Annotated in this window: 46 protein-coding genes and 1 pseudogene (2 of these 47 cut by a window edge); 27 read left to right on the plus strand and 20 right to left on the minus strand. The window is 64.0% G+C overall.

Translation table 11 applies throughout. The annotated features are described in order from the left end of the window. The 3 genes in view from ABIB00_RS29090 to ABIB00_RS29100 are tightly spaced (at most 12 nt apart) and all read right to left on the minus strand, a layout consistent with a single transcriptional unit that may run on beyond the window. Positions 1-465, minus strand: the 5' portion of a protein-coding gene (locus tag ABIB00_RS29090; protein WP_247349742.1) for an amino acid ABC transporter substrate-binding protein. 549 nt of this gene lie to the left of the window's left edge; the window shows 465 of its 1014 coding nt (coding positions 1-465); its start codon is at positions 463-465; the stop codon falls past the left edge of the window. Between the two features lie 12 nt (positions 466-477). Then, positions 478-1827 carry an aspartate aminotransferase family protein gene (locus tag ABIB00_RS29095; protein ID WP_354106709.1) on the minus strand — a complete coding sequence of 450 codons (1350 nt, stop codon included), beginning with the start codon at positions 1825-1827 and terminating at the stop codon, positions 478-480. Positions 1828-1830: 3 nt separating this feature from the next. Then, on the minus strand, positions 1831-2703 hold the full coding sequence (locus ABIB00_RS29100; RefSeq protein ID WP_354106710.1) for a MurR/RpiR family transcriptional regulator: 873 nt from the start codon (positions 2701-2703) through the stop codon (positions 1831-1833). Between the two features lie 87 nt (positions 2704-2790). On the opposite strand from ABIB00_RS29100, the gene ABIB00_RS29105 reads away from it, so the two are divergent. Both ABIB00_RS29105 and ABIB00_RS29110 read left to right on the plus strand, forming a co-directional pair. After that, a complete protein-coding gene (locus ABIB00_RS29105; RefSeq protein WP_354106711.1) occupies positions 2791-3978 on the plus strand; it encodes an amino acid ABC transporter permease in 1188 nt (395 codons plus the stop codon). A 2-nt stretch (positions 3979-3980) separates the two neighbouring features. Beyond that, positions 3981-5087 (plus strand): amino acid ABC transporter permease, encoded by a 1107-nt coding sequence (locus ABIB00_RS29110; RefSeq protein ID WP_247349747.1) that lies wholly within the window; start codon positions 3981-3983, stop codon positions 5085-5087. Between the two features lie 63 nt (positions 5088-5150). Here the strand turns inward: ABIB00_RS29110 and ABIB00_RS29115 are convergent, their stop codons facing one another. Together ABIB00_RS29115 and ABIB00_RS29120 are read right to left on the minus strand one after the other, a co-directional pair. After that, the gene (locus tag ABIB00_RS29115) at positions 5151-6569 is read right to left on the minus strand and encodes an amidase (protein ID WP_247349748.1); all 1419 of its coding nucleotides are present in this window, start codon (positions 6567-6569) and stop codon (positions 5151-5153) included. A 110-nt stretch (positions 6570-6679) separates the two neighbouring features. Then, the gene (locus ABIB00_RS29120) at positions 6680-7456 is read right to left on the minus strand and encodes an SDR family oxidoreductase (protein WP_247441456.1); all 777 of its coding nucleotides are present in this window, start codon (positions 7454-7456) and stop codon (positions 6680-6682) included. A 156-nt stretch (positions 7457-7612) separates the two neighbouring features. Here ABIB00_RS29120 and ABIB00_RS29125 point away from each other — a divergent pair, with 156 nt between their 5' ends. Beyond that, positions 7613-8686 carry a tartrate dehydrogenase gene (locus ABIB00_RS29125; RefSeq protein WP_247441458.1) on the plus strand — a complete coding sequence of 358 codons (1074 nt, stop codon included), beginning with the start codon at positions 7613-7615 and terminating at the stop codon, positions 8684-8686. 55 nt (positions 8687-8741) lie between these two features. Here ABIB00_RS29125 and ABIB00_RS29130 read toward each other — a convergent pair whose 3' ends face one another. From ABIB00_RS29130 to ABIB00_RS29145, 4 genes are read right to left on the minus strand one after another with little or no spacing between them, the layout of a single operon-like run. Then, positions 8742-9815: a malate/lactate/ureidoglycolate dehydrogenase gene (locus ABIB00_RS29130; RefSeq protein ID WP_247441460.1), complete on the minus strand. Its 1074-nt coding sequence runs from the start codon at positions 9813-9815 to the stop codon at positions 8742-8744. An 11-nt stretch (positions 9816-9826) separates the two neighbouring features. Further along, positions 9827-10738 (minus strand): NAD(P)-dependent oxidoreductase, encoded by a 912-nt coding sequence (locus tag ABIB00_RS29135; protein ID WP_247441462.1) that lies wholly within the window; start codon positions 10736-10738, stop codon positions 9827-9829. Positions 10739-10750: 12 nt separating this feature from the next. After that, positions 10751-12001 carry a Zn-dependent hydrolase gene (locus tag ABIB00_RS29140; RefSeq protein ID WP_354106712.1) on the minus strand — a complete coding sequence of 417 codons (1251 nt, stop codon included), beginning with the start codon at positions 11999-12001 and terminating at the stop codon, positions 10751-10753. Between the two features lie 32 nt (positions 12002-12033). Continuing rightward, a complete protein-coding gene (locus ABIB00_RS29145; protein ID WP_247441466.1) occupies positions 12034-12951 on the minus strand; it encodes a LysR family transcriptional regulator in 918 nt (305 codons plus the stop codon). A gap of 120 nt (positions 12952-13071) precedes the next feature. On the opposite strand from ABIB00_RS29145, the gene ABIB00_RS29150 reads away from it, so the two are divergent. The 6 genes from ABIB00_RS29150 (at position 13072) to ABIB00_RS29175 (ending at position 18677) form a co-directional block, all read left to right on the plus strand. After that, positions 13072-13887 (plus strand): putative hydro-lyase, encoded by an 816-nt coding sequence (locus tag ABIB00_RS29150; RefSeq protein ID WP_354106713.1) that lies wholly within the window; start codon positions 13072-13074, stop codon positions 13885-13887. Positions 13888-13976: 89 nt separating this feature from the next. Next, positions 13977-15221, plus strand: a complete 1245-nt coding sequence (locus ABIB00_RS29155) for an ABC transporter substrate-binding protein (RefSeq protein WP_354106714.1) — start codon at positions 13977-13979, stop codon at positions 15219-15221. A gap of 178 nt (positions 15222-15399) precedes the next feature. Continuing rightward, a complete protein-coding gene (locus tag ABIB00_RS29160) occupies positions 15400-16278 on the plus strand; it encodes a branched-chain amino acid ABC transporter permease (protein ID WP_502917893.1) in 879 nt (292 codons plus the stop codon). Then, entirely contained in the window at positions 16278-17261 is a 984-nt protein-coding gene (locus ABIB00_RS29165; RefSeq protein ID WP_354106715.1) for a branched-chain amino acid ABC transporter permease, read from the plus strand. The genes ABIB00_RS29160 and ABIB00_RS29165 overlap by 1 nt, the downstream gene beginning before the upstream one ends. Then, positions 17258-17989, plus strand: a complete 732-nt coding sequence (locus ABIB00_RS29170; RefSeq protein WP_354106716.1) for an ABC transporter ATP-binding protein — start codon at positions 17258-17260, stop codon at positions 17987-17989. Before ABIB00_RS29165 ends, ABIB00_RS29170 begins: the two co-directional genes overlap by 4 nt. Further along, positions 17973-18677 (plus strand): ABC transporter ATP-binding protein, encoded by a 705-nt coding sequence (locus ABIB00_RS29175; RefSeq protein ID WP_247349760.1) that lies wholly within the window; start codon positions 17973-17975, stop codon positions 18675-18677. Before ABIB00_RS29170 ends, ABIB00_RS29175 begins: the two co-directional genes overlap by 17 nt. Before the next feature lie 132 nt (positions 18678-18809). Here the strand turns inward: ABIB00_RS29175 and otnC are convergent, their stop codons facing one another. Then, positions 18810-19514 carry a 3-oxo-tetronate 4-phosphate decarboxylase gene (gene otnC, locus ABIB00_RS29180; protein ID WP_247441476.1) on the minus strand — a complete coding sequence of 235 codons (705 nt, stop codon included), beginning with the start codon at positions 19512-19514 and terminating at the stop codon, positions 18810-18812. 95 nt (positions 19515-19609) lie between these two features. Here otnC and ltnD point away from each other — a divergent pair, with 95 nt between their 5' ends. The 6 genes from ltnD to ABIB00_RS29210 all read left to right on the plus strand — a co-directional run bounded on the left by ltnD (position 19610) and on the right by ABIB00_RS29210 (position 29082). Beyond that, positions 19610-20536, plus strand: coding sequence for an L-threonate dehydrogenase (gene ltnD / locus ABIB00_RS29185; RefSeq protein WP_502917894.1), 927 nt, complete (start codon positions 19610-19612; stop codon positions 20534-20536). 14 nt (positions 20537-20550) lie between these two features. After that, the gene (otnI, locus tag ABIB00_RS29190) at positions 20551-21333 is read left to right on the plus strand and encodes a 2-oxo-tetronate isomerase (protein ID WP_247441480.1); all 783 of its coding nucleotides are present in this window, start codon (positions 20551-20553) and stop codon (positions 21331-21333) included. Then, positions 21330-22607 (plus strand): 3-oxo-tetronate kinase, encoded by a 1278-nt coding sequence (gene otnK, locus ABIB00_RS29195; protein ID WP_354106718.1) that lies wholly within the window; start codon positions 21330-21332, stop codon positions 22605-22607. Before otnI ends, otnK begins: the two co-directional genes overlap by 4 nt. A 169-nt stretch (positions 22608-22776) precedes the next feature. Continuing rightward, entirely contained in the window at positions 22777-24468 is a 1692-nt protein-coding gene (locus ABIB00_RS29200) for a methyl-accepting chemotaxis protein (protein WP_354106719.1), read from the plus strand. Positions 24469-24713: 245 nt separating this feature from the next. Beyond that, on the plus strand, positions 24714-27893 hold the full coding sequence (locus tag ABIB00_RS29205) for an efflux RND transporter permease subunit (RefSeq protein ID WP_354106720.1): 3180 nt from the start codon (positions 24714-24716) through the stop codon (positions 27891-27893). Then, complete coding sequence (locus ABIB00_RS29210; RefSeq protein WP_354106721.1) at positions 27880-29082, plus strand: efflux RND transporter periplasmic adaptor subunit; 1203 nt, start codon at positions 27880-27882, stop codon at positions 29080-29082. The genes ABIB00_RS29205 and ABIB00_RS29210 overlap by 14 nt, the downstream gene beginning before the upstream one ends. A 69-nt stretch (positions 29083-29151) precedes the next feature. Here the strand turns inward: ABIB00_RS29210 and ABIB00_RS29215 are convergent, their stop codons facing one another. Together ABIB00_RS29215 and ABIB00_RS29220 are read right to left on the minus strand one after the other, a co-directional pair. Further along, positions 29152-30666 carry an acetyl-CoA acetyltransferase gene (locus tag ABIB00_RS29215; protein WP_354106722.1) on the minus strand — a complete coding sequence of 505 codons (1515 nt, stop codon included), beginning with the start codon at positions 30664-30666 and terminating at the stop codon, positions 29152-29154. A 166-nt stretch (positions 30667-30832) separates the two neighbouring features. Further along, positions 30833-31966, minus strand: coding sequence for a nitronate monooxygenase (locus tag ABIB00_RS29220; protein ID WP_354106723.1), 1134 nt, complete (start codon positions 31964-31966; stop codon positions 30833-30835). A gap of 253 nt (positions 31967-32219) precedes the next feature. On the opposite strand from ABIB00_RS29220, the gene ABIB00_RS29225 reads away from it, so the two are divergent. Together ABIB00_RS29225 and yghU are read left to right on the plus strand one after the other, a co-directional pair. After that, positions 32220-33896: a flavin-containing monooxygenase gene (locus ABIB00_RS29225; RefSeq protein ID WP_354106724.1), complete on the plus strand. Its 1677-nt coding sequence runs from the start codon at positions 32220-32222 to the stop codon at positions 33894-33896. Positions 33897-33986: 90 nt separating this feature from the next. Then, positions 33987-34868: a glutathione-dependent disulfide-bond oxidoreductase gene (gene yghU, locus ABIB00_RS29230; protein WP_354106725.1), complete on the plus strand. Its 882-nt coding sequence runs from the start codon at positions 33987-33989 to the stop codon at positions 34866-34868. A 178-nt stretch (positions 34869-35046) separates the two neighbouring features. On the opposite strand, the gene ABIB00_RS29235 is transcribed toward yghU, so the two are convergent. Continuing rightward, positions 35047-36324, minus strand: a complete 1278-nt coding sequence (locus ABIB00_RS29235; protein ID WP_354053043.1) for an acyl-CoA dehydrogenase family protein — start codon at positions 36322-36324, stop codon at positions 35047-35049. A 355-nt stretch (positions 36325-36679) separates the two neighbouring features. Between ABIB00_RS29235 and ABIB00_RS29240 the strand changes: the two genes are divergently transcribed. After that, complete coding sequence (locus tag ABIB00_RS29240; RefSeq protein ID WP_354106744.1) at positions 36680-37915, plus strand: ATP-binding protein; 1236 nt, start codon at positions 36680-36682, stop codon at positions 37913-37915. 81 nt (positions 37916-37996) lie between these two features. Here the strand turns inward: ABIB00_RS29240 and ABIB00_RS29245 are convergent, their stop codons facing one another. Together ABIB00_RS29245 and ABIB00_RS29250 are read right to left on the minus strand one after the other, a co-directional pair. After that, on the minus strand, positions 37997-38374 hold the full coding sequence (locus tag ABIB00_RS29245; RefSeq protein ID WP_247349775.1) for a VOC family protein: 378 nt from the start codon (positions 38372-38374) through the stop codon (positions 37997-37999). 79 nt (positions 38375-38453) lie between these two features. Continuing rightward, positions 38454-39233 (minus strand): SDR family NAD(P)-dependent oxidoreductase, encoded by a 780-nt coding sequence (locus ABIB00_RS29250; RefSeq protein WP_354106726.1) that lies wholly within the window; start codon positions 39231-39233, stop codon positions 38454-38456. Positions 39234-39410: 177 nt separating this feature from the next. Here ABIB00_RS29250 and ABIB00_RS29255 point away from each other — a divergent pair, with 177 nt between their 5' ends. The 3 genes from ABIB00_RS29255 to ABIB00_RS29265 are packed head-to-tail and all read left to right on the plus strand — an operon-like array spanning position 39411 to position 41565. Beyond that, on the plus strand, positions 39411-40199 hold the full coding sequence (locus tag ABIB00_RS29255) for an enoyl-CoA hydratase/isomerase (protein WP_354106727.1): 789 nt from the start codon (positions 39411-39413) through the stop codon (positions 40197-40199). Then, positions 40196-41182 carry a phosphotransferase family protein gene (locus ABIB00_RS29260; protein ID WP_354106728.1) on the plus strand — a complete coding sequence of 329 codons (987 nt, stop codon included), beginning with the start codon at positions 40196-40198 and terminating at the stop codon, positions 41180-41182. The genes ABIB00_RS29255 and ABIB00_RS29260 overlap by 4 nt, the downstream gene beginning before the upstream one ends. 2 nt (positions 41183-41184) lie before the next feature. Next, positions 41185-41565, plus strand: a complete 381-nt coding sequence (locus ABIB00_RS29265) for a DUF6285 domain-containing protein (protein WP_354106729.1) — start codon at positions 41185-41187, stop codon at positions 41563-41565. Between the two features lie 114 nt (positions 41566-41679). Here the strand turns inward: ABIB00_RS29265 and ABIB00_RS29270 are convergent, their stop codons facing one another. Then, complete coding sequence (locus ABIB00_RS29270; protein WP_354106730.1) at positions 41680-42459, minus strand: enoyl-CoA hydratase-related protein; 780 nt, start codon at positions 42457-42459, stop codon at positions 41680-41682. A gap of 208 nt (positions 42460-42667) precedes the next feature. On the opposite strand from ABIB00_RS29270, the gene ABIB00_RS29275 reads away from it, so the two are divergent. Further along, entirely contained in the window at positions 42668-43942 is a 1275-nt protein-coding gene (locus tag ABIB00_RS29275; protein WP_354106731.1) for an acyl-CoA dehydrogenase family protein, read from the plus strand. Positions 43943-44002: 60 nt separating this feature from the next. Here ABIB00_RS29275 and ABIB00_RS29280 read toward each other — a convergent pair whose 3' ends face one another. Further along, positions 44003-45583, minus strand: coding sequence for a fatty acid--CoA ligase (locus tag ABIB00_RS29280; protein ID WP_354106732.1), 1581 nt, complete (start codon positions 45581-45583; stop codon positions 44003-44005). A 234-nt stretch (positions 45584-45817) separates the two neighbouring features. Continuing rightward, complete coding sequence (locus ABIB00_RS29285; protein WP_354106733.1) at positions 45818-46690, minus strand: SDR family oxidoreductase; 873 nt, start codon at positions 46688-46690, stop codon at positions 45818-45820. 115 nt (positions 46691-46805) lie between these two features. On the opposite strand from ABIB00_RS29285, the gene ABIB00_RS29290 reads away from it, so the two are divergent. The 3 genes from ABIB00_RS29290 to ABIB00_RS29300 all read left to right on the plus strand — a co-directional run bounded on the left by ABIB00_RS29290 (position 46806) and on the right by ABIB00_RS29300 (position 49778). Next, positions 46806-47615, plus strand: coding sequence for a crotonase/enoyl-CoA hydratase family protein (locus tag ABIB00_RS29290; protein ID WP_247349790.1), 810 nt, complete (start codon positions 46806-46808; stop codon positions 47613-47615). Between the two features lie 126 nt (positions 47616-47741). Then, positions 47742-49286 (plus strand): acyl-CoA synthetase, encoded by a 1545-nt coding sequence (locus ABIB00_RS29295; RefSeq protein ID WP_354106734.1) that lies wholly within the window; start codon positions 47742-47744, stop codon positions 49284-49286. Between the two features lie 87 nt (positions 49287-49373). After that, positions 49374-49778 carry a YccF domain-containing protein gene (locus ABIB00_RS29300; RefSeq protein WP_354106735.1) on the plus strand — a complete coding sequence of 135 codons (405 nt, stop codon included), beginning with the start codon at positions 49374-49376 and terminating at the stop codon, positions 49776-49778. Positions 49779-50275: 497 nt separating this feature from the next. Here ABIB00_RS29300 and ABIB00_RS29305 read toward each other — a convergent pair whose 3' ends face one another. Beyond that, on the minus strand, positions 50276-51202 hold the full coding sequence (locus ABIB00_RS29305) for a LysR family transcriptional regulator (protein ID WP_354106736.1): 927 nt from the start codon (positions 51200-51202) through the stop codon (positions 50276-50278). Between the two features lie 329 nt (positions 51203-51531). Here ABIB00_RS29305 and ABIB00_RS29310 point away from each other — a divergent pair. Then, a pseudogene (locus tag ABIB00_RS29310) lies at positions 51532-52345 on the plus strand (tripartite tricarboxylate transporter substrate-binding protein). 929 nt (positions 52346-53274) lie between these two features. Further along, positions 53275-56064, plus strand: coding sequence for a phosphoenolpyruvate carboxylase (gene ppc / locus ABIB00_RS29315; RefSeq protein ID WP_354106737.1), 2790 nt, complete (start codon positions 53275-53277; stop codon positions 56062-56064). A 63-nt stretch (positions 56065-56127) separates the two neighbouring features. Here the strand turns inward: ppc and ABIB00_RS29320 are convergent, their stop codons facing one another. Then, on the minus strand, positions 56128-57159 hold the 3' portion of the coding sequence (locus tag ABIB00_RS29320; RefSeq protein ID WP_354106738.1) for an SMP-30/gluconolactonase/LRE family protein. Its footprint extends 144 nt past the window's final position; 1032 of the gene's 1176 nt are visible here — the last part of the coding sequence; its start codon lies off the right edge, out of view — the gene reads right to left on this strand; it ends in the stop codon at positions 56128-56130.

Genomic DNA, 57159 nt, shown 5'->3' on the forward strand with positions numbered 1-57159 from the left:
GACCTCATGCGTGGTGCCCTGGGCGACGCAGACGGTGGCGCCCTTGAGATCCTTGATCTCCTTCACGCCGAGGTCCTTCTTCACGACAAAGCCCTGGCCGTCGTAGAAGTTGATTGGGCCCTGCCGCAGGCCCAGCGTCACGCCGCGCAGATAGGTCTGCGTGGAATTGCGGTAGAGCACGTCGATCTCGCCGGACTGGAGCGCGGTGAAGCGGTTCTGCGCGGTCAGCGAGACGTAACGCACCTTGCTGGCGTCGCCGAGCACGCCGGCGGCGAGCGCGCGGCAATAATCGACGTCGAGACCCTTGTAATTGCCTTGCGAGTCCGGCGCGGAGAAGCCGGCAAAGCCGGCGCTGACACCGCATATCAGCGTGCCGCGACTCTTCACCGTGTCGAGCGTCGCGGCCGATGCGACCACCGTCGATGCCGCGAGCACGCTCGCTGCGATAACCACTTTCCTCATCATGTTACTCTCCCCTCAATGATTGACACTACGCAACACGTGGTCGACGGCGGTGCCGAGCTTGTCGACGATCAGGTCGATCTCGTCAGCCGAAGTTATATAGGGCGGTGCCAGCAGCACGTGGTCGCCGCGGACCCCGTCCACGGTGCCGCCGCCGGGATAGCAGCCGAGCCCGTTGGCAAAGGCCTCCGCCTTGATCTTCTGGTTCAGCTTCAATGCCGGATCGAACGAGCTGCGGCCGGCGCGATCGGCGACGAGCTCGATCGCCCAGAACAGCCCGCGACCCCTGATGTCGCCGACATGGCGGTGGTTGCCGAAGCGCTCGGTCAGCCGCTGCTCGAGCTCCTTGCCGCGCTCCTTGACGCGTTCGAGCAGGCCGTCCTCGCGGATCACGTTTTGCACCTCGAGTGCGGCGGCGCAGGCGAGGGGATGCGCGAGATAAGTATGGCCGTGCTGAAACGCACCGGAGCCCGCACGGATCGTGTCGATGATCTTTCCGCTGGCAAGCATCGCGCCGATCGGCTGGTAGCCGCCGCCGAGGCCCTTCGCGATCGCCTGGATGTCGGGCGCGACGCCTTCCTGTTCCCATGCATGCGTGGTGCCGGTGCGGCCCATGCCGGACATGACCTCATCAAGGATGAGCAGCGCGCCATGTCGATTGCAGATCTCGCGGACCGCTTTGAAGTATCCGTCCGGCGCCGTCACCGCACCGGCGGTCGCGCCGACGACGGGCTCGGCGAGGAACGCCGCGACGGTCTCAGGGCCGAGCCGCTGAAACTCGGCTTCAAGTTCGGCGGCGAGGCGCGCCACAAACTGCGCATCTGATTCACCATCGTGTTTCTCGTGATAGGCGAAGGCCGGGGTCACATGGCTGAAAGCGTCGGAGAGCAGCGGCGCATAGGGCGCACGCCGCCACGCATTGCCGCCGGCGGCCAGCGCGCCCAGCGTGTTGCCGTGATAGCTCTGGCGCCGTGCGATGAAATGCTGCCGCTGCGGCTCGCCACGCTCGATGAAATATTGCCGCGCGAGCTTGATGCTGGCCTCGATTGCCTCCGATCCGCCACTGACGAAATAAGCATAAGCGAGGCCGCCGGGCTCGTGGCCGACCAGCAGTTCGGCCAGCGCCTCGGCCGGCTCGGAGGAGAAGAAAGCGGTGTGCGCATAGGCCAGCGTCGAGGCCTGCTTCGCTATCGCTGCGATCACGCGCGGATGCTGATGGCCCAGGCAGGACACCGCCGCACCGCCGGATGCGTCGATCACGCGGCGTCCGTCCTCGGCCAGGAGATAGACGCCTTCGCCGCCGATCGCCTTGGGCGGCGTTTCGCGCAACGAACGGTGCAGCACGCGGCTGGTGCGAGCGGCCATGGGTCAACCTTTCTCTGGAACGTAAGTGGAGGCCGCGGCCAGTCGCGCCTCGGTATTTTCCAGGCGCTTCTTTGCGGCCGCGCCGCCGAGCGAAAATGTCACGGCAGCGAGCGATTGCGCGATCGCAATGGCACCGGTGAGGCTCGGGAAAAAGCCGGGAGAGGAGGCCGCCTCGAACAGCAGCACGTGGTCGGCGCCTTCGACCATCGGCGCCGATGGGCTATCCGCGATCGCGATCAGGGTCGCGCCGGCACGATAGGCGGCCTGCGCGACCCGGACGCTCGCATGTGTGTAGGGCATGAAGCCGATGACGATGGCGGCTTCGCCGGGCCGGAACGCGCCGAGGTCGAGATCGTCGGGGCCCGACGCACCGACGAGTTGCACCTGTTCGGGACGAAACAGCCGGAGCTCGTAGTTCAGCAGCTCCGCGACGCTGCGGCAGCTCCGGTAGCCTGTGATCCAGATCCGCTTGGCGTCGTGAAGTGCGCGGGCCGCTTCCGCGATCGGCTGGGCCCGAATGCGCGGAAGGCCAGCGGCCTCGGCCTCGAGCTTGTCGGTGACGAGCGCGACATCGGCGTTCGGGCCGTGACGGCGGCTCTTGGCGCGGCCGGAGAAGGGCGCGATCTGCGAGGGCCGCCGCGCCTCGGTCAGCGCCGCGCGCAATTCGTCCCAGCCCGAATAGCCGATCGCTTTCGCAAGCCGCGTGAACGCGGCCGGATCGGCGCCGGCAACCGCTGCGAGATCGCGCATCGAACGCGTGGTGGCGTCGTAATCATTGGCGGCGACGAAACGCCCGACCTCCTGCAACCGCATCGGGAGCGACGGCAATGCAATGCGCAGTTCGCTCAACGGCGAGGATTTCGCGGGCTCGGCCATGAAACATTTGTTGCACGAAGTAGAGTTTGGTGCAACAGTTGACGTGCGCCGCCGGAAATCGCCCGTCTTGAGAAGGATTTTTGTGCTGTGACGTCAGACGCTCCGAGACCGCCGCCGCGCCGCCGCTTGTTCGGCGCTTTCGGGCGACGCGAGCTGAAAGGCCTGTTCTGGCAGGTCCTGGTGGTCGGGATCGCGGTCGCGGTCATCGTCTTCCTCTGGTCCAACACGGTCACCAATCTCTCCGCGCGCCGCATCACGACCGGATTTGCGTTCCTCGGCCGTGAGGCTGGCATGCCCATCGCCGACAGCCCGCTCGCCTACAATCCAAGAGACTCATATCTCTGGGCCTTCGTCGTCGGCATCGCCAACACCTTGCGTGTTGCCGTAATTGGCATCGTGCTCGCAACCATTTTGGGTACGCTGATCGGTATTTCGCGCTTGTCCGCGAACTGGTTGGTGTCGAGGCTTGCCGCTGTCTATGTGGAAACGCTCCGCGATATCCCGCTGCTGCTCCAGCTTTTGTTCTGGTATGTGCTGATGCAGGCACTGCCGGCCGCACGCGCGGCGTTTCGGCCGATCGATGGCGTGTTCCTCTCCAATCGGGGCTTGATCCTGCCGGCGATTCCAACCGGGAAGCCGCAGCTTTGGGTGCTCGGCACAGCAGTGCTCGGGCTTGTCGTGTTCTATGTCATCCAGCGACGGCTGATCTCACTGCAGATGCGCGACGGCAAGCCACGGCCGGCCTGGCCTTTCGCGCTTGGCTTCATTGTCGTGCTGCCGGCGCTCGTGTCCGCACTGCTCGGCGTATCCTGGATCATCGAATGGCCCGAGTTGCGCGGCTTCAACTTCGTCGGTGGACTGACGCTCGCGCCGGAATATTTTGCGCTCGTGATCGCGCTCGTCACTTATACCTCGGCCTTCATCGCCGAGATCGTGCGCAGCGGCATCCAGTCGGTGCCGCGCGGCCAGTGGGATGCCGCCAATGCGCTGGGTCTCCGCCGCAGCTTCATGCTGCGGCAGATCATCCTGCCGCAGGCGTTGCGCGTGATCGTGCCGCCGATGACGAGCCAGTACCTCAACCTGACCAAGAACTCTTCGCTCGCGGTGGCGATCGGCTATCAGGACGTGGTCTCGATCGCCAACACCACGCTGAACCAGACGGGCCAGGCGATCGAGGCGATTGCTTTGATCATGGCGGTGTTCCTCACCATCAGCCTCGGCATCAGCTTTTTCATGAACTGGTACAATTCGCGCATCGCGCTGGTGGAGCGCTGATCATGACGGCGATCGCCGACATTCCGGAAGCACCGCGCGCCGCCCGTCGCCCGCAAATCGGCAACCCGGTGCTGCGCTGGCTGCGCACCAATTTGTTCTCGTCGATTCCGAACGGCATCCTCTCAGTCGTGCTGCTGGCGGTGCTCGCCAAGGGTGTCTTCAGCTTAGTGCTGTGGGGAATCGCGAACGCAGTCTGGTTGACGCCGGCGAACGATTCCAGTGCCTGCCGCGCAGTGCGCGGCGTCGGTGCGTGCTGGGCGATCATACCCGAAAAGTACCGCTTCATCCTGTTTGGCACCTATCCGTTCGACCAGCAGTGGCGGCCGGCGCTGGCGGTGCTGCTCTTCATCGCCCTGTTCTATCTCTCCACCCGCCGCGCCTTATGGCGGCGCGAACTGGCCTATCTCTGGATCGGAGCGCTGGCGCTGATCAGCGTGCTGATGTGGGGCGGCGTGTTCGGTTTGTCGTTCGTCTCGCAGGACCGTTGGGGCGGCTTGCCGGTGACGCTGATCCTGGCGACGTTCGGTCTCGCGTTCGGCTTCCCGCTCGGCATCCTGGTTGCCCTCGGCCGTCGTTCGAAGCTGCCGGCAATCCGCTCGCTCAGCGTGCTCTATGTCGAGCTGATCCGCGGCGTGCCGCTGGTCAGTCTGTTGTTCATGGCGAGCGTGATGTTTCCGCTGTTCATGCCTGCCGGATTCAATATCGACAAGCTCTTGCGCGCGCAGATCGCGATCATCCTGTTCGCCGGTGCCTATCTTGCCGAAGTCATCCGCGGCGGCCTTCAGGCCGTGCCGAGCGGACAGTATGAGGCCGCTGATGCGCTGGGGTTGTCCTATTGGCGCAAGAACCGGCTGATCGTCCTGCCGCAGGCGATCCGCCACGTCATCCCGCCGCTGGTCAACACCTTCATCGCCTTCTTCAAGGACACCAGCCTCGTCCTGATCATCGGTATCTTCGACCTGCTGACGACGGCGAAGACCGCGATCATCGATCCCGCGTGGCAGCAATTCTCCGTCGAAGTCTACATCTTCGTCGCCGCCATCTATTTTGTCTTCTGCTTCGCGATGTCGCGGTATAGCCGGAGTTTGGAGGCGACGCGCGCGGGCTAGATATCTCGTGCCCCGGACGAGGTGCAACGCGTCAGCGCTGCCGCTCGTCCGGGGCTCGAGAAGTTACTTCTTCACTTTTGGATCAATCGGCGTCGTGCCCCGCAGACCCAGAATATCCTCCAGCACCTTCGCGCCCGCGAGCACGTCAGCGTCGCTCCGGGGCGCGCCGACCACCTGCACACCAACCGGCAGGCCCGACGCCGTGAAGCCGCACGGCAGCGACAACGCCGGGCAGCAAGCGAGCGTGATGGCGTAGACGATGCCGAGCCATTCGACGTAATTGTCGAACCTCTTGCCCGCGCATTCGGCGACGTAGCGGTTCTCGATCGGGAACGGCGGCACGATCGTGGTCGGTACCAGCAGCAGATCGTAGGTCTGGAAGAACTCGACCGCACGGGCGGTCATGCCGACGCGCTGCGCTTCGGCGCGCTCGAGTTGCTCGACGGTGAGCTTGAGACCTTCCTCGATGTTCCAGATCACCTCGGGCTTGAGCAGGTCGCGCTTGGTGCGGAGCAGCTGCGCCTTGCTGATCGCGAAGTCGAACGCGCGGAGCACGTGGAAGCACTCATGCGCCTCGCGCCAATCCGGATGCGCCTCCTCGACGATGGCACCGGCTTCGGCAAAGCGTTCCGCCGCCTTGCGCGTGAGCGCCTTGACTTCGGGGTCGACCGGGGTGATGCCGAGATCAGCGGAGTAGGCGATGCGCTTCGGCTTTTTGCCCGACCGCGCGGCCGTCAGGAACGAGGTCGCGGGCGCCGGCAGCGACAGCGGGTCGGCGGCATAATCGCCGCTCATGGCATCCAGGAGCAGCGCGAGGTCTTCGACATTGCGTGCCATCGGGCCCTGCACGCCGAGATTGCGGTCGATGCCCGCTTTCGGCGTGTGCGCGACGCGGCCGATGCTCGGTCGCATGCCGACGATCCCGCAGAAGCTCGCGGGGCTGCGCAAGCTGCCGCCCATGTCCGAGCCCTGTGCGAGCCAGGCCATGCCGGTCGCGAGCGCCACCGCCGCGCCGCCGGAGGAGCCGGCGGCGGATTTCGAAATGTCCCAGGGGTTGAGGGTCGCGCCGAATACCTCGTTGAAGGTGTTGGCGCCGGCGCCGAATTCCGGCGTGTTGGACTTGGCGTAGACGACCGCACCATTGGCTTCGAGGTTCTCGACCATGAGGTCGGACTTCGCTGGGATATTGTTTTTGTAGATCGGCGAGCCCTGGGTGTTCAGCACGCCTGCAACATCGGTCAGGTCCTTGATCGGCACCGGCAGGCCTGCGAGCAATCCGCGCGCGCCGGCCGGCTTCTGCATCAGCGCCTTGGCGCTATCCCGCGCGCGATCGAAGCACAGCGTCGGCAGCGCATTGACCTTGCCGTCGACTTCACCGATGCGCTTCTCCAGCGCATCCAGCAGCTCCAGCGGCGAGACCTCGCCGGACCGCAGCTTGTCAACGACGACGCAGGCGGTTTCGCGGATCAGATCCTGAGACAATTATTTTACTCCTGTGCTTATTGAACCGTCATTGCGAGCGCAGCGAAGCAATCCAGTCTGTCCGCGGAAAGATTCTGGATTGCTTCGCTACGCTCGCAATGACAGAAAACTCAACCCCATCCCGCGCTGATGCCGCCATCCACCGTATAGATGACGCCCGATGTATAGCCGGCGCGATCCGACGCCAGGAACGCCATGAGGTCGCCGATCTCGCGGGCATGCGCCGGCCTGCCGAGCGGCAGGCTCTTCTGGAATTCCTTGTAGCGGCTCTCGTCGCCGAACTGGTGCTTTGCCCGCGTCTTCAGCAGGGTGACGTGACGGTCGGTGCCGACCGGGCCGGGATTGATGCCGACCACGCGGATGTTGTCGGCGAGGCTCTTGCCCCCGAGCGCGCGGGTGAAGGCCATCAGCGCGGCATTGCCGGCGCTGCCGCAAATGTAGTTGGCGTCGAACTTCTCGCCGGCGGCGCCGATGTCGTTGACGATCACGCCGCCGCCCTTCGCCTTCATCTGCGCATAGATCATGCGCGTGAGGTTGATGTAGCCGAACACTTTCAATTCCCAGGCGTGCCGCCAGGTCGCCTCGTCGATCTTGTCGATGGAGCCGCCGGGAATGTCGCCTGCATTGTTGACGAGCACGTCGATGTCGGCGGCCTCCTTCGCCAGCCGCGCCAAATCCTCAGTCTTGCGCAGATCGACAATGCTCGTCGCGGCATCGATCTGATGGGCGGAGCGCAGGCGCTCGGCCAGCGCCTTGAGCTGATCGCCATTGCGGGCGGCGAGGAGGAGATGGCAGCCTTCCTCGGCAAAGGCCTCGGCGGCGGCTGCGCCGATGCCCTTGGACGCACCCGTGATCAGGACGCGCTTACCACGCAGATGCAGATCCATGGAAGTTACTCGCTCGGTGAGAACAGGATGAAATCAGTAGGCGGTTGGCCGCGCCATGGTCAACATTGCAGTGCAGCGTTGCACTGCCGCCGCGTTTGGTCCATTGCAGTGCGGTCAAAAAGGCGGCGGCTGCCGGACCAATCAAGGACGTTCTCGATGAGCAAGAAACAATACCGGATCGCGGTCATTCCCGGTGACGGCATCGGCAAGGAAGTGATGCCGGAGGGTCTGCGTGTTCTGGAGACCGCAGCGAAGAAGCACGGGGTGTCTCTTCATTTCGATCATTTCGACTTCTCGTCCTGGGACTATTACGAGAAGCACGGCCAGATGATGCCGGACGATTGGAAGGACAAGATCGGCAAGCACGATGCCATTTACTTCGGTGCGGTCGGCTGGCCGGCCAAGATTCCGGATCACGTCTCGCTGTGGGGTTCACTGATCAAATTCCGCCGCGAGTTCGATCAGTATGTGAATTTGCGTCCGGTGCGGCTGATGCCGGGCGTGCCGTCGCCGCTGGCAAATCGCAAGCCGGGCGAGATCGATTTCTGGGTGGTGCGCGAGAATACCGAAGGCGAATATTCGTCCGTCGGCGGCCGCATGTTCCCGGACACCGACCGCGAGTTCGTGACGCAGCAGACAGTGATGACCCGCATCGGCGTCGACCGCATCCTGAAATTCGCCTTCGAGCTCGCGCAGTCGCGGCCGAAGAAGCACCTGACCTCGGCGACCAAGTCGAACGGCATCTCCATCACCATGCCCTATTGGGACGAGCGCGTAGAGGCGATGGCCAAGAAGTTTCCGGGCGTGAAGTGGGACAAGTACCACATCGACATTTTGACGGCGAACTTCGTGCTGCATCCGGATTGGTTCGACGTCGTGGTCGGCTCCAATCTGTTCGGCGACATCCTGTCCGATCTCGGCCCCGCCTGCACCGGCACCATCGGCATCGCGCCGTCAGGCAACATCAACCCCGAGGGCAATTTCCCGTCGGTGTTCGAGCCGGTGCACGGCTCGGCGCCAGATATCGCGGGGCAGGGAATTGCGAACCCGATCGGTGCGATCTGGTCGGGCGCGATGATGCTCGAGCATCTCGGTGAGAAGGAAGCCGGCAAGTCGATTGTCGATGCGATCGAGCGCACGCTGGCCGAGCGCACGCTCCGCACCAAGGACCTGGGCGGCAATGCTGACACCACGGCTTGCGGCAAGGCAGTCGCGGAGATGGTGGATTAGTTCGATCCGCTAACCGCGGGGTGGCCGTCCCGGCCTTCGCCGGGACGACATGGAGCTACCCCGCGATCTTTTCGATCGCCGCCTGATCCAGCCCAAACTTCTTCCCGGCTTCCAGAATCTCCTGCCAGGTGGTCGGATCAACCGGAACCCCCTCCGCCAGACGCTTCTGCTTCGTCTCACGCTCAGGGTCGCCGGCGATCTTCACCTTGTCGACGCCGGGGGCCGGCGGCGAGCCAGTGTGCCAGGCGACGAAGCCCTCGACCTCGCGCGCCAGGTTCTCGCCGGTGCCGAGCTTGCCCGGGTCGATGATGATCGAGAGCATGCCGTTGAGGACGTTGTGCTTGCCGTCGGACGGGCCCTTGACCACCTGCCCGCCGGAGAGCGCGCCGCCGAGGATTTCGCACACCAGCGCGAGCCCCGAACCCTTGTGCTCGCCGAACGGCAGGATGGCGCCGTGCGGCGGGATCACGGTGTAGCGCGGATTGACGGTGGGCTTGCCTTCATTGTCGATGATGGTGCCGGGTTCGAGCTCGACGCCCTTGTTGTGGGCGACACGCGTCTTGCCCTGCGCGATCCTGCTGGTGGCGAAGTCGAGCACGATCGGCTCTTTGCCTCTGCGCGGGATGCCGACGCAGAAGGGGTTGGTGCCGTGGCGCGCATCGCTGCCGCCCCAGGGCGCCACGATCGGGCGCGAGATCACGTTGACGAAGTGAATCGATACCAGTCCGTGGCCGATGCACTGCTCGGCCCAGTGGCCGATGCGGCCGATGTGGTGCGAGTTCGACAGGCCGACGAGACACACGCCGTTGCGCTTGGCGCGCTCTGCCGCCAGCTCCATCGCTTCATGGCCGATCACCTGGCCGTAGCCGGTGAGGCCGTCGAGGGTGAGAAGCGGACCAGTGTCGAGCACGATCTTGACGTGCTGGTTCACGGCGAGGCCGCCCGTGGTGACGCTCTGGACGTAGCGCGGGATCATGCCGACGCCGTGCGAGTCATGTCCCCTGAGGTTGGCCTCGACGAGGTTCGTGGATACGAGCTCGGCCTCGCGGTCCGTGGAGCCGCCGGCCTTGACAATGGCGCGGACGACGTTGGTGAGCGGCTGTGCCTTGATGGTGCGATAGTCGGCCATTGTTATTGCTCTTATCCTTTCACGATCCGGCGGCAGTGGACCCACGCCGCTTCGATCAGGTTCTCACTTGCTTCCGGCGTGCGGAAGGCCGAGTGCGCCGACAGCGTCACGTTCGGAATCTTCGTCAGCGGATGATCGCCGGGCAGGGGTTCGATGTTGAAAACATCGAGGCCGGCATGGCGGATGTGGCCCGACTTCAGCGCGTCGATCATGGCGGTCTCGTCGACGACGGCGGCGCGGGCGGTGTTGATGAGGATGACCCCCGGCTTCATCTTCGCGATCATCTCGCGGGTGATCATGCCGCGGGTCTCGTCGTTGAGCAGCAGATGCAGCGACACGACATCGGCTCGCGCCAGCAATTTGTCGAGATCGGTGAATTCGACGCCCGGATGGCTCTTGGGCGAGCGGTTCCAGGCAATCACCTTCATGCCGCTGCCCGAGGCAATGCGTGCGACCTCGGCGGCGATGCCGCCGAAGCCGATCAGGCCGAGCGTCTTGCCGGTGAGCTGCATGCCATCCTCGCGCAGCCAGTTGCCGCCGCGCATCTCGCGATCCATCATCGCGATGACGCGGGCCGAGGCCCACATCAGCGCGATCGCGGATTCTGCGACCGCCGTGTCACCATAGCCCTTGATCAGGTGCACGGAGATGCCGAGCTCGGCGAGCTCTTCCGGATTCATGTAGCTGCGCGCACCGGTGCCGAGGAACACCACGTGCTTCAGCCCTGCGCACTTCTTCGCGACCTCGGTCGGCAGCGCGGTGTGATCGACGATCGCGATCTCGGCGCCGTCGAGGATCTCAGGATATTGCTCGGGCTTGATGTCGGGATCCCTGTGGATACGCACCTTGGGATCGCCCGGTTGCTCCAGCCGCTCCATGATCACGGCGAGAGCTTCATTGGCGTCGACGAAAACTCCGCGCATGGTTTTCTCCGGTCAGGACGCGACGCCGGCGATCGCCAGCACGGTGTGCATCAATACGTTGGTGCCGGCCGCGCAGTCGGGCTGCGTGGCGTCCTCCAGCTCGTTGTGGCTAATGCCGTCCTTGCAGGGCACGAACACCATCGCCGCCGGCATGACGGTATTGAGGTTGCAGGCGTCGTGGCCGGCGCCCGAGGTGATGCGGCGAGAGGAATAGCCGAGGGTCTTCGCTGCGTTCTCCACCGCTGCAATCAGCTTCGGATCGAAATGCGTCGGCGGCTTGCGCCAGACGAGGTCGATCTTGACCTCGACCTTGCGGCGCGTGGCGATCTCGGCAATGGCAGCGTGCAAATCGCGATCGAGCGCGTCCATGATCGCGCCATCGGCGCTGCGGCAATCCATGGTGAAGGCGATCTCGCCGGGAATGACATTGCGCGAGGGGTTTGCGATCACGGCCTCGCCGATGGTGCCGACAGCCTTCGGCCCGTGCTTGCTGGCGATGGCCTCCATTGCCAGCACGATCTCGGAGAGCGTGGCGAGTGCATCGCGCCGCAACGGCATCGGCGTCGATCCGGCATGGCTCTCGAAGCCGGTAATCTTGCCGTCGTACCAGAGCACGCCCTGGCCGGAATCGACCACGCCGATGGTCTTGCTCTCAGCCTCAAGGATCGGACCCTGCTCGATGTGCAACTCGACGAAGCAGCCGAGCTTCTGAAAGCCGACCGGCTTGTCGCCGCGATAGCCGATGCCGTCGAGTGCCTGCCCGACAGTGACGCCTTCGACGTCCTTGCGCGACAGGATGTCATCAGTGGTGAAGTCGCCGACATAGGCTGCGGAGGCCATCATCGCGGGGGCGAAGCGCGAGCCCTCTTCATTGGTCCAGTTGACGACGCAGATCGGCGCCTCGGTCTCGATGCCGGCGTCGTTCAGCGTACGGATCACTTCGAGCGCGCCGAGCGTTCCCAGAATGCCGTCATACTTGCCGCCGGTAGGCTGGGTGTCGAGATGCGAGCCGATGCCGACGGGCAGCTTCGACATGTCGCGGCCCTTGCGCAGGCCGAACTGCGAGCCGAGCGCATCGGTGTGCACCTCTAGGCCGGCGTCCTCGCAGGCCTTGCGGAACCAGTCGCGCACCTGCTTGTCTTCTGTGCTCAGCGTCAGCCGCCGCACGCCGCCCTTGGCCGTCGCGCCGAACTGCGCGGTCTCGTGGATGGAGCCCCAGAGGCGGGCGGAATCGATTTGCAAATTGGTGGCGGCTCGGCTCATGCGGTCAGTCTCTCATTTGTCCGGCGCCTGTTTCAATGACGCGCCGGCGCGGGCGCGTCAACTGCGAGGCTGCTCTGCGCAATCTGACATGCAAGCTCTGCGACGCGCTCCACCGCCACGACGTCGGGCGAGGCGAGCCAGCTCGCGGTAAATGTCAGCGGCGCGATTTCGAGATCGGTGTCGAGCAGTTGCAGCCGCCCGTCTGCAAGCTCGCTCTCGACGATGGCGTCGGGAATCACGGCGATGCCGAGGCCCTCGACCGCCATGTGGATGACGGTCGCGAGCGAGGCGGAGGCGTGCAGCCGGATCGGCGGCAGCTCCGGCCGGTCGAACACTTCGCGCACGACCTCGTAAGGCCGTGTCTTCCGTGGGAAGGTAATGATCGGAAACCGCGCCAGCTCAGCCCGCGTTACCGGTCCATGGCCGAGGCCGAGCGAGGGGCTGGCGAGAAAGCCGATCGGATAGTCGGCGAGGACGCGATTGTGCACCCCGGAGGCCGAGAGCGGACCGACGACGAAGGCAAGCTCGATCTCTTGCGCAAGCAGGCGCGCGGTGAGGTTTGGCGTGATGTCGACCTCGATCTCCAGCGAGAGGTTCGGATAGACCTCGTTCATGCTCTTCACGAGGCGGGGCAGCCAGGTGTGCACGATAGTTTCGGCAACGCCGAGACGCATCACACCGCGCATCGCCGAGCGGTCGCCGACCTCGGCCAACATCTGGGCGCGCAGGCCGATCAGTTTTTCCGCATACACCATCATCTGCCGGCCGCTCGGCGTCGGCGAAGCCACGCGATGATCGCGGTTGAGGAGCTTCACGCCCATCTCGCGCTCAAGCTGGGCGATTCGCTGGGAGATCGCCGGCTGGGTCGTGTTGAGCCTTGCTGCGGCGCCGCGGAAGCTGCCGAGCTTCACAACCCAGAGGAACGTCTCGATCGACCTGAAGTCCAGCATTGAAAGGATTTTCCCGATCGATAAACAAAATTTATCGAGAACGATTAGAAACGACGATTAGACTTTATAGCACGCTTGGTGTTGGCTTGTTTTTGTCGAGTTTATAGGCAGGTCGATCACATGACTGTTTTGGTGGCAGTGCAGCAAACTGAAACGCCCGACATGCTTCCGAGCCGCAAGGCGCGGCTTGCCTACCGCGAGGGTCTGGTCGCCTCGACCGCCGGCGTGGCTCCCGGCTTCGTCCAGGGCAATCTGGCGATCCTGCCGGCGGAATATGCCAGCGCCTTTCACCGCTTCTGCCAGCTCAATCCCAAGCCGTGCCCGATCATCGGGATGTCCGAGGTCGGCAGTCCGCACATCCCGGCGCTCGGAGCCGATCTCGATATCCGCACCGACGTGCCGCGCTATCGCGTCTGGCGCGACGGCGAGGTGGTCGACGAGCCGACCGATGTGAAGAAGCATTGGCGCGACGATCTCGTGACCTTCGTGCTCGGCTGCTCCTTTTCGTTCGAAGAGGCGCTGCTCGACGAGGGCATGCCGATCCGCCACATCGAGCACAATGTGCGGGTGCCGATGTATCGCACCAACATCGCCTGCGGCGAGTCCGGTCCCTTCGCCGGTCCCATGGTGGTGTCGATGCGTCCGTTCAAGCCGGCGGACGCGATCCGCGCGGTGCAGATCACCTCGCGCTATCCAGCCGTGCACGGCGCGCCCGTGCATCTCGGCCATCCGCATCTGATCGGTATCAAGGACATCGCCAAGCCCGATTACGGCGATCCGGTGCCGGTTGCCGACGACGAGATCCCGGTGTTCTGGGCCTGCGGCGTGACGCCGCAATCGGTCATCAACGCCGCGAAGGTGCCGTTCGCGATCACGCATTCGCCCGGCTTGATGCTGGTGACGGATATCAAGAACAGGACCATGGCCGTGATTTAGTGGGCAGCGTTTGCTGCTTCTTCGGGCTTTACCGCATCCACCAATCGTTTCATTCGATCAGTCGAAATTCAGTAACAGGGGACTTTGCCATGACGATAACTCGCCGCGACGTATTGTTGGGAGCTACCGCTACAGCCGCGCTGGTACCGCTGGCAGCGCGCGCGCAGACTTCCGAGGTCGTGATCGGCGTGATTTATCCGTTCTCGGGCGGCAGCGCGCAGCAGGGCGTCGACGCGCAGAAGGCCTATGAGACCGCGCTCGAGGTCATTAACAAGGACACCGATTTCGACCTGCCGCTGGCGAAGGGCGAGGGCCTGCCAGGTCTCGGCGGCGCAAAGGTCCGCCTCGTGTTTGCCGATCACCAGGCCGATCCGCAGAAGGGCCGCGCCGAAGCCGAGCGCCTGATCACGCAGGAGAAAGTCTCCGCCATCATCGGCACCTATCAGAGCGCGGTCGCCGTCACCGTCAGCCAGATCTGCGAGCGCTACCAGATCCCGTTCGTCTCCGCCGACAACTCCTCGCCCAGCCTGCATCGCCGCGGCCTGAAATATTACTTCCGCGCCGCGCCGCACGACGAGATGTACTCGGCCGCGATGTTCGACTTCTTCGATGCCTTGAAGAAGAAGGGCACCAAGATCGAGACGCTGTCGCTGTTCCACGAAGACACCATCTTCGGCACCGATTCCGGCAACGCCCAGGCCAAGATCGCCGGCGAGCGCGGCTACAAGATCGTCACCGACATCAAGTATCGCGCCAACTCGCCCTCGCTCTCGGCCGAGGTGCAGCAGCTCAAGAGCGCCAATGCCGACGTGCTGATGCCGTCGAGCTACACCACCGACGGTATCCTGCTGGTCAAGACCATGGCCGAGCTCGGTTACAAGCCGAACGCGATCGTGGCCCAGGACGCCGGCTTCTCGGAGAAGGCGCTCTATGACGCCGTCGGCGACAAGCTCGAAGGCGTGATCTCGCGCGGCACCTTCTCGCTCGACCTGGCGCAGAAGCGCCCGATGGTCGGCAAGATCAACGAGATGTTCAAGACGCGGTCGGGCAAGGATTTCAACGATCTCACCTCGCGCCAGTTCATGGGCCTGATCATCCTCGCCGACGCCATCAGCCGTGCCAAGTCGACGGACGGCGAGAAGATCCGCGACGCGCTGGCAGCCACGGACATCCCGGGTGAGCAGACCATCATGCCCTGGAAGCGCGTCAAGTTCGACGAGATGGGCCAGAACAACGACGCCGACCCGGTGCTGCTGCAATATGTCGGCGGCAAGTTCGTCACCATCTTCCCGCCGCAGGCCGCGATCGCCGAGGCGATCTGGCCGATGAAGTAAGATGTAGGAAAGCGGGAGCTCAGACGGTAGCTCCCGCCCTCATCCCTGCGCAACGGCGAAGCCGTTGTCGCTGGAGGAGCGGGCGCAGCCCGCGTCTCGAAGGACGAGGGCGGGCCCATCCTTCGAGACGCGCGCAGCGCGCTCCTCAGGATGAGGGCGTAATTCGGGGGACGGACTTTTGACAGCCCAAACCATTATCCAGAGTCTCGCGAGCGGCCTTCTCATGGGTCTGCTCTACGGACTGATCGCCGTCGGTCTCGCGCTGATCTTCGGCCTGATGGACGTCGTGAACTTCGCCCATGGCGAGTTCCTGATGATCGCAATGTATGTGAGCTTCTTCCTGTTCACGTTCTTCGCGATCGACCCCCTGCTGTCGGCGCCGCTGGTGGCTGCCGCGCTGTTCGTGTTCGGAGCTGTGGTCTATCTATTGGTCGTGCGCTTCGCCATGCGGGCCAAGGCCAATGCCGGCATGGTGCAGATCTTCTCGACCTTCGGCCTCGCCATCGTGATGCGCGGCCTCGCGCAGTTCTTTTTCACGCCGGACTATCGCAGCGTTCCGCATTCCTGGCTCGGCGGCAAGACGATCTCAATCGCCGGCATCTTCCTGCCCGAGCCGCAGCTGATGGGTGCGCTGGTCTCGATTGTGGCCTTTGCCGGGCTCTACTTCTTCATTCATCGCACCGATTTCGGCCGCGCGCTGGAGGCCACGCGTGAAGATCCCGGCGCGGTGGCCCTGGTCGGCATCGACAAGAACCGCGTGTTCGCGCTTGGCTGGGGACTTGGTGCCGCGCTGGTCGGCCTCGCCGGAGCGATCATGGCAAGCTTCTTCTATATCTATCCCGACGTCGGCGCGTCCTTTGCGCTGATCGCCTATGTTACGGTGGCGCTCGGCGGCTTCGGCAGCGTATTCGGCGCTTTCGCCGGCGGCATCATCGTTGGCCTCGTCGAAGCGACCACAGCCCTTGTGTTGCCGCCGTCGCTGAAATCGGTCGGCATCTACGCAGTCTACCTGCTGGTCGTCTTCATCCGGCCGCGCGGCCTGTTCGGGTCGATGTGATGGACAAGAATTTTGCCGTGCGGCGCCGCCGCGACCTCATCATCGCCGCGGTGCTGGCCGGGCTCGCTGCGCTCGCCCCGCTGTTCATCAAAGACGTCTACGTCCAGAACATCCTGATCCTGACCTTGATGTATGCGGCGCTGTCGCAGAGCTGGAACATTCTTTCCGGCTATTGCGGGCAGATTTCGCTGGGACACGCGCTTTATTTCGGGATCGGCGCCTACACCACCGAGCTCCTGTTCACCAAGTTCGGCGTGCTGCCCTGGTTCGGCATGCTCGCCGGCGGCGTGATTGCCGCCTTCATTGCGATGGGGCTCGGCTATCCCTTCTTCCGCCTGCGCGGCCATTACTTCGTGATCGCGACCATCGTCATCGCCGAGATCGGGCTGCTGCTGTTCCAGAACTGGGAATGGGCGGGGGCGGCGATGGGAATCACCATTCAGGTGCGCGGCGACAGCTGGCTGAAATTCCAGTTCATGCGCAGCAAGCTGCCGTACTTCTATTTCGCGCTGGTGCTGTGCAGCCTCGCCTGGCTCGTCACCTGGTGGCTGGAAGACTCCAAATGGGGCTTTTGGTGGCGCGCGGTGAAGGACAATCCGGAAGCGGCCGAAAGCCTTGGCGTCGTCGTGTTCAACTCCAAGATGGGCGCGGCTGCCGTCTCCGCTTTCCTCGTTGCCATCGGCGGCGCCTTCTATGCGCAATTTCTCGCCTATATCGATCCTGAGAGCGTCATGGGCTTCCAGTTCTCGCTGCTGATGGCGCTGCCGGCCGTGCTCGGTGGCATCGGTACTCTCTGGGGCCCGGTGCTTGGCGCGGCCATCCTGATCCCGATGACGGAGCTGACGCGCTCCTATATCGGCGGCTCCGGGCGCGGCGTCGATCTGATCGTCTATGGCGGGCTGATCGTGGCGATCTCGCTGGCTCTGCCGCAGGGGCTGGTCAGCCTGTTCTCCCGTTCTAAAGCGAAGGGAGCCTCGCGATGACCGCGCTCCTTGAAACCCGCGGCGTCTGGCAACGTTTTGGCGGCCTCGTCGCCAACAGCGACGTCTCGATTTCGGTCGGCCGCGGCGAGATCGTGGGCCTGATCGGCCCCAACGGTGCCGGCAAGTCGACGCTGTTCAATCTGATCGCCGGCGTGTTGCCGCCGACTCAAGGCTCGATCTGGTTCGACGGCGAGGACGTCACCAAGATGCCCGCGGCCGAGCGCTGTCAGCGCGGCGTCGGGCGCACGTTCCAGGTGGTCAAGAGCTTTGAGACCATGACTGTCATCGACAACGTCATCGTCGGTGCTCTCGTGCGTAACACCGTGATGCGAGTAGCGCGCCGCAAGGCGTATGAGGTGCTGGAGTTCACCGGCCTTGCCGCGCGTGCCGACGTGCTGGCGAGCGACCTCGTGCCGGCCGAGAAGCGCCGTCTCGAAGTCGCCCGTGCGCTGGCGACCGAACCGAAGCTGCTGCTGCTCGACGAAGTCCTCACCGGCCTCACGCCGACCGAGGCGCAGACCGGTGTCGCCCTGCTGCGCAAGGTGCGCGATGCCGGCATCACCGTGCTGATGGTCGAGCATGTCATGGAGATCGTGATGCCGCTGGTCGATCGCGCCATCGTGCTCGACCTCGGCAAGGTGCTGGTCGAGGGCAAGCCCACCGAGGTCGTCCGCGATCCCAAGGTGATCAGCGCTTATCTGGGAGATCGTCATGCTGTCGGTGCGTGAAGTCACGACCGCCTATCAGGGCCTGGTCGCGATCTCCGCGATCTCGATCGAAGTCCAGAAGGGCGAGATCGTCTGCGTCGCAGGCGCCAACGGCGCGGGCAAGTCGACGCTGCTGAAATCCATCGCCGGCGCCGAGCGCCCGCGCTCGGGCACCGTGACGTTTGACGGCAAGCGGCTCGACGGCATGGCGCAGCACCACATCACGGCCACCGGCATCGCCTACGTGCCGGAGAACCGCCGCCTGTTTCCGCGCCTCTCCGTGCGCGACAATCTGCGCCTCGGCAGTTATCTCTATCGCGGCGAGGCGGACCGCGAGAGCCCGCTCGATCTCGTCTTCAAGCTGTTCCCGCGCCTGTCCGAACGCCTCGAGCAGCGGGCCGAGACGCTCTCCGGCGGCGAGCAGCAAATGCTCGCGATCGGCCGCGCGCTGATGACGCGCCCGCGGCTGTTGATGCTGGACGAGCCGTCACAGGGCATCATGCCGAAGCTGGTCGATGAAATCTTCCAGGCCGTGAAGCGCATCCGCGATGCCGGCATGACCGTCTTGATCGTCGAGCAGCGCATGGCGGAGTGCCTTGAGATCGCCGACCGCGCGTACATCCTGCAAACCGGCCGCGTGCTGATGCAGGGCGCAGCAAGCGAGATCAGAGGCAATCCGGATGTGCGCAAGGCATATCTGGGGCTATAACTAGACAGCCACCACAATCTCTACCGTCATCCTGAGGTGCGCGCCCTTCGCGCGCCTCGAAGGGCCGCGAGCGCCTGTAGCCCATCCTTCGAGGCTTCACCTTGCGATGCATTGCATCACAAGGCTCGCGCCTCAGGATGACGGCGGAGTATGCGGTGAGCGCCCGTGCTCATGCCCATGCTCCGGCAGCTTCACCCCGAACACTTTCACCAGATCCTCCACCTGCTCCGGCGACAGATAGCGCGGGTTCATCCCGCGCAGCAGCAGATACAGCTTCGCCGTCTCCTCCAGCTCCTCCGTCGCGAACACCGCGGCCTCCAGCGTGTCGCCTGATACCACCGGGCCGTGATTGGCGAGCAGCACGGATGAATATTTCCCCGCCAGCCCCTTGATCGCGTCAGCCACCGCGGGATCGCCGGGGCGGTAATAGGGCACGAGCGCGGTGGCGCCGCATTTCATCAGATAATAGGCCGTCATCGGCGGCAGCACGGCACGCGGATCGACCTCGGGGAGCATCGACAGCGCGACGGAATGGGTAGAATGCAGATGCACGATTGCCCTTGCGCTCCCGCGCGTGGCGTAGAGCGCAGTGTGCAGCGGAACTTCCTTGGTCGGCGCATCGCCCGAAACCAGCCGGCCCTGCTCGTCCAGCCGCGACAGTTTTGCGGGATCGAGAAAGCCGAGCGAGGCGTTGGTCGGCGTCACCAGCCAGCCGCCGCCGTCCAGCCTGACGCTGATATTGCCGGAGGAGCCGGGTGTCAGCCCGCGCTCGAACAGGGACCGTCCGAAGCGGCAAATGTCTTCGCGCAGCCGTGTCTCGTTGCTCATGGCCGTCATGTCTGTTTGTCTCACGCTTTGGCAGCGCGGCCAAGCCGTGTTATTCGGTTGCCAAGCTGCCGCAAAGGGCGGCCGTCCGGGAAACGTTCGCAAGGATGAGTTGCATGTCCGCCTCCACGTCACAGAATCAGCGCATCGCCGTCGTCGGGCTCGGCTCGATGGGGTTTGGCATGGCGACCTCGCTAAAACGCGCCGGTCATATCGTCACCGGCTGCGACGTCTCGGCCGATGCGGTGGCGCGTTTCGTGACGGACGGCGGCGCAGGCGCCAAGACGCCGGCCGAAGCTGCCAAGGACGCCGATATCGTCGTCAGTGTCGTCGTCAATGCCGCGCAGACCGAGACCATCCTGTTCGGCAAGGACGGCGTCGCCGAAGCCATGCCCATGGACAGCGTCTTCCTGTCGTCCGCGACCATGGATCCCGACGTGGCGCGGCGCCTTGCCAAGCAATTGGAAGCGACCGGCCGGCACTATCTGGATGCGCCGATCTCCGGCGGGGCGCAGCGCGCCGCGCAAGGCGAACTGACGATTCTCGCCTCCGGCAGTCCGGCTGCGTTTGAGAAAGCGCGGCCCGCGCTCGATGCCATGGCCGCAAAGCTCTACGAGCTTGGCGATGCCGCCGGCCAAGGCGCCGCCTTCAAGATGATCAACCAGTTGCTGGCCGGCGTGCATATCGCCGCCGCCAGCGAGGCGATCGCATTCGCGGCCAAGCAGGGCCTCGACATCCGCAAGGTCTATGAGGTGATCACGGCGTCCGCCGGAAATTCCTGGATGTTCGAGAACCGCATGCCGCACGTTCTGGATGGCGACTACACGCCGAAGAGCGCGGTCGAGATCTTCGTCAAGGACCTCGGCATCATCCAGGACATGGCGCGCAGCGCCAGATTCCCGGTGCCGGTCTCCGCTGCCGCGCTCCAGATGTTCTTGATGACGGCAGCCGCCGGCATGGGCCGCGACGACGACGCGTCGGTGGCGCGGATGTATGCGCAGGTCACCGGCGTCAAGCTGCCCGGCGACAAGTAGACAAGAGGACTCCAATGCCCCGTTTTGCCGCCAATCTCTCGATGATGTTCACCGAGGTGCCGTTCCTCGACCGCTTCGATGCCGCAGCCCAAGCCGGCTTCACTGCCGTCGAGTTTCTCTTTCCCTACGAGCATCCGGCCGAAGCGGTCGGCGAGCGGCTCAAGCGCAATGGCCTGACGCAGGCGCTGTTCAACCTGCCGCCGGGCGACTGGAATGCCGGCGAGAAGGGTTTTGCCGCACTCCCCTCGCGCTTCGCCGAGCTCAAGCAAAGCCTGGAGACCGCGCTGCCTTACGCCAAGGCGACCGGCGTCAAGCGGCTGCATTTGATGGCCGGCATCGCCAACCGTGGCGAGCGCGTCGCCATCGAGGCGTTCTACAAATCGGTGGCGTGGGCCGCCGAGTTCTTTGCGCCGCACGGCATCGACATCGTGCTCGAGCCGATCAATGCGCGCAATGTACCCGGCTACTTCCTCAATGATTTCGGTTTCGCGCGCGACCTGATCGACGAGTTGAGGATTTCGAACCTGAAGCTCCAGTTCGATATCTATCACTGCCAGATCATCCATGGCGACGTCACGATGCGGCTGCGCGAGATGATGCCGATCATCGGCCACGTCCAGATCGCCAGCATCCCCTCGCGCAACGAGCCTGACGGCGAGGAGCTGAACTATCCGTTCCTGTTCACTGAACTCGACCGGCTCGGCTACACCGGATTCGTCGGCTGTGAATATAATCCGCGCGGCAAGACCACGGACGGTCTAGCCTGGTTCCAGCCCTATGCCGGAGTGAAGCCGTGACACTTGCATTGGGCTGCATCGCCGACGACTACACCGGCGCCTCCGATCTCGCCAACACGCTGACACGCGCGGGCCTGCGCACCGTCCAGACCATCGGCGTACCCGCGGACGATCTCGCGCTGCCCGAGGTGGACGCCGTCGTGGTGTCCTTGAAGAGCCGCTCGATCGAAGCCGGTCTTGCCGTATCGCGCTCGCGCGCGGCGGAGACATGGCTGCGCAGCCGCGGCGCGAGCCATGTGCTGTTCAAGATCTGCTCTACTTTCGATTCCACGGATGCCGGCAATATCGGCCCGGTGATGGACGCGCTGCGCGCCGATGGCGGCGAGTCGGTGGTGCTGGTGACGCCGGCCTTCCCGGAAACCGGCCGCACCGTCTACCAGGGCAATCTGTTCGTCGGCGCCGTGCCGCTGAACGAGAGCCCGCTGAAGGACCATCCGCTCAACCCGATGCACGATTCCAATCTGGTGCGCGTTCTGGCGCGCCAGAGCGGGACGCAGATCGGCCTCGTCGACCTCGCCACGGTCACCCGCGGCGAAGATGCCGTGCGGGCGCGGCTGGCCGAGCTCGCCGGCAAGGGCGTTGGCGCGGCGATCATCGACGCCGTCTTCGACCGCGACCTCGAGGCCATCGGCCTCGTCGCTGCCGAACACCGGCTGTCGGTCGGTGCCTCCGGCATCGGCCTTGGCCTGGCGCGCGCGCTGGTCTCGACAGGCAAGGTCAAATCGGCAGCGGCCAGCAGCGACGCGGGCGCCGCCGTCGGCGGACCCGCGGCCTGCCTTGCCGGAAGCTGCTCGCAGGCGACGCTTCAGCAGATCGCGAATGCCGAGCGCGTCATGCCGGTGCTACATCTCGATCCGGACCGTATTACTACGGGCGAGGACGAGGCGCAGCGTGCGCTGGCCTGGGCGAAGCCGCGACTCGCCGACGGTCCGGTCCTGATTGCATCGAGCTCGACGCCGGATCAGGTCGCAGCGCTCCAGGCGCGCCACGGCCGCGACGCGGCTGGTCACGCCATCGAGCAGGCCATGGCCGATATCGCCGAGGGGCTGGTGCATGCCGGCGTCAAGCGCCTGGTCGTTGCCGGCGGGGAGACATCGGGCGCCGTGGTCGACCGGCTAAAGATTCCTGGATTTCTCGTCGGAGTAGAGATCGCGGCGGGCGTCCCGGTGCTGCGCGCGGTCGGTGCTGAAAAAGGCGACATGTTGCTTGCTTTGAAGTCCGGAAATTTCGGCGGCGCGGCGTTTTTCACGGACGCGCTTGGGCTCATGCGCTGAGCGCAGGGCATTTTTAGCGTCATGTTCACTTGTTTCGGGCTTCCGTACTCGTACGGAGTCGTAATTAACGTCTGCTCAGGTGCTCTGGTGTTGGATGTCGGTGCTGCTCCCTTTGGTTGATTCGTAGAACTTCCGGACGCCCGCCGCGCCAGCACAAAGAGACCCGATTATGCTCGCCACCATTTCCATCCGCGCCAAGATCATCAGTGTCGTGGCGTTCCTGCTGGTCGCAATGACCGGCATGGGTCTGCTCGCCGTCATGAAGATGCAGTCGATGAATGCCAATACGGTCGACATCACCACGAGCTGGCTGCCGAGCGTGCGGGTGCTCGGCGATCTGCGCGCCGGCGTGATCACCTACCGCAACGTGATCCGCGAGCACATGCTGTCGGAGACTCTCGAAGAGAAGCTCGCGTCGGAGAAGACGCTGGCGACGGTGGTCGAGGCCAACACCAAGTTCCGTCAGGTCTACGAGCCCATGATTACTTCGCCTGAAGAGCGGGCGATGTACGGCGAGTGGTCCAAGCTGTGGGACGAGTACAAGAAGGGCACCCAGGAAGTCATGGCGCTATCGCGCAAGGAAGCCGGCAAGGTTCCGCACGAGGCGCATGAGCTGAACGCCAAGACCGTCAACAAGATCGGGCTGCAAGCCGATGAGGTCTTGCGCAAGGACATCGAGCTGAACACCAAGGGCGGCGAACAGGCCGCCCAGGACGCCGCCGACAGCTATTCCTTTGCTTTCATGCTGGTCTCGATCATTCTCGGCGCTGCAGTCGTCATCGGCACCGGCGTCGGCTTCTATCTCGTCCATGACGTATCGAGCGGCATCAACTCGATCACCGAGCCGATGCAGGCGCTTGGCAAGGGCGAGCTTTCCGCGGAAGTCCCGCATCGCGGCGAGAAGACGGAAATCGGTGCCATGGCCGACGTGCTCCAGATCTTCAAGGAAGCGCTGATCGCCAAGAAGTCCGCCGACGAGGCCGCGGCCGCCGATGCCGAAGCCAAGATCGAGCGCGGCCGCCGCGTCGACAACGTCACCCGCGAATTCGAAACCATGATCGGCGAGATCGTGCAGACCGTGTCGTCGGCCTCGACCCAGCTCGAAGCCTCGGCCTCGACGCTGACCTCGACCGCCGACCGCTCGCAGCGGCTGGCGACCACGGTTGCCGCCGCTTCGGAAGAAGCCTCGACCAACGTGCAGTCGGTGGCCTCGGCGACCGAGGAGATGGCTTCATCGGTGGGCGAGATCAGCCGTCAGGTGCAGGAATCGGCGCGGATGGCGGGCGATGCCGTCGGCCAGGCCCGCGCCACCACCGAGCGCGTCAGCGAGCTCTCAAAGGCTGCCTCGCGCATTGGCGACGTCGTCGAGCTGATCAACACCATCGCCGGCCAGACCAACCTTCTGGCGCTGAACGCGACCATCGAAGCCGCCCGTGCCGGCGAAGCCGGCCGCGGCTTCGCCGTGGTGGCCTCCGAGGTGAAGGCGCTCGCAGAACAGACCGCGAAGGCGACCGGCGAGATCGGCCAGCAGATCGCCGGCATCCAGGCGGCGACCAACGACTCGGTCGGCGCCATCAAGGAGATCTCCTCGACCATCGAGCGTTTGTCGGAGATCTCCTCGGCGATTGCGGCCGCGGTGGAAGAGCAGGGCGCTGCGACCCAGGAAATCGCCCGCAACGTCCAGCAGGCCGCCCAGGGCACCCAGCAGGTTTCGTCCAACATCACCGACGTGCAGCGCGGCGCGACCGAAACCGGCTCGGCATCCTCGCAGGTGCTGTCGGCAGCGCAGATGCTGTCCAACGACTCGGGCCGGCTCAAGACCGAGGTCAGCAAGTTCCTGACCAACGTTCGCGCGGCGTAGGCCGGGCAGGCACGGAATTCCTGAAAGCGGCGTCTTCGGGCGCCGCTTTTTCACGCGCAGGAAAGCGGCTTCTGTCATCTTTCGGGCGCGAGCTGCATATCTGGAATGCTGTTTCGCAGTGCAATAGCGCGGAATTGACCGCACGTGACGCAGCGTCGTTGGCCATTTGGGCGGTCTTCAGGTAAATCAGCCATGGAACCCGCGGGGGCGGTGTTTCCTGTCCCTGATTTGGAATTGCCTGGCGAATGATTGCTCTGGTTCGTATTGCCCTGAGCCGGCCCTACACGTTTGTCGTGCTCGCGCTCCTGCTTCTGATCATCGGCCCGCTGGCGGCGCTGCGGACGCCGACCGACATCTTTCCGGACATCCGCATCCCCGTGATCGGCGTGGTCTGGCAGTACACCGGCCTGCCGCCCGACCAGATGTCCGGCCGCATCACGACGCCATTCCAGCGCGCGCTGACCACGACGGTCAACGACATCGAGCACATCACCGCCAACTCCTACAACGGCTTTGGCATTATCAAGATATTCTTCCAGCCGAACGTCGATATCCGCACCGCCAACGCGCAGGTCACGGCGATCTCGCAGACGCTGATCAAGCAGATGCCGCCGGGCGCGACGCCGCCCTTGATCCTGAACTACTCCGCCTCGACCGTGCCGATCATCCAGGTGGCGCTGTCGGGTGACGGCCTCACCGAGCAGAATCTCGCCGATATCGGCATCAACCAGCTTCGTACGCCGCTGGTCACCGTGCCGGGCGCAGCGATCCCCTATCCGTTCGGCGGCAAGCAGCGTCAAGTCCAGATTGATCTCGACCCGACCGCGCTCCAGGCCCGCGGCCTGTCCGGCCAGGACGTCGCCAACGCGCTCGCGGCCCAGAACCTGATCACGCCGGTTGGCACTCAGAAGATCGGCCAGTTCGAGTACATCATCCAGCTCAACAACTCGCCGCTGAAAATCGACGAGCTCGGCAATCTGCCGATCCGGACCGTCAACGGTGCGATGGTCTATGTGCGCGACGTCGCGACCGTGCGCGACGGCAATCCGCCGCAGACCAACATCGTCCATGTCGACGGCAACCGCTCAGTGCTGATGATGGTGCTGAAGGCGGGCGCGACCTCGACGCTCGACATCATCGCGGGCATCAAGCAGAAGGTGATCGACGTCAAGGATCAGCTGCCAGACGCGCTCAAGATCGGCTTCATCGGCGATCAATCGGTGTTCGTCCGCGGCGCCATCGAAGGCGTCGCGTTCGAAGGCGTGATCGCGGCGCTGCTCACCAGCGTCATGATCCTGCTGTTCCTCGGCAGCTGGCGCTCGACCGTCATCATCGCGGTCTCGATCCCGCTCTCCGTGCTCGGCGCCATCATCATGCTGTCGGCGATCGGCGAGACGCTGAACATCATGACGCTCGGCGGCCTGGCGCTCGCGGTCGGCATCCTCGTCGACGACGCCACCGTGACCATCGAGAACATCAACTACCATCTGGAGCAGGGCAAGCCGGTCGAGCAGTCGATCCTCGACGGCGCCAACCAGATCGTGACGCCGGCCTTCGTCTCGCTGCTCTGCATCTGCATCGTGTTCGTGCCGATGTTCTTCCTCACCGGCGTGGCGCGCTTCCTGTTCGTGCCGATGGCGGAAGCGGTGATGTTCGCGATGATCTGGTCGTTCCTGCTGTCGCGCACGCTCGTGCCGACCATGGCCAATTATCTGTTGCAGCCACATGTGCATCACGAGGGCGCGCCGCCGAAGTCGCGCAATCCGCTGGTGTGGTTGCAGCGCGGCTTCGAGGCTCGTTTCGAACGCATTCGCGGCGGGTACCACAACTTCCTCGGGCTCGCGCTCGCGCACCGTCCGGTGTTCGTGATCGGCTTCCTCTGCGTGGTCGGCGCGTCCTTCGCGCTGGTGCCGTTCCTCGGGCGCAATTTCTTCCCTGCGGTCGATGCCGGCAACATCCTGATGCACGTCCGCACCCAGGTCGGCACCCGCGTCGAGGAAACCGCCAACCAGCTCGCCGACGTGCAGAAGGCGATCCGCAAGCTGATCCCGAGCGAGATCGAAACGCTGACCGACAACATCGGCATGCCAATCTCCGGCATCAACATGACCTACAACAACACCGGCGTGATCGGCCCGCAGGACGGCGACATCCAGATCAAGCTGAAAGAGGGTCACAGGCCGACCGAGGAACATGTGCGTGTGCTGCGTGAGCAACTGCCGCGGCTGTTCCCCGGCGTCAGCTTCGCCTTCCTGCCCGCCGACATCGTCAGCCAGATTCTGAACTTCGGTGCGCCGGCGCCAATCGACCTCCAGATCCGCGGCGCCAATCTCAGCGCCAACTTTGCCTACGCCAGCACGCTCCTGGCCAAGGTGCGGCGGATTCCCGGCGTCGCGGATGCGCGCATCCAGCAGTCGCCGAACAATCCGACCTTCAACATCGATGTCGATCGCACCCGCGCGCAATATGTCGGCCTGACCGAGCGTGACGTCACCAATAGTCTCGTGGTCAACCTTGCCGGCTCCTCGCAGGTGGCGCCGACCTACTACCTCAATCCGGATAACGGCGTGTCCTATTCGATCGTGATGCAGACGCCGCAATACCAGATGGATTCGCTCAGCGCGCTGCAGACGTTGCCGATCACGGCCGCCGGCAATTCGCAGTCGCCGATCCTGGGCGGCATTGCCGACATCAAGCGTTCGACGTCGAGCGCGGTGGTCTCGCAATACGACATCCAGTCGATGGTGCAGATCTTCGCCACGACCTCGGGCCGTGATCTCGGTGCGGTTGCCGTCGACATCCGGCAGGCGATCGCCGACTCCGCAAAGGAGGTGCCGAAAGGTTCTTCCGTGGTGCTGCTCGGCCAGGTGCAGACCATGAACAGCGCCTTCACCGGCCTCTTGTTCGGCCTGCTCGGGGCGATCGTGCTGATCTACTTCCTGATCGTCGTGAACTTCCAGTCCTGGTCCGATCCTTTCGTGATCATCACGGCGCTGCCGGCCGCGCTCGCCGGCATCGTCTGGATGCTGTTCGCGACCGAAACGACGCTGTCGGTGCCGGCGCTGACCGGCGCCATCATGTGCATGGGCGTCGCCACCGCCAACAGCGTGCTCGTGATCTCATTCGCCCGCGAGCGCTACGAGGAGCTTGGCGATCCCATCGCAGCCGCGCTCGAAGCCGGCTTCGTCCGGTTCCGCCCGGTGCTGATGACTGCACTCGCCATGATCATCGGCATGGCGCCGATGGCCTTGGGGCTGGGCGAGGGCGGCGAGCAGAATGCGCCGCTCGGCCGCGCCGTGATCGGCGGCCTGATCTTTGCGACCTTCGCCACCCTGATGTTTGTTCCCGTGGTGTTCAGTATGGTACACAAGAAGCAAGGCGCCAAAGCCGCCGCCTCCCTGGAGACCCCGCATGTCGCCCACTGAACCCCGCTCCCCGGTATCGCACCGGAAACTGGGCATTTTTGGCGTGGTGGCGCTGATTGCGGCAGGCCTCGTGGTCGGCACCGGCATTCGCGCGCGCGAGGAGCAGGGCTCCAAGCTGAAGGAGTGGACCGACGAACAGGCCGTTCCCAGCGTCGCGGTGACGCTACCCAACGCCAAGGCCCTCCATGCCAACCTCGATCTGCCGGGCCGGTTGGAAGCCTATTCCCGCGCACCGATTTTCGCGCGCGTATCGGGTTACCTGAAGAGCTGGAGCGCCGACATCGGCGCGCGCGTCAAGGCCGGTCAGGTGATCGCCGAGATCGAGGCGCCCGACCTCGATCAGCAGCTCTTGCAGGCCCGCGCCGACCTCGCCAGCCAACAGGCCAGCGCCAGGCTGTCGGAGGCGACGCTCAACCGCCGCAAGACGCTGGTCGCCTCCAACTTCGTCTCGGCGCAGGAAATCGACGAGCGCACCGCCGATCTCTCCAACAAGAACGCCGCCGTGCATTCGGGGCAGGCCAACGTCGAGCGGCTTGAGGCGCTCGCAGGCTATAAGAAGATCACCGTGCCATTCGACGGCGTCGTCACCGCGCGCGATACCGACGTCGGAGCGCTGATCAACGCGGGCGGCGGCTCGGGGCCGGCGATGTTCGTGGTTTCCGACATCACCAAGCTGCGCGTCTACGTCAACGTTCCCCAAAACTACGTGCCCGCGATCAAAATGGGCGCCAAGGCCAGCATCGTGCTGCCGGAGTATCCGAACCGGACCTTCCAGGCCACCGTGGAGGCTTCTTCGCAAGCCGTCGACGTCGCCTCCGGCACGACGCGCATGCAGCTTGGTCTCGACAATTCCTCGGGCGAGCTGATGCCCGGCGGCTACGCCAGCGTCAAGCTCAGCCTGCAGCGCGACTCGGCGCCGCTCAGCATTCCCGCCAGCGCGCTGATCTTCAACAGCAGCGGCCTGCGCGTCGCGACTGTCGGTGTCGACGACAAGGTCCTGTTCAAGCCCGTGACCATCGCCCGCGACCTCGGCCGCGAGATCGAACTCGCCTCAGGAATTGCAGCGGATGACCGCGTCATCGCCGCACCACCGGATGGCCTGTCCGACGGCGACCTGGTCCGCGTGACCGGCGCCGGCGCCAAGGGCAAGCCGGCGACGGCGTCGGAGAAGCAGGCGCCGAAGGGGTAGGGGGTCCCGTGCCCCGGCTCTGCGGAGCGGCATTGCATGCCGCACCGCGTCCGGGACACGAGAGCTAGTCTAGGCCGCGCGCCACTCCGGCACGCCATCGACGGCCATCGTGATCTCGCCGAGTGAGCCGACCGGCGTCCTATCCGTGTTCAGGAGGTGCGCCAGCGTGGCCGCATCATTCGCCGGAATCCGCGCCAGCGTGCGCCTGTCATCTTCCGTCCGCAGCATCACCACGCCGTGCTCGACATCGCCGCCACGGCCGTAAAGCACCGTAAAGCTCTCGACCTTGCCCCTGCCTGAGATATCCGTGACGAACTCCGGCACCGCGCGCTTGTTGCTGTCTGCCTCCGCCTGCACGCTGGTCTCCTGCGCCAATGCCTCACGCGGCGGCACCTTAGACAGTACCAGCGCATGATGCTTGGTGACGAAGCCGCCCTGGCCGTAAAGCAGGCCGAGCTTTGCGCCGTCGCGCACACGCCGCACCATCGCGCAGGCTGCATGCGTCATGTAGGTGTTGAGCGGCGCGCCGAAGAAGGTGAGGCCGCCGGTCACGGTCGGCTGTACGTCGGGGCCTAAGCCCAGCGTCCGCCGTGCCATCTTGGGTACGCACGGGAAGCAGCTGTAAAGTTCGATCGCGTCGAACTTCTTGCCGTCGGCCCCGGCGAGGTCCATCGCGGCTTTCAGCACCGCATTCTGCGGATGGCTCTCGTAAAACTGGTCGCGCAGGAGATAGTCGCGCGGCTCTTCCGCAGAGGCGCCGCCGAGCAGGTAGACCAGCTTGTCTTCGGCAATGCCGGCCGCGCGAGCCCTGGCGAGGCTGGTGAGCAGCAGCGCACCGCCCATGTTGACGCTGGGGTTGGCAACCATGAGCTTGTTGTAGGGCCACGCGATGAGACGATTGTCCGCCGTCGGCGTCGTGATCTCGTCCGGCGCGTAGCGCCGCTTGAGCCAGGCGTTGGGATTTTGCGCCGCGGCCTCGGAATAGCGCGACCATAGCGTGCCGGACTCTGCCATGGCTTCGCGCGGCGTCTGGCCCCAATGCGCGGAGGAGGCGGTCTCATAGAACGGGTAGACGGTGACGGGGCGGAACACACCGAGCTTCACGGCCAACGGCTTCTGGAACGCCGCGCCGCGCTTCGGCTCCTCGACGTCATGGGCGAACGGCGTCCAGGGCAGCTTGGCCCCGGCGCGCTCGGCCTTGGTCGCGGTCGACTGCGCCTCCGCGCCGCAGACCGCGGCCACCGTGCATTCGCCGCGCGCGATGCGCTTTGCTGCCTCGTGGACGTAGCGGATCGGGCTCTCGCCGCCGACCGGGCCGTAATAGCAATGCGCCGGCGTGATGCCGAGTTGTTTCGCCAGCAGCTGCTCCGGATCGCGATAACGCCAGCTCAGGAAGTTGACGACGTCGAGCGATTGCACCTCGCCGAGCAGTTTGGCGCCGGCGTCCTGTTCGGCACGTCGCAGCGCCTGTTCGAGCAGATCAAGCGGCTCGAGGCCGTCGGTGATCTCCTTGGGGCGATCGACGATCTCGCCGATGCCGACGATGACGGGGATGCGGTTTGGGGGGATAGAGGAGTTCGTCATTTCTGTTTGCTTCACGTTTCAGATCTTGGGCACGCCGTCGTCCTTCGAGGCCTTCGCTGCGCTACCGCACCTCAGGATGACGGCTACAGATACCGCGTCATCCTGAGGTGCGAGCCGAGCGGCGCGTGCGCCGCCGGGCGAGCCTCGAAGGATGGGCCGCGGGCAATCACTCCGCCACCAGCGCATTCATGTGCTCGACGGCTTCGGCAAACTCTTCCTTGAACTCCTGCACCACGGCACCCGCCGACTTCACGCTGTCGATCAGGCCGACGCCCTGGCCGACGAAATAGCTGACGAGATCCCGCGCCCTCGCGTTGCCACTCGCCGCGGCGCGGTCGATCGAGTTGAAGGCGTCGCGGCTGACGATGCTTTGTAGCGGCATCGGCAATGCGCCGGGGCTCTCGGGTGCGCGATCCCAGGCGTCGGTCCAGACCGAGCGGAGTTGTCGGGCCGGCTTTCCCGTACGCCCTTTCGAGCGGATCGCATCGCGCGATGATGCCGCGATCATCTTCTCGCGAAAGATCTCCGTGGTCTCGGCCTCGACGGTGGCAAGCCACACCGAGCCGGTCCAGGCGCCGGCCGCACCCATGGCCATGCAGGCCACCATCTGCCGTCCGGTCATGATGCCGCCGGCGGCCAGCACCGGCACGTCGCGGATCGGCTTGATCGCCTTGATCACCTCCGGCACCAGCACCATGGTGGAGACCTCGCCGCAATGGCCGCCCGCTTCGGTGCCCTGGACCACGAGGATATCGACGCCGGCCGCGACCTGTCGTAGCGCATGCTCCTTGGCGCCGACCAGAGCGGCAACCGGCACGTCGTGCTTCCTGCCCATCTCGATCATGGCCTTCGGCGGCACGCCCAGGGCATTGGCGATCAGGCGAATCGGGTGGTTGAACGAGACCTCCAGCAGCTCCAACGCGGTCTTGGCATCGAACGGCTGCGGCTGGTCGTCAGCCACCTCAGTGGTCGTGAGTTCGATGTCGTATTTCTTCAGGAGATCGCGCGTGTAGTTGCGATGCTCCTGCGGCACGCGTGCTTCAAGGCTCTTCCAGGTGACGTCCTTCTCACCCGCGGTCGAAATGTTTTCCGGGATCAGCACGTCGACACCGTAAGGCTTGCCTTCAACGTGGTCGTCGATCCATTTCAGCTCGCGTTCGAGGGTATCAGGTGTGTGCACGGTCGCACCTAACACGCCAAAGCCGCCGGCGCGGCTGACGGCGGCGACGACATCGCGGCAATGGCTGAAGGCGAGCAGCGGGAACTCGATGCCCAGCATATCGCAGATCGGCGATTTCATCGTTCCCTCCCGGCGGCCTCGCGTTGCTGTTGTTGCATTCTGCAGCGAAGACCACTCGACGCTAGCCCATCGTCGTCCGCGATGCCACGCCGGATTCGGCCGCGCATCTTGCGCGCAGGCGTCGCGCGGCAGACGAGCCATTCCGCTGTACAAAATAAGCAGATCAGAGCCGGCCGATTTGCCCCTTGCGCTTTCGGATGCGCGAGCGAATGCTGGCCCACAACAACAGAAAACAACGAGGGAGCGCCAGTCGATGTCGCCAGCGCAAGCGAATCCGTCTCCGACCACGGAATCCTACAACGTGATCGTCGTCGGCGCGGGTTTCGCCGGCATGTACATGCTGCACCGTTTGCGCGGGCTCGGTTTCTCGGCGCGAGTCTACGAGCAGGGCGGCGGCGTCGGCGGCACCTGGTACTGGAATCGCTATCCCGGTGCGCGTTGCGACGTCGAGAGCATGCAATATTCCTATTCGTTCTCGGAAGAGCTCCAGCAGGAATGGGACTGGAGCGAGCGCTACGCATCGCAGCCGGAGATTTTGAAATACGCCAACCACGTCGCTGACCGGTTTGATCTGCGCCGGGACATCCAGTTCAACACCAACGTCGAGCGCGCGGTGTTCGACGAGCGTGCGAGGTGCTGGGCGGTGACGACATCCGACGGCACAACGGTTCAGGCGCAATTCGTCGTGCTCGCGACCGGCTGTCTCTCGAATGCGCGCAAGCCCGACATCAAGGGTCTCGATAACTTCAAAGGTCCCGTCTATCACACCGGCAACTGGCCGCACGAAGACGTTGATTTCACCGGCTTGCGCGTCGGCCTGATCGGAACGGGATCGTCAGGCATTCAGTCGGCGCCCGTCATCGCCGAACAGGCAAAACATCTGACAGTGTTTCAGCGCACTGCGAATTTTTCCATTCCCGCCCGCAATGCCGCGCTGACCGGCGAGGAGCGCAACACGTTCCGCAAGAATTATCCCGAGATCCGCCGCTTCGCCCGCGAAGTCGCGCGCAACGGAATTTTCGCCGAGCAGCCCGACCGCGGCGCGCTCGATGATAGCGACGATGTCAGGCGCGAAAAATACGCGGCGCGCTGGGAGCGCGGTGGTCTCACCTTCATGTATGCCTACAACAATCTCGGCCTCGCGCTGTCGGCGAACGACACCGCCGCGAATTTCGTCCGCGGCAAGATCGGCGAGATCGTGACGGATCCCGAGACGGCAAAGCTGCTGCAGCCGGACAACCATCCGATCGGCACCAAGCGCATCTGCATCGACACCGATTATTTCGCGACCTTCAACCGGCCGAACGTCTCGCTGGTCGACATCAAGAGCAACCCGATCCAGGAGATCACGGCGCATGCCGTCCGTGTCGGAGGTGAGGACCAAGAGGTCGACGCGCTCGTGCTCGCGACCGGCTTCGACGCCATGACCGGATCGGTCGCGAAGATCGACATCCGAGGTCCGGGCGGACAGACGCTAAACCGGAAATGGGCGGAAGGCCCCAAGACCTATCTCGGGCTGATGAGCGCCGGCTTTCCGAACCTCTTCATCATCACCGGCCCCGGCAGCCCGTCGGTGCTCTCGAACATGATCGTGTCGATCGAGCAGCATGTCGACTGGATCGCGGACAGCCTCGTCCATATGCGCAAGCAGGGCCTTGCCACGATGGAGGCGGACGGGGAAGCCGAGGACAAATGGGTCGTCCATGTCAACGAGGTCGCCCATGGCACGCTCTATCCGCAGGCCAATTCCTGGTACATGGGCGCCAACATCCCCGGCAAGCCGCGCATCTTCATGCCCTATATCGGCGGCGTCGGCGTCTACCGCCGAATCTGCGACGAGGTCGCGGCGAAGGGCTATGAGGGATTCGTGATGGAAGCCGAAGCGCAGCCGCGCAGGCTGGGGGCAGGAGGCTGCATGACGCCGGCCTGAGGCCCGCGCCGGGCGCAGACCGGGCAGGCTTGTCATTCGCCATTTGCGCGCTAATTAATGCAGACGCATCTTCCCGCCGGAGAGCTTTGCATGACTGACGCCCCCGCCTACGTGCCGCCTAAGGTCTGGACCTGGAACAAGGAGAACGGCGGGCAGTTCGCCAGCATCAACCGCCCGATCGCCGGTCCCACGCATGACAAGGAGCTGCCGGTCGGCCGCCACCCCTTCCAGCTCTATTCGCTGGCGACGCCGAACGGCGTCAAGGTCACCGTGATGCTGGAGGAGCTTCTGGCGCTCGGCCACAAGGGCGCGGAATACGACGCCTGGCTGATCAAGATCGGCAATGGTGACCAGTTCGGCAGCGGCTTTGTCGACATCAATCCGAATTCCAAAATCCCGGCGCTGATGGACCGCTCAGGCCCGGAGCCGATCCGGGTGTTCGAGTCCGGCTCGATCCTGCTTTATCTCGCGGAGAAGTTCGGCGCCTTCCTGCCGAAGGACATCAAGAGCCGTACCGAAGCGATGTCGTGGCTGTTCTGGCAGATGGGCAGCGCGCCCTATCTCGGCGGTGGCTTCGGCCACTTTTACGCCTACGCGCCGACCAAGATCGAATATGCCATCGACCGTTTTGCGATGGAGACCAAGCGCCAGCTCGACGTGCTCGACCGCCGGCTCGCCGACAATGAATATCTCGCCGGCAGCGAATACACCATCGCCGACATGGCGGTGTGGCCCTGGTATGGCGCGCTCGCCAAGGGGCTGGTCTATGGCGCGGGCGAATTCCTGTCCGTGCAGGACTACAAGCACGTGCAGCGCTGGACCGACCAGATCGCCAAGCGTCCGGCCGTCAAGCGCGGCCGCATGGTCAACCGCGTCTCCGGCGATCCCGCCAGTCAGCTCCACGAGCGGCATGACGCCGGCGATTTTGAGACCAAGACGCAGGACAAGATCGGCGAGGTGGCCGCGTCGTAGGTGGTACTTGCTTCAACTCGCGCCGCTTGCGGCCGCAAGCGAGGAGAGGTCGGAATTCAAGCTCGCTTGAATTCCGGGTGAGGGGGGACTCTCCGCGAATCCAACTGTCACCGTCCTTGCGGAGGACTCCCGCTCATCCCAACCTTCTCCCCGCAGGCGGGGAGAAGGGGAAGAAAGATCACGCCATGCTCAGTTCGTGGCGTCCCACCACCATCCAGTGCACCTCGTCCGGACCGTCGGCGAAGCGGAGATGGCGGACGTCCTGGTACATTTCGGCGAGCGGGGTCCAGTGCGAGATGCCGGTGGCGCCGTGCATCTGGATCGACTGGTCGATGATCTTGCAGGCTCGCTCCGGCACCATGGCCTTGACCATGGAGACCCAGACGCGGGCTTCCTTGTTGCCGAGCACATCCATGGCCTTGGCGGCCTTCAAGACCATCAGCCGCATCGCCTCGATCTCGCAGCGCGCCTGCGCGATGATCTGCATGTTGCCGCCGAGATGGGCGATCTTCTTGCCGAAGGCTTCGCGGGTGAGGCCACGCTGCACCATCAAATCGAGCGCCTTCTCGGCCTTGCCGATGGTGCGCATGCAGTGATGGATGCGGCCCGGGCCGAGCCGAAGCTGCGAGATCTCGAAGCCGCGGCCTTCGCCGAGCAGAATGTTTTCCTTGGGCACGCGCACGTTGTTGAAGCGCATGTGCATGTGGCCGCGCGGGGCGTGGTCCTGGCCGAACACGTACATGGGGCCGAGCACTTCGACGCCGGGGGTGTCGCGCGGCACCAGGATCTGCGACTGCTGCTTGCTCGGCGCCGCATCCGGATTGGTCTTCACCATCACGATGAGGATCTTGCAGCGAGGATCGCCGACACCGGAGATGTAATACTTCTCGCCGTTGATCACCCACTCGTCGCCGACGAGCTTTGCGTTCGTCGAGATGTTCTTGGCGTCGGAGGAGGCGACGTTCGGCTCGGTCATGACATAGGCCGAGCGGATCTCGCCGTTCATCAACGGCTTCAGCCACTTCTCCTTCTGCTCCTTGGTGCCGACGCGCTCCAGCACCTCCATGTTGCCGGTGTCCGGCGCCGAGCAGTTCATGCTCTCCGAGGCCAGCGGGCTCTTGCCGAGCTCGGAGGCGATATAGGCGTAGTCGAGATTCTTCAGGCCCTGGCCGGTGTCGTCGTCGGGCAGGAAGAAGTTCCAGAGGCCTTCCTGCTTGGCCTTGTTCTTGGCTTTCTCCAGCACCTCGAGCTGCTTCGGCGTAAAGCTCCAGCGATCCTCTTTGCCTTCGCCGGCCTTGGCGAATTCGATCGACATCGGCTCGACGGTTTCGCGGATGAACTTCCTGACGTGATCATAGAGCGGCCGGACCTGGTCCGACATCCGGAGGTCGTTGAGCTCGTCGCCGGGGTTGAGGGTGTAATTGGTGGTGCGGGGAATATAGGCGTGTTTTGTCATTGTTCCTCCCGGACTCGCTGAGATCGTGCTGGAGCAGAGAATAGTCGCAGCGTCGCCAAAGTGCGAGCGCGCATTTTCCAACGCGAGCCATGCCACGCGATGGAATATCGCAATAGCGTTTCAAACACTGTTTGAGCGAGATCGGCATCGCGACGGCGACAGTCGGATGACCCGTCGGCTCGCAGATCTCCAGCAGGCATCTTGCGATCTGAACATGTGGGTCGGTTAACGGGTCGCGCCGCCGCAGCTCCGCTAGCGGATTCCGTACTGATTCCGCCTGTTCCCGGTGGCTATTGGGGCTTTTGCACGCCGCTGTAACCGGCTAACCTCCGGCTCGCGCTTAGGGAGAGAGTACATGAGTTCTTCCGTTATACGCGAAGTGCAGTTTCCAAAGCAGCCGGCGCTGCAGTTGATCTACGATACGGCGCCGATCGGGCTTGCATATCTTTCGCCGGACTGCCGCTATTTGCAGATCAATCAGCGCCTCACCGAGATTTGCGGTATCTCGGTCGAAGGCCATCTCGGGCACACGGTGCGGGATTGCGTGCCCGGGCTCGCATCCGCCGTCGAGGGCATCGTTCGCTCCATCATGGAAACCGGCGAGCCGGTCATCGGGATCGAGGTTTACGGCCAGCGTCCCGGCTATAATGACGAACGCTGCTGGATCACCTATTGGCATCCGCAACGCGGACCGAACGGTAACATTGTTGGCGTCAATGTCGCGGCAGAGGAGATCACCGAACGCAAGCGCAGCGAGCGAGAGATTCGCGGCGCGCGCGACGCGGCGGAGGCGGCGCTGCAACGCCTGAAAGAGGCTCAGGATTCACTGGTCGAGGCGGAGAAGCTCGCAGCTCTCGGACGGTTGGTGGCTGGCGTGGCACACGAGATCAACAGTCCCGTCGGTACCAGCCTGACCGTCACCTCGGCGCTGGAGCGCAAGACGACAAAGTTTGCGGCGGAAGTCGCACGGGGCGGGCTGAAGCGATCGAGCCTGAATGAGTTCGTCGCGGTTGTTCAGACCGCATCACTGCATCTGGCCGACAATCTCGCCCGCGCCGCGGAATTGATCCAGGCATTCAAGCAGGTCGCTGTCGATCAAGGCTATCTTGAACGCCGCAGCTTCGATCCGGGCGAGCTGACGCGACAGGTCGCCGTGAGCCTACAGCAGGAATTGCGGAAGAACGCTTTGGCGCTCAATGTCGAATGCCAGCCCGATCTGGCAATGAACAGTTATCCGGGTCAATTCGCACAGGTGGTGACCAACCTGATTAAGAACGCGATGGTGCACGCGTTTCCGCATGCCAAGAGCGGCAGCATCAACATCGAGATTTGCGCGTGCGGCCGGGATGATATTGAGATTGTCGTTTCTGATGATGGCTGCGGCATGAGCGTGGATCTGCGCCGGCAGGCGTTCAATCCGTTTTTCACGACGCGTCGCAGTCAAGGCTGCATCGGTCTCGGCCTGCACATCGTTCATAACATCGTCGTCAGTCGGCTGGGCGGGCGTATCAATCTCGAAAGCGAGCCAGACGAGGGGACACGAATTGGCGTGATCGTGCCGCGAGTTGCGCCCGTGCCACGCGATGCCTAGCGCACCGGACACAGGCGAACGGAAGCGACGCCGTCCTTCGGATGGCTATCCTGGCTACGGCGACGCAGTGAGTGCCCCCGCTCACACCATCCGATGCATCGCGCAGATCTTGTTGCCGTCGAGGTCGCGCAAATACGCAATATAGAGGTTCACGCCCGGGCCTTGTCGGACGCCGGGCGGATCTTCGCAAGGGATGCCGCCAGCGGCGATACCGGCGGCATGCCAGGCGTCGACCTGTTCCGGCGAATGGCAGGCGAAGCCGATGGTGCCGCCATTCGCGCACGTCGCCGCCTCGCCGTTGATCGGCTTCGTGACCGAGAACACGCCGGTCTTGGTGATGTAGAAGATGCGATGGCCGTCAACCCTGGCCGGCCGCACCTCGAGCGTGCTCAGCAAATCGTCGTAGAATGCCTTGGCCTTGTCGAGGTCGTTGGTGCCGATCATCACGTGGGAAAACATTTGCCCTGTCCCCTTATTGCGCTTACGAAATCAGACATCGTAGGTTGGCAAAGCGCAGCGTGCCCACCACGACGAAAACTCAAAACGCTGTATAGCCGCCGTCGATCACGAACGTATCCGCGGTGTGATAGGACGAGGCCTTGCTCATCAGATAGACCGCGATGCCGCCGAAATCGCTGGCCTCGCCGAAGCGCCGCACCGGAATGCGCGGCATCACGTTGGCGACGAATTTTTCGTTGGCCATGATGCCGGCGGTCATGTCGCTCTTGATCCAGCCGGGCAGGATTGCATTCGCGGTGACGCCGTGGCGTGCCAGCTCGACGCCGAGCGCGCGCACCAGCGCGTTGATCGCGGCCTTGGTCGCCGCGTAATGCTCGTTACGCGCGGTGCCGAAGATCGAGGCCAGGCTCGAGGTCGCGACCAGCCGGCCAAAGGGATCGCCGGCCTCGGCGCGCTGGGTCATGTGTCTTGCGGCAGCCTGGAACGCGTGGAAGACGCCGTCGAGATTGGTCGCAAACATCGTGCGCCATTCCTCCTCGGTGCGCTCGATGAAGGAGCGCCGGCCGCCGCCGCCGATGCCGGCATTGGCGAAGCAGCCGTCGACCCGGCCGAAAATGTCGAGCGTGGCCTTCATCGCGGCATTGACCGAGGCCGGGTCAGTGACGTCGCAGACCCGCGCGTCGACCTTGCCGGGCAGATCCGCAAGGCTCGCGGCAGCGCTTCTGTTCTTGTCAGGATTACGACCCCAGATCGAGACGTTGCAGCCCTGGCCGGCGAGCGCCTGTGCGATGCCGAGTCCGATACCGCCATTGCCGCCGGTGATCACGGCCACGCGGCCGGTGAGGTCGAAAAGGTCCATGGCGCGTTTCCTGTTTTTGGCAAGTCTTCTCGGCATGCGGCGCATCAGCCGCTGCGCGCAAGATTGCTGGCTATGCTCTGATCACCATGGACAAGACCGCGCCAAAAATCAAATATGCGCCCCGGCAAGCAATTCCGGTCTGCGAAATTGACACAGGCCGCAACGTACGAGGAAACCATGCAGTTCAAACACGTCACGCTCGATCTCGATGGTTCGGTCGCGATCCTCAAGCTCGACCATCAGGAGGTGATGAACGCGGTCTCCGTGGACATGCTGGGCGGTCTCGCCGATGCGCTCGACGTGATCGAGGAGAAGAAGGACGAGGTGCGTTGCGTCGTGCTGACCGGCGCGGGCCGCGCATTCTGCACCGGCGCGAATCTCCAGGGCCGCAACAACCAGTCGAAGAAGACCAAGGCCGGCCTGACGCTGGAGACCGGCTTCCACCCGTTCCTGCGCCGCATCCGCAATCTGCATTGTCCTGTTGTCACCGCGGTCAATGGTCCTGCGGCCGGCGCCGGCATGAGCTTCGCGCTGCTCGGCGACATGATCTTGTGCGCGCGCTCGTCCTATTTCCTGCAAGCCTTCCGCCGTATCGGCCTCGTGCCGGATTGCGGCTCGACCTGGCTGCTGCCGCGACTGATCGGCAAGGCCCGCTCGATCGAATTGTCGCTGATGGGTGAGCGGCTCCCGGCCGAGAAGGCGCTGGAATGGGGCCTCGTCAACCGCGTCTATGATGACGGCGTGCTGATGGAGGAGGCGATGAAGCTCGCGCATGAGCTCGCCAGCGGCCCGACGGTCGCACTGTCGTTGATCCGCAAGCTCTACTGGGACAGCCCGGAGAATTCTTTCGAAGATCAGCTCAATCTCGAATTCCAGTGCCAGCTCCGCGCCGGCGATACGCAGGACTTCCGTGAAGGCGTCGGTGCGTTCCTGGAGAAGCGCCCGGCGCAGTTCAAAGGCAAATGATCGAGGCCGAACTCTCCCGCAGCGTTCAGCGCTGGTACCCGGGCGCGACGGGTGTCGCCGGAGTAGCAAGGCTGTCCGGCGGCGCCAGTCAGGAAACCTGGCGCTTCGATATCGTACATCCGGGTGGGTCGATCGGCGCGATTCTGCGCCGCGCACCGAACGGCTATGGCGCTGCACCGACGCGTGCAGCCGGCCTCGCTGCCGAAGCAACGCTGATGCAGCTCGCATTCGAGGCCGGCGTGCCGTCGCCGCGCGTCATGCATGTGCTGGTGCCGGACGACGATCTCGGCACCGGCTTCATCATGCAGCGGGTCGAGGGCGAGACCATCGCACGCAAGATTCTTCGCGATGATGAATTCGCCGCGGCGCGACCGCGCCTCGCGCGGCAGATCGGCGGGGTGCTGGCCGGACTCCATAAGCTGCCCCTTTCGAAGCTGCCCGAGCTGCGGCACATGAGCGCCACGAAGGAGATCGGCGATTTCGAGCGCGACTATCGCAGCCTGAACTGGCCCAAGCCCGTGTTCGAGCTGGCGCTGCGCTGGCTGCGCGACCACGACCCCGGTCCGTCCGCCGAAGAAACGCTGGTACACGGTGATTTCCGCAACGGCAATCTCATCATCGGTGCCGACGGCGTGCGCGCGGTGCTCGACTGGGAGCTCGCCCATCTCGGCGATCCCATGGAGGATCTCGGCTGGGTCTGCGTCAACTCATGGCGTTTTGGCGAGATCGACAAGCCCGTCGGCGGGTTTGGTTCGCGCGAAGAGCTGTTCGCCGGCTATGAAGCCGCGGGGCGCAAATACGATCCTGAGCGGGTCAAGTTCTGGGAAGTGATGGGCACGCTGCGCTGGGGCATCATGTGCGGCGGCATGATGCAGCGGTTTCGCGAAGGCCCGGACCATTCGATGGAACGCGCCATGATCGGCCGCCGCGCCTCCGAGACCGAAATCGATCTGTTGCGGCTGCTCGCGCCGCGGGGGAGCTGACCATGCAGGACGAACCGACCCCGATCGAGCTGACCAAATCGGTCGCCGATTTCCTTCGCAACGACATCGCGCCGTTGATCTCCGGCCACCCCGCCTTCAAGCTGCGGGTCGCCGTCAACATCCTCGATCTCGTGACACGGCAGCTGACGCAGGGGGAGGGGAGCGATGCTGCGGAGGTCGAGCGGTTGCGCGCGCTGCTCGGCGCGGACGGCACGGTGACGGAGCTCAACCGCGCGCTAGCCGACCGTATCGCGAAAAGCGAGCTGGATCTCGCAACACCGGGGTTGGCCGAACACCTCTGGCAGACGACGATGGACAAGCTTGCGGTCGACCAGCCGAATTACGCATCCTATAAGCGCGAGCTGTCGCGAGGCGGAGGTTAGGTGCGATCCATCCTTCGTCATTGCGAGGAGCCCTTGCGACGAAGCAATCCAGACTGCCACAGCGGTGAGATTCTGGATTGCTTCACTGCGCTCGCAATGACGGGGAGGGACCGTCTACTTCCCCACCCATTTCGGCGGCCGCTTCTCCGCAAACGCTTTCGGGCCCTCGATGTAGTCCTGTGACGCCGCCATCGCCTTCACCGCCGGATACTCCCGCTGCTCTTCGATCGCCTGCTCGAGCGACACGCCAAGCCCCTTCTGGATGGTCTGCTTCGAGGCGCGGATCGACATCGGCGAATTCTTGGTGATCATCTCGGCCCAGCGCAGCGCGGCCGTCAGCGCCTCGCCCTGCGGCACCACCTCGTTGACGAAGCCGAGCTCGAGGCCTTCCTTGGCGCTGACATGGCGCGCAGTGAGGATCATGCCCATGGCGCGCTTCAAGCCGATCTGCCGCGGCAGCCGGTGCAGGCCGCCGGCGAGGGCGGCAAGGCCGACGCGTGGCTCGGGCAGGGCGAAGGTCGCATTCTCGGAGGCGATGATGAGATCGCAGGCGAGCGCGATCTCGAAACCACCGCCCATGGCGACACCGTTGACGGCGGCGATGATCGGCTTGTCGCAGTCGAAGCGCGCGGTGAGGCCGGAAAACCCGCCCTTGTCCCAGCCGCGTTTGCCACCTGCCGCCTGCCACTTCAGGTCGTTGCCGGCGCAGAACGCCTTGTCGCCGGCGCCGGTGACGATCGCGACCCACTGCTCCGCATCGGTCGAGAAATCGTCGAACACCTTTTGGAGCTCGAAATGCGCATCGGTGTGTAGCGCGTTGTAGACCTCGGGCCGCGACAGCGTGACGATCGTGATCGGTCCCTTGCGTTCCACCTTTGAGAACTTCAGCTCCATGGTCGCTCCCGCATTTTCTGTGACAGAGAATTTGGCCGCAGTGTAGCGCGCGGCGGCGCGTCAACACCATCGAATTGCGCAAGCGCGCCTTGCGCCTCTCACACGCCTCGGCTTGCTTGACTTGCGCACACTCTTCTCACCTTAATCGCGGGAAGAAAATCGCGCATAGCGCCTTAACGCAACACGAAAAATCATCCGGGAGAGAACCGTGGATTTCTCATTGCCTGCCGACCTCGTCGCCTATCTCGGAGAGCTTGACCAATTCATCGAACGCGAGATCAAGCCGCTGGAGGAGGCCGACGACAACATCCGCTTCTTCGATCATCGCCGCGAATGGGCGCGCACCGATTTCGAAAATGGCGGCCTGCCGCGCCACGAATGGGAAGCGCTGCTGCGCAAGGCCAAGGATCTCGCGGACGCCGCCGGCCATCTGCGCTTTCCAGTGCCGAAGCAATATGGCGGCAAGGATGGCTCCAACCTCTGGATGGCCGTGATCCGCGAGCACTTTGCGGCGAAGGGGCTCGGCCTACACAACGACCTCCAGAACGAGCATTCCATCGTCGGCAATTTTCCTGTCGCCACCATGCTCGACCGCTACGGCCGCGACGACCAGAAGGCGATGATCAACGGCTCGATCAAGGGCAAGTACCGCATCACCTTCGGGCTGACCGAGCCAAATCATGGCTCCGACGCCACCCACATGGAAACGCGCGCGGTGCCTGCGACCCGTGACAACGTCAAGGGCTGGATCATCAACGGCGAGAAGATGTGGACCACCGGCATGCATGTCGCCACGCACTGCGCGCTGTTCGCGCGCACTAGCGGCAATGATGGCGATGCGCGCGGCATCACCTGCTTCCTGGTGCCGGCCAGGAGCCACGGCGTGAAGATCGAAGAGTACATGTGGACCTTCAACATGCCGACCGATCATCCCCGCGTCAGCTTCACCGACGTGTTCGTGCCCGAGGACGCGCTGTTCGGCGAGGTCGGTCGCGGCCTGTCGCTGGCGCAGTGTTTCGTGCACCAGAACCGAATCCGCCAGGCCGCGAGTTCACTCGGAGCCGCCGTCTATTGCATCAACGAGAGCGTGAAATATGCGCGCGAGCGAAAACCGTTCGGCAAGGCGCTGGCCGAAAACCAGGCGATCCAGTTCCCGCTGGTCGAGCTGGCGACCCAGGCCGAGATGCTGCGCCTGTTGATCCGCAAGACCGCCTGGGAGATGGACAAGCTCACCGAGGAGCAGATCGAGCGCACGCTCTCCGACCGCGTCTCGATGTGCAACTACTGGGCAAACCGCCTCGCTTGCGAATCCGCCGACCGCGCCATGCAGGTCCACGGCGGCATGGGCTATTCACGCCACAAGCCGTTCGAGCACATCTACCGCCACCACCGCCGCTACCGCATCACCGAGGGCAGCGAGGAAATCCAGATCCGGAAGGTGGCCGGATTCCTGTTCGGGTATATGGGGCCGGGAAAGCACTGATCGTCATTGCGAGCGGAGCGAAGCAATCCAGCTTCCTCGCTTCGCTCCTCGCACCGCCGATCAATTCACCCGCCGGTCCTTCCCCGCCCAATACGGCTCGCGCAATTGCCGCCGCAAGATCTTGCCGCTTGGATTTCGCGGCAGCGCCGGCAAAAACTCGACGCTCTTCGGCGTCTTGAACCCGGCGATGCGCTCGCGGGTGAAGTTGATGATGTCGGTTTCGGTCGCCTGCTTGCCCGGCTTCATCACCACGACGGCCTTCACCGCCTCGCCCCATTTGTCGTCGGGTATGCCGATCACGGCAGCTTCTGCGACATCGGGATGATCGCACAGCGCGCTCTCGACCTCGGCGGGATAGATGTTTTCGCCGCCGGAGATGATCATGTCCTTGATGCGGTCGTGGATGTAGAGATAGCCGTCTTCGTCCATGTAGCCGGCGTCGCCGGTGCGCAGCCAGCCGTCGGAGCGCAACGTCGCGGCGGTCGCTTCCGGCAAATTCCAGTAGCCGGCCATGTTGGAGCCCGAGCGCGTCGCGATCTCGCCGACTTCGCGCGGCGGCAGCGGCTTGCCTTCGACATCAAGGATCGCGATCTCGATGCCCGGCAGCGCCTTGCCGGCCGAGCGCATCCGCTCCAGTCCCTCGACGTGGTCTTCCGGCGGCAGCGCGACGATGGTGCCAGTGGTCTCGGTCATACCGTACATCTGCACGAAGCCGCATTTGAAGATCTCGATGCACTCCTTCAGCAGCGCCGCGGGAATCGGGGAGGCACCGTACAGCATGTATTTCAACCGCGAGAAATCGACCGTCCTGGCGCGTGGCTGCCGCACCACGAACTGCATCGCCGCCGGCACCATGAACAGTTTTGTGATGCCGGACTGTTCGAAGAAATCCAGCACTTTGGTCGGATCGAACTCGCGCGCAATCACGCCGCGGGCGCCGTGATAGAGCCCCATCACGCCCCAGCCGGAGCCGCCGATGTGGAAGATCGGCATCGCGACCAGCGACACGTCGTCGGTCGACCACCGGTTCCACTCCGGCTTGTCCTCGGCATTGCCTGTTTGCACCAGGTTGAGGAAGTTGGCATGCGACAGCATCGCGCCCTTCGGCTTGCCCGTCGTGCCGGACGTATAGAGCTGGATGGCGATATCCCTGGTATCGATCGGTACTCCGGGATCGTCGCCGCTCTGTGCATCGCGCCAGGCTGTATAATCAGGCCACTCCGGCGCGCCGCCTTCGGTGGTGATGACGGTGCGCACACCCGGCAGCTCGTCCTTGATCTGGCTGACCTGAGCGATGAACTCCGGTCCCACGAACAGCACCGGGGCCTTGCAGTCGCTAACGATGAAGGCGACCTCGGGGCTCGCGAGCCGCCGGTTCACCGGCGCCATCACGACGCCGGCCTTCATCGCGCCCATCAGCAGCTCGAAATAGATATCGCTGTTCTTGCCGAGATAGGCGATCCGCTCGCCGCGTCTCACGCCCATTTCAATCAACGCGCCGGCGACCTTGTTCGTCTTAACGTCGAACTCGGCAAAGCTGGTGACGCGGCCCTCGAACTCGTAGGCGGTGGCGTTGCCGCGGCTCGTCGCACGCTCGCGCACCATGTCGGCGAGATTCGCCAATGGCTGTTTGGTGGACATGTTTCTCCCGTGACGTCTTGTTTTTTATGCCGCGGAGTGTGGCGTCATCTGCGGGTGAAGACAAGATGGCGGGAGGGCAACCGCGCTTTCGTGTCCCGGACGCGGCGCAGCACGAAGTGGTGCGGCGCTGAGCCGGGACCCATTCTGATTCAGCATGCTGCGAGAGATAGGCCCCGGCTCAGCAGCGCATCACGCCGCAAGTGCGGCGCGCTGCGCTGCGTCCGGGGCACGAGATCATCCTCTCTTCGCCCGGTCCTTCTCGTTCTGTGCCTTGATCGAGTCCCGGGCGTTGGCCCAGTCGTCGTCGCCCCAGTCGCGGAGCTGGTAGAAATTGCCGCCCATTGCGAGCGCCTGGGCGCCGTCCATGGCGATCGTCTCGCCTGTAATCCAGTCGCAGCCGCCGGAAATCAAAAACACTGCGAGATTCTGCAGCTCCTCCATGGTGCCGACGCGACCCATCGGGTTCATCGCCTTGGTGCGCGCGCCGGCCTCGTCGCCGGGCTTGATGCGCTTGCTCATGCCCTCGGTCGGAATTTCGCCGGGCGCGATTGTGTTGAGACGGATGCCGTATCGGCCCCATTCGGTGGCGAGCGACATCGTCATGGCGTGGATCGCCGACTTGCTCATCGCCGACGGCACCACGTAAGGCGAGCCGTTGCGCACCCAGGTCACGGTGATCGAGACGACGTTGCCGGGCTGCTTCAAAGCTATCCAGCGCTTGCCGACCGCATGCGTCACATAGAACGTGCCGTGCATGACGATGTTGGCGACCGCGTCGAAGCCGCGCGGCGAAAGTTCTTCGCTGCGCGAGATGAAATTTCCGGCCGCGTTGTTGATGAGATCGGTGAGGGGGCTGTCGCGAAAGATGTTCTCGACCATCTCCTCGACCGCGAGCGCGTTGCGAATGTCGACGCCGTGGCTGGCGACGCGGCCGCCATACTGATCCATCAGCTCGGTCGCGGTCTCGTCGCAGACGATCTTGCGCCGGCCGCAGATGTGCACTTCGGCGCCGAGCTGGAGGAAGCGCGCCGCCATCGACTTGCCTAGCCCGGTCCCGCCGCCGGTCACGAGAATGCTCCGGCCGGCCAGAAGATTTTCCTTGAACATGGCTGTTTCCCCCGTAGGGATTGTCAGTTAATTGGTCGATTGACTAAATCCGGCCGCCGTCTTCCTGTAAAGCGGCACCGAACAAGAACAGGCAAGAACCAGGGGAGAATCATCCATGGAAGAGCGCGTCTCGATCTCGATCTCGGAAGGCGTCGCCGACGTCCGCCTGGTGCGCGCGGACAAGATGAATGCGCTGGATCAAGCCATGTTCGAGGCCCTTGTGGCCGCAACGGACCGGCTTTCAAAGGACAAGAGCGTACGCGTTGTCGTGTTATCCGGCGAGGGCCGCGCCTTCTGCGCCGGCCTTGATATGGGGCGTTTTGCCGCCATGAAGGAAAAGGGCGGCAACGGAATTCCGGGTGGCGAAAATCGCGATCTCACGGCGCGCACGTACGGCCAGGCGAACTTTGCGCAGCAGGCGGTGTGGGGCTGGCGCCAGCTTCCGGTCCCCGTGATCGCCGCGATCCAGGGCGTTGCCTTCGGCGGCGGCTTCCAGCTCGCGCTCGGTGCCGACATGCGCTTCCTCACCCCCGACGCACGGATGTCGGTGATGGAAATCAAATGGGGTCTGGTGCCCGACATGGCGGGCACGCCGATCCTGGCTTCGCTCGTGCGCGACGACATTTTGCGCGATCTCACCTACACCGGCCGCATCTTCTCCGCGCAGGAGGCGATGGCTTATGGTCTCGCCACGCGCATCTGCGACGACCCGCGCGCTGCCGCGCTCGAAGTCGCGCGCGAGATCGCCGGCAAGAGCCCCGATGCAATCCGCGCCGCAAAACGCCTGCTCAACAATCTCTCGGTCGATCCGGGCCCCGCGCTGCTCGCCGAGTCCGTCGAGCAGCAGAAGCTGATCGGCAGCGCGAACCAGACCGAAGCGGTGCGTGCCAATCTGGAGAAGCGCGCGCCGAAGTTTGCGGACTGAGGCAGACCTCATCCCGAGGAGCCGCGAAGCGGCGTCTCGAGGGATGGGCCACGAGGTCTCATGGTTAGAGACAGCGCTGCGCGCCTCCTCACCATGAGGGACAACGTCAAACATAAAGAAAAACAAATGAGCGAAACGTCAAATTTCCTCGGCATTGTCTCCGGCGAGCGCAGCCGCTCCCATGCCGAGGTCGCGAACCGCGCCGATCGCATCGCCGCCGGCCTCGCCATGATCGGCGTCAAGCAGGGCGATTGCGTCTGTATGCTGATGCGCAACGACATCGCCTTCCTCGAGGCCGCCTATGCCGCGATGCGGCTGGGCGCCTATGGTGTGCCGATCAACTGGCACTTCAAGCCGGAGGAGATCGACTATATCCTGAAGGATACCGGCACGTCCGTGCTGATCGGACATGCCGACATGCTGCATGCCTTGCGCGACGCCATTCCGAAAGGCGTCACCGTGCTCAGCGTGCCGACGCCGCTGGAGATTCTAACCAACTACAAGATCAATCCCGATCATCTGAAGACGCCGGACTTCGCGATCGATTTCGAATCCTGGCTCGCGCAGTTCCAGCCCTATAATGGCCCGGTCGTGCCGCAGCCCATGAACATGATCTACACTTCGGGGACGACAGGCCATCCCAAGGGCGTGCGGCGCCATGCGCCGACGCCGGAGCAGGCGGCTGCCGGCGAACGCATGCGCGCGATGATCTATGGGCTCAAGCCAGGTGCTCGCGCGATCCTGCCGGGCCCGCTCTATCACTCCGCGCCGAACTCGTTCGGCATCCGCGCGGGAAAACTCGGCGGTGCGCTGGTGCTGATGCCGCGCTTCGAGCCGGAAGAGTTTTTGCAGCTGATCGAGCGCTTTGGGATCGACACCATCTTCATGGTGCCGACCATGTTCATCCGCCTGATGAAGCTGCCGGAGGAGGTGCGCAAGAAATACGATGTCTCCTCGCTGCGCCACATCATCCACGCGGCGGCGCCATGCCCGGCGGACGTCAAGCGCGCCATGATCGAATGGTGGGGGCCGGTGATCTACGAATTCTACGGCTCGACCGAATCCAGCGCCGTCACCTTCGCGACCTCCGAGGATGCGCTGAGGAAGCCCGGCACCGTCGGCAAGATTTCGCCCGGCGCCGAACTGCGCTTCATCGGGGATGACGGCCGCGTGCTGGACGTGGGCGAGATCGGCGAGATCTACTCACGCATGGCCGGGATGGCCGATTTCACCTATCACAACAAGCCGGAGAAGCGCGCCGAGATCGACCGCGACAGCTTCATCACCTCGGGCGACGTCGGCTATATCGACGCGGATGGCTACGTCTTCATCTGCGACCGCAAGCGCGACATGGTGATCTCGGGCGGCGTCAACATCTATCCGGCCGAGATCGAGTCGGTGCTGCACGCCGTGCCCGGGGTGCATGATTGCGCGGTGTTCGGCATTCCCGACGCCGAGTTCGGCGAAGCGCTGATGGCGGTAGTCGAGCCGCAGGCGGGCATCACGCTCGACGCCGGCGACATTCGTAAGCGCCTAAAGGCGTCGCTCGCCGACTACAAGGTCCCAAAGCACATCGAGATCCGCGCCGGGCTGCCGCGCGAAGATTCCGGCAAGATCTTCAAGCGCCGCCTGCGCGATCCCTATTGGGAGCAGGCAGGACGGAAGATCTAGCGGCTACAAGAATGGCAACGACCTGAGTGGCGTCACGGGCCACCGGTCGTGCTATACAAACGGGATCATCGACCTCCGGATCATCCCATGGCTCCTGTTTCCATCCTGCTCAACCTGCTCTGGATCCTCATCGGCGGCGCCTGGATGGCGGTCGGCTGGCTGATCGCTGCCGTTATCATGGCCATCACCATCATCGGCCTGCCCTGGGCGCGGGCGGCGTTTAACATCGCCGTCTACACGCTGGTGCCGTTCGGTTCGAAGGCGGTCAGCCGCGACGAGGTCACCGGCATGAGCGATATCGGCACCGGCCCGCTCGGGGTGATCGGCAACATCATCTGGTTTCTGCTGGCCGGCTGGTGGCTGGCGCTCGGCCATCTCCTCACCGCCCTGGCCCTCGCGATCACCATCATCGGCATTCCCTTCGCCTGGGCCCATTTGAAGCTCGCGGGCATCGCGCTCTGGCCGATCGGCAAGGTGATCGTGCCGGCTTAAGGCGTGGACCCGTCAATGTCGGCCTCCGGCTGCAGAGCGGAAGTCGCCCGGCTTTGGGTAGGGCTATCGCATTTGAGGCGCTTCCCCGCGGCCCATCCTTCGAGACGCCCGCCCTTGGCGGGCCCTCAGAATGAGGGGGGAACACGTGGTTGCAGTTTCAACGAAACCCGACGCAGCTCAGCCTCATCCTGAGGAGACCGCGAAGCGGTCGTCTCGAACGACGAGGCGCTTGCTCAGCTCATAGCTCGTAGAATGGGTAGAGCGAAACCCATCAATCCGTCCGCCGATGACGAAGGATGATGGGTTTTCGCAAGGGCTCAGCCCATTCTACTGGCGGGAATCATGGCAGGCGCGATTCGCAACATTTAGCGGCTATCCGGCCGGCTTAGGGTCCGGTCTGATGATCCGTGCATCGTCGCCCCATCTGGCGAGGCGGGTGCGCTCAATTGCCCTCCGCACACAATTCCCCGCGTTGCACTCAGGATATTGAACCCTTCCTATCTCGCAGTTCGACGAACGCACTCGATAAAGAGCTTTGCGGCTGGGCTGAGCGCGCGATTCTTGAGTGTCACAATTGCGACAGGCCGCGGCTGCGCGGGAAGTCGAATTGGAAGTACCTTGAGAGAGCCGCCATGGTTGCCAAAGCGAAGAATCGATGTTGGAAGCATCGTCACAAATTGTGCACTGGCAGCCAGTCGACAGCACAGATGCATTGAGAGCGTCGTAATGGGCGCACGTGGCAACTCTGTACTACTCGCGCGGAACAACTCGGCGGTGAGTGACCCGTGCATGGTATCCGCGGGAGGCAGAATCCAACGCTCGCCGACTAGATCGGCAAGCTTGAGTTTACGCATCCGTGCCCATTTGCTCTGACGGCCGGCTACCACGACGACCTGGTCGTCATACACGACTTCCGCCTTTAGATCGGCTTCCTTGAATGGCGTCGGAATGCGACCCAGCATGAGATCGATGCTGCGCTCACGCAACTCACGATAATGCAGTTTGCTAATGTCCGCTTGCGCGACGTCCAAGTGAATTCGGGGCTGCTCACGTGTGAAGCGCTCGATGACTGCCGGCAAGAGACCGGCCGCAATACTCTCAGTACTGCCGATGTGCAACTCTCCCACAGACGGGTCGGCGAGAAATGCGATTTCGTCGACGCCCTGCTTGAGTTCGTCGAAAATCACTCGGCCTCGCGCGACCAGTGCGCGGCCGTATGCCGTCGGCTCGATCCCGCCTCGGCTGCGGTCGAGCAAACGAAGTCCGAACGTGTGTTCCAAGTCGGTGATTGCCTTCGATACGGCGGGCTGCGAGATCGCCAGCTCTGCCGCAGCCTTTCCCATGCTTCCGCGCTCCACGACCGTGAGCAGAATACGGAGGTCGCGCAGCTTCAGGCGGCGCCCAATGCGATCGACCAACGACATGACCACGAACCTGCCAAATCGGTTATCGAACCATCACATATCAGAATTGGACAGAAATGGCTGCGTGATGCACGCTTTGATTGATGAGGCATCCGAAATCGAATGTCTGGCCTTGTGCTGAGAACACGTTGCGGAAATAGGGGAGCCACGGGAGGCGGCTTATGGGGACGCGTCGTGACTTTTTGATAGCGTCGGCGGCCGGTGTCGCTTTCTCCGTCGCTGGTCCCGTGCCGCAAATCATTGCCGAACCGCGTGTGAAAACGGCGCATATCCTAACAGGCTTCACAGCCGGGTTGCCTGATTCTGTCGCGAGGCTCCTTGCGGAACAGATGAAGACCTATGCAACGTCGATCGTCGTCGAACCTCGACCAGGCGCGAGTGGTCGTGTCGCCGTGGAAGCCGTGAAAGCCGCTCCCCCGGATGGATCGGTCGTTCTGTTCGCGCCGACTGGTTTCCTCACGCTCTTTCCTCATACCCACAAGAAGCTGAGATACGAGCCTCAGGATTTTGCCCCAGTGTCGACCGTTGCGTCGTTCGCTGCAGCTTTGACGGTGGGGCCGCGAGTGCCAGAGGAGGCGAGGACGCTTGCCGATTTCGTCTCGTGGTGCCGTGTTAACGCAAAGGATGCGACCTATGGCACGCCAGGAGTTGGAACCAGTATGCACCTAATCGGTGCAGCGTTGGGACGCGGGGCAGGCTTCGAGTTTCTTCACGTACCGTATCAAGGTAGGGCGGCAAATCCAAGACCTCCTCAAGGGCGAGATCGCATCGGCGATCATGCCAATCGACAGTTCCTTAGGTCTCGTGCAAGCCGGCGAACTGCGCGCCTTGGCAACCACCGGTCCAGCCCGTAGCCGGTTTCTTCCCGATGTGCCGACGATGGTGGAAGCCGGCTATCCCTTGCTCAAGGACGTCACATGGTTTGGGTTCTTCGTTCCGGCCAAGACACCGCCAGATATCATTGAAGGCCTCAATGGAGCTATTCAGGCGGCTCTGCGAACGAGTGTCATAGAGCGCAGCCTGGCAAAATTATCAGTCGAGATCGACTCGATCTCAATGGACAACTTTGCACAACTACTCGCATCGGAATCGGCTCGATGGAAAGGGATCGTGCAAGCAACCGGGTTTAGCCCGAACGACTGAGCTCGTGAGATGGGTAGAGCCCTTGCGAAACCCATGCTTCGTCATCGGCGAACGGATTGATGGGTATCGCTGGCGTTCTATCCATCCTCGGCGCTCTGCGCTGCGATGAGAGAGCGCATCGCTGGTGCTGCGCACACAATTCCCCGCGTTGCCCGACGGGCAAAACACGCCGCATGCAGGTCAAGGGTGGCGCTCCCAAATATTCTGATTGACCGAATTTATCTCTTCGGGTAAACCGCAAGACATCCCGGCCCGCCAAAAGGGCGTTTCGCGATCGTCACGATACGTGAGCCGGGATGCGATGGACGCGGCAGCGCCGGCGCGTGACGAGGTGGCAGGGCGGGCTACGCCTGTGAGCCATCGCGATCTGCGCGAACGACCCGGCGCGGTCACAGCGTTTCTTTTCGGCTTCGGGAGCGAGCACGCGCGAGCTTCCGGATGTCCGGGGAGGGACGTCCGCGGACGGCAAAAGCGTGTGGTCCTGACGCCCGGGGTCTGTGCGTCAAGGCTTGCGGTGATGTGCGGCCCGACCGGGTGCGCGCATCGATCATCCGCAAGGCGACGGGGGCAACAGTGCATCGCTCCCCGGGGAGAGCGCGCCATAAGCCGTAAAACCATTGCGCAGGGAAGGCCGGGATGTCCCGGCATCACCTGTGGGTCACCCCGCGTGCGTTTTTCGCGTGCGGACCCTGGGTGCCAGCCGGCGCCCGGCCTTCCCTGCGCCCTTTCTTCTCGATGAGGGCGAAACGGACAGCAAAACTCGGGCGCCTGCGCCGCGAGGCCGCGGATATGCGCGCGCCCGCCAGCGACGCGCACGATGATCGGTGACGTTGCCGCGCCGCCCCCAACTTCATCTTGCGCTGCGGCAAAAAACTTGCACACTCGTCGCCACCGGGGAGCCACAGGGTGCTCTAGAAGCGGAGCCAGCCATGTCCCTCCAGACCGTACCATCCGACGCCACCGATCTTCGCCCCAACCGCCCTGAGGACGTCCAGGCGCTGGAGGCGGATACGCAGCTGCGCGACGACATCCGCCTGCTCGGGCGCATCCTGGGCGATACCGTTCGCGGCCAGGAGGGGGCCGAATTGTTCGACCTGGTCGAGCGTATCAGGCAGACCTCGATCCGGTTTCACCGCGACGAGGACCGGCTGGCCCGCCGCGAGCTCGAGCAGATCCTCGACAGCATGTCGACCTCGGAGACCGTGCGGATCGTCCGCGCCTTCAGCTATTTCTCCCACCTCGCCAACATCGCCGAGGACCAGAACAACATCCGCCAGATGCGCGCCGGCAAGGGTGGCGGCTCCGGCGTGCTGGCCGAGACGCTCGCCCATGCCAGGGCGGCGGGCATCGGTGCCGATGCACTACGCAACTTCTTCAAGAGCGCGCTCGTCAGCCCGGTGCTGACCGCGCATCCGACCGAAGTCCGCCGCAAGAGCACCATGGACCGCGAGATGGAGGTCGCAGCCCTGCTCGACCGCCGCGAGCGCGTCGCGCTGACCGCCGATGAGGCCGCCGCCAGCGACGAGCAGCTCCGCCGCGAGGTGCTGACGCTGTGGCAGACCAATTTGCTGCGCCGGACCAAGCTCACGGTGCTCGACGAGGTCGCCAACGGCTTGTCGTTCTACGATTACACGTTCTTGCGCGAGGTGCCGCGGCTGGTCAACGCGCTGGAGGACCGGCTGGAGGAGGGCGGCGAGCAGGCAGCCGGCGAGCTCGCCTCGTTCCTGCGGATGGGAAGCTGGATCGGCGGCGACCGCGACGGCAATCCCTTCGTCACCGCCGACGTGATGCGCGGCACGCTGCGGCTGCAGTCGAGCCGCGTCATGCAGTTCTATCTCGAAGAGCTGCATGTGCTCGGCTCGGAGCTGTCGATCGCTGCGCATCTCGCCGACGTCTCCGAGGAGCTGCGGACGCTGGCCGAGCGCTCGCCCGATACATCGCCGCACCGGAGCGGCGAGCCCTATCGCCTCTCGGTGTCAGGCATCTATGCGCGGTTGACGGCCACGGCCGAAAAGCTCGAGGTCGAGATCACGCGCCGGCCGGTGGGCAAGGGCGCGCCGTATGACAGCGTCAGGGAGCTCAAGGCCGATCTCGACGTGCTGCACCGCTCGCTGATCTCCAACAACGCCCGCGTCATCGCCCGCGGCCGGCTGCGGCTGCTGCGCCGCGCGGTGGACTCTTTTGGCTTCCATCTGGCGCGGCTCGATATCCGCCAGAACTCGGCGGTGCACGAGCGCACCATCGCCGAGCTGATGGACGCCGCCAACCCCGGCATGTCCTACCTCGCGCTTGGCGAGGAGGCGCGCATCTCGCTGCTCACCAACGAGCTGCGCTCAACGCGCTCGCTGGTGTCGCCGTTCGTCAAGTACAGCGACGAGACGATGGGCGAGCTCAATGTGTTCCATGCCGCCGCGGAGGCGCATGCGAAGTTCGGCTCGGACGCCATTCCCCAATGCATCATCTCGATGTGCAAGGGCATGTCCGACATGCTCGAGGTCGCGGTGCTGCTCAAGGAGGTCGGCCTCGTCCATCCCTCCGGGCGTAGCGCGATTAACGTCGTGCCGCTGTTCGAGACCATCGAGGATTTGCAGGCGTCATCCAGCATCATGGACCGCATGCTGTCGCTGCACGATTACCGACGGCTGGTGGACAGCCGCGGCAGCGTGCAGGAGGTCATGCTCGGCTATTCCGACTCCAACAAGGATGGCGGCTTCGTCACCTCGGGCTGGGAGCTCTACAAGGCCGAGATCGGCCTCGTCGACGTGTTCGAGCGCCACGGCGTGCGGCTGCGCCTGTTCCACGGTCGCGGCGGCTCGGTCGGCCGCGGCGGCGGTCCGAGCTATGATGCCATCATCGCCCAGCCCGGCGGCGCCGTGAACGGCCAGATCCGCATCACCGAGCAGGGCGAGATCATCTCGTCAAAGTATTCCAACGCCGAAGTCGGCCGCAACAATCTGGAAATCCTTGCCGCGGCGACGCTGGAAGCAAGCCTGTTGCATCCGCGCCAGAGCGCGCCGCGCCGCGAATATCTGACCGCGATGGACGAGCTTTCAAGTCTCGCCTTCAAGGCCTATCGCGGTCTCGTCTACGAGACCGACGGCTTCGTCGATTACTTCTGGGCATCAACCGTCATCAACGAGATCGCGACGCTCAACATCGGCAGCCGCCCGGCCTCGCGCAAGAAGACCCGGGCGATCGAGGACCTTCGTGCGATTCCCTGGGTGTTCTCCTGGGCGCAATGCCGCCTGATGCTGCCGGGCTGGTACGGTTTTGGCAGCGCGGTCGAGCAGTGGATCGCGGAGGATCCCGACAAGGGCATGCCGTTCCTCAAAGAGCTCTACCGGGAATGGCCGTTCTTCCGCATGCTGTTGTCGAACATGGACATGGTGCTTGCGAAAAGCTCGATCGCAATCGCCTCGCGCTATGCCGAACTCGTGCCGGATGAGGCGCTCCGCGAAAAGATCTTCGGTCGCATCCGTCGCGAATGGCATTCCTGCATCGAGACGCTCTTGGACATCATGGGCCAGGACCGTCTGCTCCAGGGCAATCCGCTGCTGGAGCGCTCGGTGCGCCACCGCTTCCCCTATCTCGATCCGCTCAACCATGTGCAGGTCGAGCTGCTGAAAGAGCACCGCGCGCAGAACCCGGACGAGCAGGTGCTGCGCGGGATTCAGCTGACGATCAACGGGATTTCGGCGGGGTTGAGAAATACGGGTTGATGAGGGCGAGTAGCGAACAGATGCGTGTCCGAACCGTTCGCTACTCGCCACGCGCTTATTGGCTCAAGGCTTCATCGAACCCTGTGCACTCGTGTAGACAGCATAGAGCGAACTCGAGCCGCAGATGTACAGTCGATTTCGCTGCTGACCGCCGAAGCAGAGATTGGCGACCGTTTCCGGGAGGTGGATCTTGCCGAGCAATTCGCCCTCTGGAGTATAGCAGCGCACGCCGTCCTCGTTCGGATCGCCCCAGCCCACGGAGCACCAAACGCGCCCGGCCGTGTCGGTTCGCATCCCGTCGGTAATGCTGGGCTTGGGCATCTCCGCAAACACCTTGCTGTTCGAGACCTTTCCGGACCCAATATCCACGTCGAATACGCGGATATGGGAGGGATTATCGGGGCCATCAGTGAAGCCGGTATCGATGACGTAGAGTTTCTTCTCGTCGGGCGAGAAGGTTATACCGTTGGGTTCGACGAAGTCGTCGACGACAACCTTGATCTCCCCGGATCTTGGATCGACCCGGTAGACGTTGTTTTTTGCCTGCTCCTTCTCGGCCTTGATACCCTCATAATAGCCGCCGATCCCGTAGCCGGGATCGACAAACCAGACCGATCCATCGGAAGCGACGACCAGATCGTTCGGCGAGTTGAGCTTCTTGCCGTTGTAACTGTCGGCAATGATGGTGATCGAGCCGTCGAGCTCGGTCCGGGTGACGCGCCTGCCGCTGTGCTCGCAAGTGAGCAGGCGTCCTTCGCGATCGATGGTGTTGCCGTTGGAGTTCATCGAAGGCTGGCGGTAGACGCTCGTATGACCGTCATCCTCGGAGAAACGCATGATGCGGTTGTTGGGAATATCGCTGAACAACACGTACCGGCCGGCTGGGAAGTAAACTGGTCCCTCGGCCCATCGGAATCCGGTTGCTACGCGCTCAACAGCCATCGTGCCCGCGAAGGCAGGAAAACCAGAGGGCCCAAACGATGGTGGCCCCTTCTTGGCCGATTCCAAATGGGAGTCCGGGTAGCGGCTGCCTGGCAGCGGTCCCAACGGCAGCGGCGCCGTCGATCTCGTTGGAGCGCCCGTCTGGCCCAATGG

The sequence above is a fragment of the Bradyrhizobium sp. LB14.3 genome (assembly GCF_040547985.1).
In the GTDB taxonomy this organism is placed as follows: domain Bacteria; phylum Pseudomonadota; class Alphaproteobacteria; order Rhizobiales; family Xanthobacteraceae; genus Bradyrhizobium.

Excerpts from the sequence above, each read along its gene's own strand:
- ABIB00_RS29125 (WP_247441458.1), top strand. The coding sequence starts at position 7,613 with ATGAGCAAGAAACAATACCGGATCGCGGTCATTCCCGGTGACGGCATC.
- ABIB00_RS29130 (WP_247441460.1), bottom strand. The coding sequence starts at position 9,815 with ATGGCCGACTATCGCACCATCAAGGCACAGCCGCTCACCAACGTCGTC.
- ABIB00_RS29155 (WP_354106714.1), top strand. The coding sequence starts at position 13,977 with ATGACGATAACTCGCCGCGACGTATTGTTGGGAGCTACCGCTACAGCC.
- ABIB00_RS29255 (WP_354106727.1), top strand. The coding sequence starts at position 39,411 with ATGCAGTTCAAACACGTCACGCTCGATCTCGATGGTTCGGTCGCGATC.
- ABIB00_RS29100 (WP_354106710.1), bottom strand. The coding sequence starts at position 2,703 with ATGGCCGAGCCCGCGAAATCCTCGCCGTTGAGCGAACTGCGCATTGCA.
- ABIB00_RS29300 (WP_354106735.1), top strand. The coding sequence starts at position 49,374 with ATGGCTCCTGTTTCCATCCTGCTCAACCTGCTCTGGATCCTCATCGGC.
- ABIB00_RS29210 (WP_354106721.1), top strand. The coding sequence starts at position 27,880 with ATGTCGCCCACTGAACCCCGCTCCCCGGTATCGCACCGGAAACTGGGC.
- ABIB00_RS29260 (WP_354106728.1), top strand. The coding sequence starts at position 40,196 with ATGATCGAGGCCGAACTCTCCCGCAGCGTTCAGCGCTGGTACCCGGGC.
- ABIB00_RS29135 (WP_247441462.1), bottom strand. The coding sequence starts at position 10,738 with ATGCGCGGAGTTTTCGTCGACGCCAATGAAGCTCTCGCCGTGATCATG.
- ABIB00_RS29245 (WP_247349775.1), bottom strand. The coding sequence starts at position 38,374 with ATGTTTTCCCACGTGATGATCGGCACCAACGACCTCGACAAGGCCAAG.
- ABIB00_RS29110 (WP_247349747.1), top strand. The coding sequence starts at position 3,981 with ATGACGGCGATCGCCGACATTCCGGAAGCACCGCGCGCCGCCCGTCGC.
- otnI (WP_247441480.1), top strand. The coding sequence starts at position 20,551 with ATGCCCCGTTTTGCCGCCAATCTCTCGATGATGTTCACCGAGGTGCCG.
- ABIB00_RS29170 (WP_354106716.1), top strand. The coding sequence starts at position 17,258 with ATGACCGCGCTCCTTGAAACCCGCGGCGTCTGGCAACGTTTTGGCGGC.
- ppc (WP_354106737.1), top strand. The coding sequence starts at position 53,275 with ATGTCCCTCCAGACCGTACCATCCGACGCCACCGATCTTCGCCCCAAC.
- ABIB00_RS29095 (WP_354106709.1), bottom strand. The coding sequence starts at position 1,827 with ATGGCCGCTCGCACCAGCCGCGTGCTGCACCGTTCGTTGCGCGAAACG.
- ABIB00_RS29145 (WP_247441466.1), bottom strand. The coding sequence starts at position 12,951 with ATGCTGGACTTCAGGTCGATCGAGACGTTCCTCTGGGTTGTGAAGCTC.
- ABIB00_RS29285 (WP_354106733.1), bottom strand. The coding sequence starts at position 46,690 with ATGTTCAAGGAAAATCTTCTGGCCGGCCGGAGCATTCTCGTGACCGGC.
- ABIB00_RS29280 (WP_354106732.1), bottom strand. The coding sequence starts at position 45,583 with ATGTCCACCAAACAGCCATTGGCGAATCTCGCCGACATGGTGCGCGAG.
- ABIB00_RS29225 (WP_354106724.1), top strand. The coding sequence starts at position 32,220 with ATGTCGCCAGCGCAAGCGAATCCGTCTCCGACCACGGAATCCTACAAC.
- ABIB00_RS29205 (WP_354106720.1), top strand. The coding sequence starts at position 24,714 with ATGATTGCTCTGGTTCGTATTGCCCTGAGCCGGCCCTACACGTTTGTC.
- ABIB00_RS29200 (WP_354106719.1), top strand. The coding sequence starts at position 22,777 with ATGCTCGCCACCATTTCCATCCGCGCCAAGATCATCAGTGTCGTGGCG.
- ABIB00_RS29250 (WP_354106726.1), bottom strand. The coding sequence starts at position 39,233 with ATGGACCTTTTCGACCTCACCGGCCGCGTGGCCGTGATCACCGGCGGC.
- ABIB00_RS29120 (WP_247441456.1), bottom strand. The coding sequence starts at position 7,456 with ATGGATCTGCATCTGCGTGGTAAGCGCGTCCTGATCACGGGTGCGTCC.
- ABIB00_RS29290 (WP_247349790.1), top strand. The coding sequence starts at position 46,806 with ATGGAAGAGCGCGTCTCGATCTCGATCTCGGAAGGCGTCGCCGACGTC.
- ABIB00_RS29270 (WP_354106730.1), bottom strand. The coding sequence starts at position 42,459 with ATGGAGCTGAAGTTCTCAAAGGTGGAACGCAAGGGACCGATCACGATC.
- ABIB00_RS29295 (WP_354106734.1), top strand. The coding sequence starts at position 47,742 with ATGAGCGAAACGTCAAATTTCCTCGGCATTGTCTCCGGCGAGCGCAGC.
- ABIB00_RS29150 (WP_354106713.1), top strand. The coding sequence starts at position 13,072 with ATGACTGTTTTGGTGGCAGTGCAGCAAACTGAAACGCCCGACATGCTT.
- ABIB00_RS29240 (WP_354106744.1), top strand. The coding sequence starts at position 36,680 with ATGAGTTCTTCCGTTATACGCGAAGTGCAGTTTCCAAAGCAGCCGGCG.
- ABIB00_RS29265 (WP_354106729.1), top strand. The coding sequence starts at position 41,185 with ATGCAGGACGAACCGACCCCGATCGAGCTGACCAAATCGGTCGCCGAT.
- ABIB00_RS29165 (WP_354106715.1), top strand. The coding sequence starts at position 16,278 with ATGGACAAGAATTTTGCCGTGCGGCGCCGCCGCGACCTCATCATCGCC.
- ABIB00_RS29220 (WP_354106723.1), bottom strand. The coding sequence starts at position 31,966 with ATGAAATCGCCGATCTGCGATATGCTGGGCATCGAGTTCCCGCTGCTC.
- ltnD (WP_502917894.1), top strand. The coding sequence starts at position 19,610 with ATGAGTTGCATGTCCGCCTCCACGTCACAGAATCAGCGCATCGCCGTC.
- otnC (WP_247441476.1), bottom strand. The coding sequence starts at position 19,514 with ATGACGGCCATGAGCAACGAGACACGGCTGCGCGAAGACATTTGCCGC.
- yghU (WP_354106725.1), top strand. The coding sequence starts at position 33,987 with ATGACTGACGCCCCCGCCTACGTGCCGCCTAAGGTCTGGACCTGGAAC.
- ABIB00_RS29175 (WP_247349760.1), top strand. The coding sequence starts at position 17,973 with ATGCTGTCGGTGCGTGAAGTCACGACCGCCTATCAGGGCCTGGTCGCG.
- ABIB00_RS29140 (WP_354106712.1), bottom strand. The coding sequence starts at position 12,001 with ATGAGCCGAGCCGCCACCAATTTGCAAATCGATTCCGCCCGCCTCTGG.
- ABIB00_RS29305 (WP_354106736.1), bottom strand. The coding sequence starts at position 51,202 with ATGTCGTTGGTCGATCGCATTGGGCGCCGCCTGAAGCTGCGCGACCTC.
- ABIB00_RS29215 (WP_354106722.1), bottom strand. The coding sequence starts at position 30,666 with ATGACGAACTCCTCTATCCCCCCAAACCGCATCCCCGTCATCGTCGGC.
- ABIB00_RS29235 (WP_354053043.1), bottom strand. The coding sequence starts at position 36,324 with ATGACAAAACACGCCTATATTCCCCGCACCACCAATTACACCCTCAAC.